The following is a 42,068-nucleotide window of genomic DNA, read 5'->3' as shown; positions in this document are numbered from 1 at the left end:
ACAAACGCTCACCCGCCGACGACCTGACCTGCCCCACCCTCGCCACACCACAACCAACGAGCCAGGACCATCTAAGTCACCGGCATTGGTCCTAGGTGAGTTGAGGGGCCTGGTGGCACGTCGCAGCCACGTTTTGATGATCGACTGGACAATATTCGGGACGCGGTTTGAGGCGCATGAAGCCCTTACGTGCCCCAGGCGCTGTAGGTGGGCGACCTCGGCGCGCGACCATGGCGATGCCGCTACTCCTCGCGCTCTTCGCAGCCGACCTGGCGCCCGCTTCCGCGCCTTCCAGTGACATGTTGACGACGATGGACTCCGTCGCGTCCGAAGTCTCCGTGACGGTGGCGCACTCTAATGTTGGCGATGTATCTTGATGGCATACATTATGGATGCTGGAGGTGCTCGATGTCCGTCACGCAGATTGATCTCGATGACGAGGCACTCGCCGAGGCCATGCGGCTGATGGGCGTCACGACGAAGAAGGAGACGGTCAACGCGGCCCTGCGGGACTACGTGGCCCGGATCAAGCGCCTCGATGCTGCCGAGAAACTGGCCGCGCGCGGTGCGCGCGGCGAGTTCGAGCAGGCTGCGGCGGCGCATGACGCAGGCAAGCGTGCCCGACGCGAGGCCTTCGAGTGATCACGTACCTGCTCGACACCTCCGCCCTGTGGCACCTGTTCCGCACCCCCGGGGCATTGCCGCCCTGGGAGGGACACATCGCCGCCGGGGTGTTCCACATCTGCGAGCCGACACGCGCCGAATTCCTCTACTCGGCAACCAGCCCGTCCCACCGGGACGAGCTCGCGGAGGAGCTGGACGCACTGTGCCTGCTCTCTCCCGTTCCGAAGAACGCCTGGCGCTGGGTCGACACCGCCCAGTACAAACTGACACAGCATGGCCAACATCGCGCGGCAGGACCGATCGACCTGTTGGTGTGTGCGACCGCGGTTCACCACGGGCGCACCGTCCTCCACGTGGACAACGACTTCGCGACGGTGGCCGGAGTACTCAAGGAGGTTCAGCAACGAGACGTACGAGCCTGATCTCCTGGGGCCGGTCCACGGCGTCGCCTGTTGGCCCGTCGTTGATCGATACCCAAGTCACTGTCCCATTGGGGCTCCGGTGGCGCCACGACTGGCTCCGCCCAGCCGCGCGACCAGAGGAGCAGCAGGGCTGCCGCGCCGATCAGTCCGTCCTCGTCGAGTCTGCGCTCTCGCCGGTCGTGAGGACCCCTCAGTCCGCGTCGGCCACGATGGAGCCGACGCGTTCGGCCAGGGTCGGGTCGCGTCGGACCAGGAGGGCCGCGTAGCCGACGGCGGCGAGCAGGGTGGCGACCGCCACGTAGGGGAACCAGTTGTAAGGCGCGGGCTGGCCCGGCTTGGCGAGGAAGTAGAGCGGGACCAGGATGGCCACCGTGCCGAGCGCGGGCAGTACCAGATGCCGGACAACCCGGAACTCCTGCGGCCGGTACCTGCGGTAGTACAGCGGCAGGGCGATGTTGGACGCGAGGTAGACCAGCAGGATCAGGATGGCGCCGAGGGTCGATGACTCGGTGAAGAAGACCACCGGGTTCATCGAGTCGCCGGAGGACCCCAGCAGGTGGCCCAGGCCCCAGCCGCCGATGATCAGCAGGGCGGTGGCGGTGAAGGTGATGATCGCCTTGTTCGGTGTGCGGCGGATGGGGTGCACATAACCGAAGAAGGAGGGGAGCAGCCCCTCGCGTCCGGCGTTGAACACCAGGCGGGCCTGGGAGTTGATGCCGGCGATCAGCACACCGAGGGTGGAGGTGAGTCCGCCGAGGTAGGCGAGGAACGCCAGCACGCCGAGGGTGTGGTGGGCCACCTCGATGAACGGGATCCGGGAGGCGCCGAGTCGGGTCACGTCGTAGCCGAAGCCGGTCACCGTGGCGTAGGCGAAGAGGATGTAACTCACCGTCATGATCGCGACGGAGGAGAACACCGCGCGGCCGACGTTGTGCCGCGGATTCTCCGTCTCCTCGGCGAGTGCCGCCGAGTTCTCCCAGCCGATGAACAGGTACACCGCCAGCGGGAAGCCGGCCGCCAGCCCTTTGAAGCCGTCGCTGATGTGGCTGGGCAGGAACGGGTCGAAGGACAGCTCGCCGCGGTGTTCCACCAGCGCGGCGACCGAGACCACGACCAGCACCAGCATCTCCGCGCCGAAGAAGTAGCCGGCCCACTTGGTGGAGACCACCACCCCGCGCAGCATCAGCGCCACGGCCAGCCCGGTGAGCAGCAGCGTCCAGATGATCCACGGCAGGTCCACGCCGGTGTAGTGGTGCAGGGTGATCTGCACGAACCCGCCGGAGATCGAGATGACGCCGGACATCGCGATGATGTAGCCCAGCGCCGCCAGCAGCGCCGTGGTCACCGCGCTGACCGGCCCGAAGGTCTTGCCGACGAAGGTGATGAAGCTGCCCGCCGAGGGGTGCGCCCGGGAGAACTCCGCCAGCGTGTTGCCGAGGAGCGCCACCGCGATGCCCGCGGCCAGGATGGTCAGCGGTGACGCCACGCCCGCGGTCGTGGCCAGGAAGGCGAAACCGAAGAAGAAGCTCATGGCCGGGCCGACGTTGGCCATGGTGGCGGCGGCGATGTCCGCCATGCCGAGGACGCCGCCGCGCAGCCGCTGCGGCGCGCCGCCGACGGGACCCGGCGGGGACAGCGGGCCGGCTCCGGGGTTGGGCATGGCGGCAACTCCTCGTGCGGTGTGGCGGCGTGATGGTTGCGCGGGTTATGGATGCGCGGGTTCTCGACGGCCGGGCCGGCACGGACCGGGCGTCAGCGGTGCCGGGAACTGTGGTGTGCCTTCACCGCCTGCACGGCCGGATCGGTCGCGCCCCGCCCGAGTTCGGCGAGCAGTTCGGCGTGGCAGCGGTTCTGCGCCCGTACGACCGCGGGCTGCGGTGCGGGCAGCAGCAGGCACAGTCGGCCGAGCAGATCGGCGGCGAACTCGCGGATTCCGGCGCCGCCGAGCGCCACCGCGAGGTCCAGGTGGAATCGGGTCTCCAACTCGGCCAGGCGTGCCGGGTCGTCGGTCTGTTCCATCTCCTCGACCAGCGCCCGAAGCCCGTCCAGCCGTTCGGCCGGGACCTCTCCTGAACTGTGCGCCACGAGGCCGCATTCGAGCAGGAGCTGGAAGGCGTCCAGCGAAGCCGCCTCCTCGGGGTCGTGGGTCAGGGCTACGACGGTGTCCCAGTCCTGCGCGACGAAGGTTCCGCCTGCCCGTCCGCGCCGGCGGTCGAGCAGGCCGTCCTGGCACATGCCCTCCAGCGCGCGGCGCACGGTGATCTCGCCTATTCCCAGCTCCTCGGCGAGGACCCCGGCGTCCGGCAGCCGGTCTCCAGGCTGCACGGATCGCAGGCGTACCCGCAGTGCGATCCGTGACCGGACGAGATCGGATCCGCTCTGACCCCCGCCGGGCAGGGCGCGGGCGTGTCCCACACCGGTGACCGACGTTGTCCGGGCCGGGCCTGGCTGGTTGTAAGGCCCGAACTTGCCCGCTGCATTCGCCACGACGCCACCCTAACGGCCTGCTGATCGCGGCCGCGGCCCACGACGGCCGTCATGCGGTGCGTCCGGTCGACTCCGAGGGAGAGTTCGCGCTCGCGCTCGGTGAGGGGGAAGGTCCGCCGGTGGTTCCCGCGACGACGCCACTGTGCGATGCATGGGGACTCCCGAGGAGGTTCCGAATCAGCCCGGAACAGCCGGGGCACGGCATGGCGCGGCACGGCACGGACGTCGCGACGGGAGGAGCGGGTCGCGATGCAGGAAAAATTAGAGCAAGGTGAACAGTTAAACAAGACCCTGCCGCGACCGGTCCGGAAGGCGGGGGAGGGGGTGCGGGTGGCGGTCGGCTCGCCATAGCCCCGACCTGGGGATTTACGCCCCGGCGGGCGTGTCGCCGGGGTCCGCCGACGGGGTGTGAGGGGGCGGGTGCGAGGCATGCGTGCCCCGGGGAGACGGCGCGCTGACGCCATGGGGTGGACGACTGGACCCCTTGTTTTATTCGATCGTCCTGAACTATTTTCCTGAACGCCACCGGTTCGACCGGTCCAGCAGGCACCGGACCCGGAGGCCACGGTCCACCATGCCCTCCCACCGACCGTGATCGCCACCCGCACTGTTACCCGGCACCCCCGCACACCCCGCCCGGCGGCATCCACGCGGCCACCCCGCCCGATCCCGCCGGAACCTTCCCTCGTCCCCACCTGCTTCCTGGATGTCGAGATGACAACACAAGCCCCTCGTCCCGCCCCCGATCCGGTGACCACCACCGAGAGCGCCTCAGAAGGATCCGGCCTGCAAGCCGGGCTGAAGAACCGTCACCTGTCGATGATCGCGATCGGTGGTGTCATCGGTGCCGGCCTGTTCGTCGGCTCCGGATCCGGCATCGCCGCCGCCGGTCCCGGCATCCTGATCTCCTACCTGCTCGTCGGCACCCTCGTCGTCTTCGTGATGCGGATGCTCGGCGAGATGGCCGCGGCCAACCCCACCTCCGGCTCGTTCTCCGCCTACGCCGACCGTGCGCTGGGTCGCTGGGCCGGCTTCACCATCGGCTGGCTGTACTGGTTCTTCTGGGTCGTGGTGCTCGCCGTCGAGGCGACCGCCGGCGCCAAGATCCTGGCCGGGTGGATCCCTGCGGTCCCGCAGTGGGGCTGGGCCCTGCTCGTCATGGTCGTTCTCACCGCCACCAACCTCGTCTCGGTCAGCTCCTACGGCGAGTTCGAGTTCTGGTTCGCCGGCATCAAGGTCGTCGCCATCGCCGCGTTCATCGTGATCGGCGGACTCGCGATCTTCGGCCTGCTGCCCGGCTCGGACCACCCGGCATCCGGCTTCTCCAACCTGACCGAGCACGGCGGGTTCCTGCCCAACGGGCCGGGGGCGATCCTCACCGGCATCCTGATGGTGGTCTTCTCCTTCATGGGCAGCGAGATCGTCACCCTGGCCGCCGGCGAGACCGAGGACCCGCAGGCCGCGGTCACCAAAGCCACCAACAGCGTGATCTGGCGGATCGCGGTGTTCTACCTTGGCTCGATCCTGGTCGTGGTGTCGCTGCTGCGCTGGGACGACCCGGCGATCCTCAAGGACGGCTCGTATGTCGCCGCGCTGAACTCCATCGGCATCCCGCACGCCGGCGAGATCATGAACGCCATCGTGCTCACCTCCGTGCTGTCCTGTCTCAACTCCGGCCTCTACACCGCGTCCCGGATGGCGTTCTCGCTCGGCCGTCGCAGCGACGCCCCGGCCGCCTTCGCCCGCACCACCGGGCGCGGAGTCCCGCAGGCGGCCATCCTGGCCTCGGTGGTCTTCGGCTTCGTCGCCGTCGCCTTCAACTACCTCTGGCCGGAAACGGTCTTCCAGTTCCTGCTGAACTCCTCCGGCGCAATCGCCCTCTTCGTCTGGCTGGTGATCTGCTTCTCCCAGCTGCGGATGCGCAAGATCATCCAGCGGGAATCGCCGGACAGGCTGGTCGTCAGGATGTGGCTCTACCCGTACCTGACCTGGGCCACCATCGCGATGATCACGTTCGTCCTGGTCTACATGCTGACCGACAGCGCCGACGGCGGCGGCCGCGACCAGGTCGTCCTGTCCACCCTGGTGGCCGGGGCCGTGGTGGCCTTCGCGCTGGTCCGCGAGCGGCTGGCACGCAACGCCCGGCAGAACAAGGTCATCTCTTCGTAGCAGCCCGGGCCCGTTGTACGGCCGCCCCGACCCGCCGGTGACGCGGCCCTCCCGCCGCGTCACCGGCTTCACGGCTGCACCCGTCATGCCGGGCCGGTGTGTCCCGCGGGGGCGGAGCAGTACTCCAGTCGTGCCGCGGTCGGGATGGTCGTCGCGTGGCTCGGGATGCGGGTGTGGTGGCACCTGGTCTCCGATTCCAGGCCAGTGAGCATCCGGTGCTACGCCGTGCCACTGTGGGCTGCTGTTGCCGAACTCGGCGACATCGAGTTCGTCGGAATGGGCCCGGAATCGTCACCTCACGGTGGACACCTGCGCCTAGCTCCCTCGAGGGACAGAGCACCCGCCGCAGAGCCTGCGCGGCCAGCCTCTGCGCGGTGGAAGGGGAATCCGCTGTGCCATGTTCCGACCGTGTCCGCTGAGCTGGAGCGACGTTCGGGATTACGTATTGGGCAGTCACTCAGGGAGCGGCAGGGACCACGGAGGGACCGCAAGGACAGGAACCAACCGACAAGGACCGCACAAGGCCGACACAGGTGCACACGGCTGACCTGCAACAACGCCGTGAATCGACGCAGATTGCCAAGGACCGCCAAGATCCCCAAAGGACTCATAATCCGTCGGCCGTGGGTTCGAGTCCCACCCGCCCCACCTGAGCAGGTCTGTGACCTGCGGAAACGTTCATTTGTGGGTGGCGTCGAGTGACGGGACTGCAGCGCCTGGGTGGCCCTGCTGGACGTAGAACTCGCTCATGGTTATCGGCGACGTGGATGTGCATGACCTCGACCTGCTCGGCAGGTATAGCGGCGGCGCTTGGGCGCGGCGAACAGGGACACCCGCCCCAGGGCCCGGGAGATGCGACAGGTTTCTTCCGCGTCGAACCGGCCGCTGGGCGGGAAGACGTGACCCGAGCCGTGGAGCGTGAACACAGGGCCGCACAGGCCCACTCCGTGAGACATGGGCGCGGCGTACAGGGCCCGCTGCCGGCGGGGACGTGGTTCGGGACCATTGTCGGCAGGCCGACCGCGCTGCGCACCACCCATTCAGGACCGTCTCCGGCGCCCTCCCCGGCAGGCCGGCTCACAGCGCAACCAAAGGGATCACCGTGAAGACGCAGCGGCCAGTGCGGATCATCGGTGACTACCGGAGCGACTTCGCCCTTCCACGCCCGTACGAGGGCGAAGTCGGCGGGCAGTGCCCGTTTCATCGCCGCGGCCAGTGCGGCTACCCGGTCCCTGAGGTCCCGGCAGCCGGGACTTTGGGTCAACGGATTGAATCCGCTGCGCATCAGTTCAACGTTTGCCTCGACACCGCTCCGGTGGCGGTGGCGAGGGTGGCGGCAGACGAGCGGGGATCCGCGCAACCGCTGAGTCGCAGGTCCCTGTCTGTGGCTGATCGGAGTGCGCTGGACGGCCCGCACTGAAAACGACTCAGGGGAGCGCTCCGGCTCGTACGGAGTCGGCTCGCAGGACGCGGCTGACGCACCGGAACTGCTGATCAAGTCCCCCCACCCCGGTAGTCGGGGAAAGCTCACCGCCCCCAGGTCAGCACCGGCTCCTCGGCCTCTGGGTAGCGGAATCGCCGGAATGTGGGGTGTCATCTAGAACCAGCGCCCGTGGGGCGGCGGGCTCAGACAGGGGCCTTCACGGCGAGGACCGGGCAGCCGGCTCCCAGAAGGATCTGCTGCGCGGCGGAGCCCATGATCAGCTTGCCGACCGCGCTCCGGCGCCGCAGCCCGATCACCACCACAGATACGTCCGCCTGCTCCGCCAGTTCGATGATCTCGTCGGCGGCATCGCCGCCGCCGAGCACCTGGCGGATGTCGAACTCGATCCCCAGCGCGGCCAGGTCCTCGCGGACATGAGCCAGATCGGGCTCCTGCGCGAAGCGCGGGTCCACATAGGCGTCACCCCGCGAGGTGTTCACCACCAGCAGCTTCTCGCCGCGCCGGTGGGCCTCGTCGATTCCCGCGCGCAGCGCGGCCTCACCCTCGGGTGAGGGTACGTATCCGACCAGTACGGTCATGTCTGCTCTCCCTCCCAGGCACTCTCGGCACTCTCAGGCACTTCGCTCACGCAGGGGACGTACGACGAACCGCCGCACCAGCGGCCAGACGACAATCAGCACGATCACCGTGTAGACCGCGTAGGACACCGGTCCGCCCACCAGCCCCGACAGTTCGCCGCCCGACAGCTGCAGGGAGCGCCGTCCCTGCAGTTCGGCCCGCGGGCCGAGGATGACGCCGATGATCAGCGGCAGCACCGGCAGTCCGAACCGTCGCATCGCGAAGCCGAGGAGTCCCAGCAACAGCAGCAGGAACAGGTCCAGGGGCTGCGCGTTGACGGCGTACGCACCCATCGACGCGAAGAACAGGATTCCCGCGTACAGGTAGGGGCGCTGAATCTGCAGCAGTTTCGCCCAGGCCGGCGCGAGCGGCAGATTCAGCAGGAGCAACAGCAGATTGCCGATGAACAGGCTGGCGATCAGCACCCAGACCAGGCTCGCCTCCCGCTCGAACAGCAGCGGGCCGGGCTGGATGCCGTACGACTGGAACGCCGCCAGCATGACCGCGGCGGTCGCGTTAGTCGGCAGCCCGAGCGCCAGCATCGGGACCAGGGTGCCCGCCGCGGAGGCGTTGTTCGCCGCCTCCGGACCGGCCACACCCTCGATCGCGCCCTTGCCGAACTCCTCCGGGTGCTTGGTCAGCCGCTTCTCCGTCGCGTACGACAGGAAGGTCGGGATCTCCGCACCACCGGCCGGGAGCGCACCGAACGGGAAGCCGAACGCCGTACCCCGCAGCCAGGGCTTCCAGGACCGCTTCCAGTCCTTCTTCCCCATCCACGGCCTGCCGACCGGGATGACCTCGACGGGCTTGCGCCGCAGATGCGCGGCCACCCACAGCGCCTCGCCGACGGCGAAGATGGCGACGGCGACGACGACCACGTCGATCCCGTCGGCCAGCTGGGGGATGCCCAGGGTGAGCCGCTGCTGTCCGGAGACCGAGTCGATGCCGACCAGGCCGATCGTCAGACCCAGCAGCAGCGAGATGAGACCACGGACGCGTGACGCGCCCAGCACGGACGTGACCGCGATGAAGGAGAGCAGCATCAGGGCGAAGTAGTCCGGAGCACCCAGGCTGATCGCGAAGTCCACCACCAGCGGAGTCACCAGCACCAGCAGCAGAGTGCCGATCGTGCCCGCCACGAAGGAACCGATCGCGGCGGTGGCGAGCGCCTGCGCCGCCCGCCCGGCCTTGGCCATCTTGTTGCCCTCGATGGCCGTCACCACCGAGGAGGACTCCCCGGGGGTGTTCAGCAGGATGGACGTGGTCGACCCGCCGTACATGCCGCCGTAGAAGATGCCGGCGAACATGATGAACGCCTGTACCGGCTCCATGCCGTAGGTGATCGGCAGCAGCAGTGCCACGGTCATCGCCGGGCCGATGCCCGGCAGCACACCCACCGCGGTGCCGACCAGGACGCCTATCAAGGCCAGCAGCAGGTTCATCGGGGCGACGACGTCCTCGAAGCCCTGCATGAGGTTGTTCAGGTTGTCCATCACAGGATTCCTTGCAGCACACCGGCCGGGAGGTTCACACCGAGCCCGATCGCGAAGGCGTAGAACGTGGTGAGCGACATCGTCACCGCGATCAGCAGATTGCGTATGTAGTGCCGGTTGCCGAGGGCGAAGGCCGTTCCCCAGAACAGCAGTGCGCCGCTGATCACCCAGCCGAGCCGTTCGATCAGCACCGCGTTCACCACGAACGCGCCGATCAGCAGCAGCACCGTGCGCCAGTCGGTGCCCTGGGAGAGGTCGACGTCCTCGCCGGCCTCCGGCTCACCGTGGCCGCCCCGGGCCACATCAACCGCGTACAGCACCGCGACCACCAGGAGCAGTACGCCCAGGAACACGGGCACCGCGCGCGGACCCACCGGGTCGGTGCTGCTGGTGATGTGCGGGATCCCGAGCCCGTCCACGATCACCGCGGTGCCCAGCAGGGCGAGGAACGCGCACACACCGTACTGTGCGCGGTCCTTGCCCTGTGGCGGACGGGCGTCCTCGACGCTCCGTTCGTCGACCGGGGAGCTCATGCCAGTCCGAGCTCTGCCAGCAGGTCGGCGACGGCCTTGTCCTGCTCCTCCAGGTAGGAGCCGAACTCGTCACCGGTGACGAACGCGTCGGTCCAGCCGCGCTTGGTCAGCTCGTCCTTCCACTGCTTCGAGTCGTGCATCTTGGTCAGGGAGTCGACCCAGGTCTTCTTCTGCTCGTCGGTGATCCCGGGAGGGGCGACGATCCCGCGCCAGTTGGTGAAGACCAGGTCGATCCCCGAGTCCTTGAGCGTGGGGGCGTCCTTCACCGCGTCGATGGGCTTCTCGCTGGTGACCGCGAGCACCCGCACCTGCCCGGCCTCGATCTGGTCGAGGAACTCGCCGAACCCACTGGCGCCGAAGGCGATCTTGTTGCCCAGGATGGCGGGCAGCAGCTCACCGCCGCCGTCGTACGAGACGTAGTTGACCTTCTTCGGCTCGATGCCGACCGCCTTCGCCAGCTGCATCGGCAGCAGGTGGTCCGGGCCACCCGGCGACGAGCCGCCGCCCACGGCGACCTTCTTGGGGTCCTTCTTCCACGCGGTGACGAGGTCGTCCATCGTCTTGTACGGGGAGTCCTTCGACACGACGATCGCGCCGGCCTCCTCGATCAGCTTGGCGATCGGCGTGGTGTCGGTCAGCGTCGCCGCCGACTTCGAGGTGTACGCGGCACCGACGACCCCCAGCCCCATCTGCATGGCCAGCTTGCCGTTGCCCTTCTCGTTCACCAGACGCTGCAGACCCACGGTGCCGCCCGCCCCGGGCAGGTTGTACACCTGGACCCCGGACGCCACCTTGCTGTCCTGCATCACCTGCGCGACGGTCCGGGCGGTGACGTCGTACCCGCTGCCCGGAGTGTTGGGCACCATCAACCGAAGACCGGAGACGGGCTTGTCGCTCCCGCTTCCGCCCCCCGAGTCCTCCTTCTCCGCGGTGGCGCCGCAGGCGCTCACGGCGAGCAGCGACACGGTGGCAAGAGCTCCGAGAAGTGCGGCTCTGCGAGATCTCATGGCTCATCTCTTTCGCTTGGGCGAGTCCGGCGCCATGATTGTGCGGTTCCGCGAACAGCCCGTCTGCCTTGTGTGAGCATTGAAGGTTGAGTTCATAGTGGTCGTTACGTCACGCCGCCACACACTGGCCGGTGAGCTGCTGGTTTTGCAGCTCGCCATCGTCGTGCTGGTGCTGGTCGCGGTCGCCGCGGTCTCGCTGGCGCAGTCGAAGGCGACGTTCGACCGGGTCGAGGGACGCCGGGTGACCGCCCTCGCCGAGGAGATGGCCGGAAACCCACTGTTGCGCAGCCAGCTCCGCCAACCCGCGCCCGCGGAGACACTTGCGCCGCTGCTGCAGCCCAAGCTGACCCAGTCGAACGTCACCTCCGTCACGGTCGCCGACGCCGCCGGTGAGATCGTCGCCGCCACCAATCCCACCCTGGTCGGGACGCGGCTGCCGGTCGACGGGCCCGACGTCGCGCAAGCGCGCGGCTGGTCGGGGGAGCTGTCGGTGGACGGGGTCCGCGAGCTGGTGGCCCAGGTCCCGGTGCTCGCCGACAACGACAACCACGTCGGCGAGCACCTCGGCACAGTCATGATCGGACGGGCCTCACCCACGGCCTGGCAGCGGCTGAACGGCGCCTCGTCGTATCTGCTCGCCTACCTCGGCATCGCGAGCGTGCTCGGTGTGGCCGGGTCCTGGCTGCTGGCCCGGCGGATCAAGCGCCAGACCCTCGGCCTCGAACCACGCGAGATCGCGGGCCTCGCCGAGCACCGCGAGGCGATGCTGTTCGGGATCGCCGAGGGCGTGATCGCGCTCGACCCGCAGCTACGGCTCACCCTGGTGAACGAGGTCGGCCGCAAACTGCTCGACCTTCCCGAGAACTGCGTCGGGATGAGCCTGGCCGGCCTGGGGATCGAGGGCAGGCTGTACGACGTACTGGCCGGGACCGGCGGTGAGCGCGGCGCCGAACAGGGCGCCGAGCACGGTACCGAGCGGCGCGACGAGGTGGTGGTACGGCGGGGGCGGGTGCTGGTGATGAACCGGATGGACGTCACCAAGGACGGCCGTCGGCTGGGCTCGGTGACGACCCTGCGGGACCGCACCGAACTGGCCCAGCTCGAACGCGAACTGGGCTCGTTCCGCAGCAGCACCGAACTGCTGCGCGCGCAGGCCCACGAGTTCTCCAACCAGCTGCACACCATCTCCGGGCTCATCCAGATCGGCGAGCACGACGAGGTCGTACGGTATGTTCGCGCCCTGCGAAAGCACCGTGAGTCGCTCGACCTGACCCTCACCAGCCGGGTCCGCGACCGGGCCGTCGCCGCGCTGCTCATGGCGAAGTCCGCGCTCGCGGCGGAGCGCAGGGTCCAGCTGCGCATCTCGGAGCTCACGGCCCTGGACCGGCTGGAGCCGACGGACTCCGCGGACGTGGCGACGGTGCTCGGCAACCTCGTCGACAATGCCCTCGACGCTGCCGCGGCCCCGGACCACGAGAACGACGCCTGGGTGGAGGTCGAGCTGCGCCAGGACGCATCGAGTGTGGAGATCGTCGTGCGTGACTCGGGCCCGGGTGTGGCTCCTGAGCTGGCGCAGGAGGTGTTCTCCCGCGGCTTCACCACAAAGGCCGCGCAGGGTGGCGACCGGGGTATCGGCCTGGCGCTCACCCGGCTGGTCTGCACACGCAGAGGGGGCGAGGTGTCGGTGGCGAACACACAGCCTGGCGCCATGTTCACCGCCCGGATGTCCGTGGGTCAGCTCACCGATCGGGAGACGGAGGAAGTCAGATGATCGACGTACTGGTTGTCGAGGACGACTTCATGGTGGCGCGGGTCCACCGCGGATTCGTCGACGGTGTCGAGGGCTTTCGCGTGGTCGGATCGGCGGACTGCGGGGAAAAGGCGCTCGCCGCCGCCGCCGAATTGCAGCCCGACCTGGTTCTGCTCGACCTCTATCTCCCCGATATGTTCGGTTTGGACGTCATCCGCAGGCTGCGGACGGCGGCCCATGACTGCGATGTGCTGGTGATCAGTGCCGCCCGCGAGGCAGAGGCGGTCCGGGGTGCCGTCCGCCAGGGCGTGGTCGACTACCTTCTGAAGCCCTTCGACGCCGACGACCTCAAGGACCGGCTGGAACGCTACAGCGCCCGGCGTGGAAATCTGCACGCCGCCATGGTCAGCGGGCAGGCCGATGTCGACCGCGCACTGGGACGGGCGGCGGCACCGACGGTGACGTCCACTCTGCCGAAGGGCATGAGTGTGGAGACCGCGGAGCTGGTGCAGCGCGCATTGCGCGCGGCGGACGGAACCTTGTCCGCGGCCGAGTGCGCGGCGAACGTCGGCATCTCGCGCGTGAGCGCGCGCCGCTACCTCGAATACCTCAGTGTCACGGGCCACGCGGAGGTGTCTCTGCGCTACGGGCAGGCGGGCCGCCCCGAGCGCCGCTACCACTGGCACGTCTAGGTCGGACCGTGTCCTTGGTGGTCTGCCGGAAGGCCTGACTGCTGGGGGTGGCGTGCAGTGTCCCGGCACACGTCCCCCGAAGAGAACGGGGCGCTTCGGAACGGCGATCCGCTGCGGGTGGGTTCGAGGCTCTTCCCGAGGCGGCGGGATCGGCCTCGCGCCCCCCAGATGTCGTCCATCTTGGGCGCGTTCGGGAGGCGTTCGGGACGTGTTCGGGGCGCAAGGACAGGAAGAGACAGGCGAAGGCCGAGAAGGGCCGGCACGGGTGGCCCAGGCGGTGGTGAGCTGGGCGACCAGGGGCAGGCCGCGGCCGTACTGGCAGGCGTTTCTCCTTGGGGGACCGACTGCTGTCCAGATCTCCCTCTGCATCGCAGTCCCGATGGCCTTTTCGCTCGGCCGTCGCAGCGACGCCCCGGCCGCCGTCGCTCGCACCACCGGGCGCGGAGTCCCGCAGGCGGCCTTCGTGCCTCGGTGGTCGTCGTCGCCTTCAGCTGGCGCCCGGTGCTGGAACGAGGGGAAGCTCAAGTCGGACCCGACGCTGGGCGTCTTCCGATCCCAGCTTCAGACTTGGCCAAGGGGGTCTCCTCGCCGAAGGCGGCCCTGGAACGGATTCAGGTGAAAGCGTCCGCGATCGGAACGGGGCCGACTCGATGACCACGGCGACCTCCCTGAAACCCGTACGCGAGAGGTCTTCCACCAGGCAGCCGGCTCACGCGATCGCCGAAGGCGCGGTGCCCTGGCGGCTGGTGGGCGCATCGATCGTGGCCCAGTTCGCGGCGGTATGGCCGCTGGCACGCCGCCGGTATCCGCCGACCGCGACCGTCGTGTGCACCTTGGCCGTGCAGGGCGGGCTGCATCTCGCGCTGTCCTCCGCGGACGGGGACACGCAGACGGCGGTGCCGGGGCACGCGACGCACGCCGGGCACGGCACGGCCGCGGTCGCGGACGGTCACGCCTGGCATCATGCCGGGGCCGCGATGACGACCGTGCACGTGGTCGCCGCGCTGGTCGTTGCCTGGCTGCTGCACCGGGCGGACGCACGGATGACGGCGGCCCTGGGCGCGCTGGGGACGTTGGCCAGGGCGGCCGTCGTGGCTCTGGCCCAGGCGCTGCCGCGACCGGTCCACGACACCGGACGCATGGTCTTCGTGCTGCCCGACCGGCGGCCGGGCGCCCCCTTCGAGGTGGCGGCGCACGCAGGGGATGACGTACTGGAGCACGCGGTGGTGCGCAGGGGGCCACCGCGGTGCAAGCGCCTCCAGTCCCTCACCGGTCCCTGACGTCCGCGGGACCGGCTCTTCCCGTACCAGCAAGGAGTTCCCCTGTGTCCATGTCCGTGTCCATGTCCGTGTCCACGCCCCGGCTGCCGGCCCGGGCCGGCAGCCGGATCGCACTCGCCGGTGCCGCAGCACTGACGGCCATGCTCGCCCTGGCTGCACCGGCCGCCGCGCACGCGGAGGTCGAAGCCGACGAGGCCCAGGCCCTGGCCGAGAACGTCACGCTCAGCTTCGTCTCCGAGGCCGAGTCCGACTCCGCGGGCTTCACCGAGCTGCGCGTCGTGCTGCCCAAGGGCATCGCTCCCGCTGACGTGACGCTCGACGAGGCCCCCAAGGGCTGGAAGCTGAAGGCGTCGAACGACGGATACGCCGTCAGCGGCCCCGCTCTGAAGGCCGGCGTCGACGCCGAACACAAGATCAAGGTCCGTCAGCTGCCGGACGCGAAGGAGATCGCGTTCAAGACGGTCGAGACCTACAGCGACGGCGAGGTCTCCCGCTGGATCGAACTGCCCACCGGCGGCGCGGAACCTGAACAGCCCGCGCCGGTACTGGAGTTGAAGGCGGCGGCCCCGGGCGCCAAGCCGGTCAGTCCGAGTCCGACGGAGACCGCGAGCGCGACGCCCAGTGCGGCCGCGTCCACACCCTCCGCCGTCCCGACTCGGACGGACGCCTCGGCGGCCGCCAGTGACACGGCGGCCGAGGAGGACGACGGGATGTCCTCCGGCATCGTGGTCGGTGTGGTCGTCGTCCTGCTCCTGCTTGGCGGCGTGGCCTGGTGGCTGGTCAAGCGGCGGACCGCCTCGTCCGAGAACTGACGTCCGGCACCGTCGCCTTGGGGCTCAGCCACTGCTGCCGCAAGGCGACGGCCCGCCCGCCGCACCGAACGTTCCTGAGCCGACCGGCGTCTGCGGCACGCGCCACGGCCTGCTCGCCTCCGTGCCGACATGCAGGACCACTACGGCGAGGACCGGCGCGACCTGCTCACCGTCGCCGCCGAGACGGCTGCGCACGGTCGTCGACAGGGCGGACGTTGGCTGATGCGGCACCAGGACGGGCTCATGGCGGACCACCGGCGACGGCACCCATCCGCAGATTCCAGCGGCCGTCCCGGCCGGTGAGCTGGACGGTGGACAGGGGAGGAACGTCGACGTTCCAGAACGACCGCCGCGGCGCGTCCAGTACGCGGATCACCGCGGCACGTGCCACGGCCTGCTCGACCACGGCCAGTACCCGCCCGGCATCGCCCGGCAGTCCGTCCAGCCAGCTGGAGACCCGCTCGCACACCTCGGCCACGGACTCGCCGCCGTGCGGCGCCGCTCCCGGATCCGACATCCAGGCGACGAGGCCGGGCCCGTCACTCGCCGCTACCTCGTCGAGCGTCCGCCCGTGCCAGGACCCCATGTCGATGTCCCGCAGCGCCGGTTCCTCGGTGACGGCGCCCCACCCCAGTACCTGGGCCGTCCGCGTGCACCGCTGCGACGGCGCCGTGTACAGGGTGGCCGCCGTGGGCAGGGTGCCGGCGACCGCCTTCGCCTGTCGCAGCGCCCGCTCGTCGAGGGGCACGTCGGCGAAGCGCACGTCTCGCTCCGCGCGGGCTGCGGCGCACAGCAGGGTGAGGCGGACGGTCACGTGGGCTCTTTCGCCGGGTGGCTGAGGTCGGTTCATCGTAGGTGGCGTACGCCATGTTGGCCGGAGCCCTCATTGCCCCTACGCTCTGGGGCGACAAGGACGACGGCGCCACGGAAGCCGGTGCAAGCCCGGCACGGTCGCGCCACTGTGTGCCACCCCTCCAGCCAGGTGAGGGTGGTGAGTCAGACCCAACGCCGTCGTCGCGTGCTCCACACGATGCGGGACGCGATGTTCCCGAGGAGGTCTCGCCATGGCGCAGTCCACTGCCGCCCCTACTCCCACCACCCAGACCCTCACGCCGCTGCCGCTGCGGGCGATCGCCCCGTGGGCGGTCTTCTTCGGTGTCCTGATGCTGGTCCTGCTGTACTTCGTCGGCGCCGAGCAGGGCGCCACCGCCCTGGTCTCGGGTGAGGGCGTGCACGAGTGGGTGCACGACGCCCGCCACCTCCTCGGTTTCCCCTGCCACTGACGGAGCCCGGATCCATGAACTCCGTCACCGTACGCACCCTGCTGGTGCGCGGCATGCTCGCCGGCGTCGCCGCCGGCGTGCTCGCCTTCGTCTTCGCCTACCTGGTCGGGGAAGGCCCGGTGGACGCGGCCATCGCGTTCGAAGAGGCCAAATCCCATGAACACGGCGGCGAGGAACTCGTCAGCCGTTCCCTGCAGTCGACGGCCGGTCTCGCCACGGGCGTCCTCGTCTTCGGCGTCGCCGTCGGCGGCATCGCGGCGCTGGCGTTCTGCTTCGCGCTGGGCCGGATCGGCCGGTTCGGTGCCCGGGCGACGGCGGCATTCATCGGGCTCGCCGGATTCCTCCTCGTCTACCTGGTACCGATCCTGAAGTACCCGGCGAATCCGCCCGCCGTCGGCGATCCCGGCACGCTCGACAAGCGCACCGTCCTGTTCGTCCTGATGATCGCGCTGAGCGTTCTGCTGGGCGTCGGCGCGATCCTGCTGGGCCGTCGTCTGGCACCGGCGTGGGGCAACTGGAACGCCTCCATCGCCGCCGGCGGGGCCTTCGTCGCGGCAGTGGCCGTCGCCATGGTCGTCCTGCCGTCCGGCGAGAACACCCCGAAGGGCTTCCCGGCCGTCGACCTGTGGGAGTTCCGTCTGGCCTCCATCGGCGTCCAGGCCGTGCTGTGGGCGGCGTTCGGGCTCCTGTTCGGCTACCTGGCCGAACGCGTCCTCGAGCCGAAACCGGCCCGCGGCCAGGTCTCCACCCTGGCCGCCTGAACCATCGGGCACGTGCAGCGGGGATCTGCCGGGGGCGCGCCCGGCAGATCCCCGCTGCGTACTGCGTTGACGCCCTGTGGCCCTCCGCCTCGCGTGGGCGCCCCGGACCGGTCGGCTACAAGGGCACAACAAGAGCGCAACGTATGGGTGCCGACGCTGCGGCTCGACACGCATCGTCCCTACCATCCGAGGCGTGGGGAGGTACCGGCAGCGACCTTCCCGGGCAGGAGGCTCGATGCGGACGAACGTTCCACGGTCGGCGTTCCGGCGCGTGGTGGGCATCGTCGCGGCCGGCCTGACCGTGACCGCGAGTACGGGGTGCAGCGTTCCCGTCGATGCGGTCGCCGGTATCTCCGTGTCCGACGACGGCCGTCCGCTCGGCGTCATGATGGTCTGCGGGCATCGGATCGATGGCGCGACCGTCTACGTGGACAGCGAGGACGTCAACGAGCAGACGGCTGTCGGCTCATGGACCGCTGACCGCCCTCTCACAGCGGGTCTCGCCACCTGGAACCTCCAGGCTCCTTCCACCGGCTGGGACGCGACCAGGCCTCTCACCCCCCTCGCCCCCAAGAGCACCTATCTCCTCCACGGCTGGACCAAGGACGACTCGTGGTCATCGAGGAGCGTGTCCTTCGACGTGACCGACCTCGACCGGCTCACCCCGGGAACGGTCCGCTACGACGACATCTCAGAGGACGGTGACGAGTCCGCAACCACCGTCCCCCTGGCGGAGTTCGAAGCCACGGCCTGCGACGACAGGTGACGCCCCGGCGCCGGACGGCCCACGGTTCGCTGCCCTCCATCGTGTTCCGTCGGTTCGCCGGGGGCCTGATGGTCGGCTCCGCGCCTACGCCCGGAACCGCCGGCGGCTCCGGCTCGCTGGTGTCCGCCCGGAGTGCCAAAGTGCCGGCTCGCCCGCGGTCAGGGCCGCGGCGGTACCAGTCACCTCCTCGCGGCGAGCACGACCCGCGCAAGGGTGCGCACGCACCGGTGAGGACCGCACCGGTGAACATCCGCTCTCACTCGGTGCTGCGGAGCGCCGCCCAGGTGTCGTGGCCCACGATGCCGTCGACGTCCAGCCGCCTGTCGCTCTGGAAGCTTCGTACCGCGGCGTCCGTTTCGGGGCCGAACTCGCCGTCCACGCCGCTGCCGCCCACGCCGTAACCGCGGTTCGTCAGCATGCACTGCACCTGCAGCACGCGCTTGCCGCTGTCCCCCTGGCTCGTGCGTCCGCTGCCGGAGTAGTGGGTGCAGTCGGAGATCCAGGGCGGGGTGGCCGGTTCGGAGGATTCCGGGCTCGGGGACGCGGGGGTGTCGGCGGGGGCGCTGGGCTCGGTCACAGGGGCGGCGGGATCGTTCGTGGGGCCGTCGTCGGCGGAGGCGGAGGCCACAGGGGACGAGGCGTTCCCGTCGGTGTGGGCGGCGCTGTCGGCGGTCCTGCCCGGCGCGCCCTCGGGAGAGGCCCCTCGCGGGGCGCCGGGCATCGACGAGGCGGCGGCGTCGCCGGGCACGGAGCCGGCGGAGGCCGTGGCACCGGCGTCCGGACCGTGAGCGGTCGCGGGGGTGTCCTGGCGGGCGAACATGAAGGCGCCGGCGGCCACCGCGCAGAGGGTGATGACCGCGGCGACGGCCGGCACCCGCTTTCTCCCCGCCCAGGCGCGGCCTCCGGTCGGGCGGGTCCGCTCCGACGGTGTGACGGTGGTGAGGGCGGAAGGACCTGCCGTCACCGCCGCGGGCCCGAAACCCGGGGGAGCGGGCCTGCTCTTTGGCGCGGGCGGAGTGGGCGGCACCGACTTCCGCAGCTCGCCCGCAGGGCGTGGGCGAGCCCTCCGTTCGGCCGGGAGGCGCTGCAGCGTCTCGTACGCCCGCTGCCGGGCCAGCACCCTGTCGCCCAGCGGCTCCGCCCAGCCGGGCGGCCCGGCGTGTGCCGCGGCCGCGTCGACGAGGTCCCGGGGGGTGGGCCGCAGCTCGGGCTCCTTGGCCAGGCAGGCGGACAGCAGCGAGCCGAGCGCCGCGTCCGCCGCCCCGATCTCGCCGAGCAGCTTCGGGTCCGGCTCCTCGAACGCCACCCGGTGCATCACGTCGACACCCGTGCCGTCGCCGAACGGGGCACGTCCGGCCGCCGCGTAGATCAGCGTCCCGGCCAGCGAGAACACGTCCGACGCGGTGTCCGACAGGCCGGTCCTCAGGTGTTCCGGCGACATGTAGGCCGGAGTTCCCACGCGGTTGCCCGTGCCGGTGATCGAGCTCGCGTCCACGGCCTTCGAGATGCCGAAGTCGATCACATGCGCGCCCCGGACGGTCAGCAGGACGTTGGACGGTTTCAGGTCCCGGTGCACGATGCCCGCGGCGGCGAGGTCGGCGAGCGCCTGCCCCAGCTGCGCCGTCAGCCGCCAGACCGTGGCCGTCTCCAGGGCGCCGTCCTCCCGTACGGCCTCCGCCAGATCGAGCCCCGGGAGGTACTCGGTGGCCATCCACAGCAGTTCGTCCCGGAAGCCCGTGCCGCACAGTCTCGGGGTGTGCGGGGTGCGGAGCCGGGCGTGCACCAGTGCCTCACGCTCGAACCTGCGCCGGAACCTGGCGTCTTCGGCGTACTCCGGCCTGATCACCTTCACCGCGACCAGGCCGGGGCTGTCGTCCACGGGGCGGGCCAGATAGACCCGTCCCATGCCGCCGCTGCCGAGCAGCGCCAGCGGCACATAGGGGCCGACCTGGTCCGGGTCGCCGGGGTTCAGCGGAGCGGCACCGGTCTGCCGGAGTGCGGAAGCCTCGCTCGTCGCCGTCTGAGGTGGTAACCGCCGATCTTCTGACACGGAACCCCCGAAATGATGTGCGCCGTACGCCAGTTCGCCAACGAGGAGACGAGGCTAACCCAGCCCGGGCGCGGGTTCAGGCCTTCGATCACTTCCGTCACGCGGGTCACACGGTGCGTCGGACGAACGACGGGTTCCGTGACCTGCGAGTCACCGTCGGGACAGACGCCACCGCAGAGCCCCGTCTGCCCAGAAGTCGACGGTGCCGGGCGGCCGCTGCACGATGGAGACAGCGGCGCTCGGGCGCGGCACAGCGTGCGGGGCCGCCGACAGAAGGAGGCCGGCCATGGCAGACGCCGGATCCGTGAGAACGCCGGAGAGCGCAGGTCCGGGGGCCGGTGCGCTCCTGGAAGTGACCCACACCCACGGGGAGACCCGCCCCTGGGAGATCCACATCGTGAAGCATCCCAAGCGCTCCGAGTCCAGTCACTTCCGTGCCGCGAAGAAGGTGGCCAAGAAGATCCTCCAGGAGCTGAGCGGCGACGCGGCGCAGGCGCCGTACGGGGCGGGGCCCTGGGAGATGCACCACGGCGGCAGCCTCTGGGTCATGACGGGGAGCGGCTGGCGGATGTACCGGGCCCGGGTCGGCATCGAGTGGAGCATGCAGTTCTGCGCCGACCCCGCGAAGGTCGAACGCCTCCGGCAGGAGGCCGCCGACCTCGTGGCCGCCTTCCCGTTCACGCTTCCGGCCCTGGAATCCCTCGGCTACAAGCGCGCCCGAGCCCTCCTCGGCACCCCCGTCACGGATGCCGACGGCGTCGAGGCCTGGACCGACGGGCTCTTCAACGCGTGCGTGCCGATGAGCAACCCCCACCACTCCGGGGTCCTGCCCAAGGCGGCCGGCGAACACCACTACCCCTGGCCGACCAAGTCCGCGGACTTCTTCAAGTTCGACGACTTCCAGCTGTGGGTCACCCTGCCCGACGGTACCCACGCCGGCGTGGCCCCGGTGGACCGCCGGGGCTCCGGGGACGGCCATGTGCGCATCGTCCACGCCCGGCACGGCACACCGGCCGGGGACGCCCTGGCGGAGGCACAGCGGCGCCGCATGATGGCGGTCGCCCCGCCGGACAGCCCCGTCGCCCTGGCGGCGTTCAAGCAGCAGATACCCCCCGGGGCGAGAAACGCGTCCACCCCGCCCGTCGGATAGCGAGGAGCGGTCATGCCACGCAAGATCGTCGTCTGCCTCGACGGAACCGGCAACCAGGTCGGCGCCCGCAACCCCACCAACGTGGTCAAGCTGTACGAGATGCTGAACGCCGACAGCCCCTCGGACCAGCTCCTCTACTACGACCCCGGCGTCGGCACCATGTCGTCGGCCACCGCGCGCGGGCCCCTCGGCCACCGGCTCTCCCGGCTCGGCGGCCTCGCCTTCGGGACCGGGCTCAGAACCAACCTCGCCGAGGCCTACACCTACCTGATGCGGCACTGGGAGCCGGGGGACTCCGTGTACGTCTTCGGATTCAGCCGCGGCGCCTACACGGCCCGCGCGCTCGTCGGGATGCTCAACAAGCCCGGCCTGATGCGGCCCGGCGCGGAGAACCTCGTCCCCTACGCCGTGGCCAAGTACGCCTTCAACCAGGACATCGGCCGAAGCCAGCAGGAGGTCGCGCGCTTCTCGCACGCCTTCTGCCGGCACACCACCACCAACCCCCTGTGGGAGACGGTCAAGCGCAACGACCCCAAGCAGGTCTCGCGCTACGCCGTACCGGTCGCCTACCTGGGCCTCTGGGACACCGTCAAAGCGGCCGGCATCCTCCGCCCGGGCGATCTGCAGTGGCCCTACACCCGCTCCCTGCCCAACGCCGCCCGCATCCGGCACGCCGTGTCCCTCGACGAGAGGCGCCGCCCCTACCGCGAATACCTCGTCAAGCCCCGGCCGCAGCCGGTCCGGGACACTCTGGAGGAGGTCTGGTTCGCCGGGGCGCACTCCGATGTCGGCGGCACCTTCGACCACGCGAAGGGGGATCCCCTGCTCTCCGCCATCACCCTCAAGTGGATCGTCGACGGTGTCCGCCACGACCTGGACTTCCGGCGCGACGCGTACGTGGAGGCGACGGCGCTGAGCAAGGAGTTCGCCGACGCCCCCGTCCACCGCAACGGCCCGCTCTGGTTCCTCGTCGGCAGGCGCTCCCGTGGTGTGCCCAGGGACGCGGTGTTCCACGCGAGCGTCCGCCTCCGGCGACAGCAGGATCCGGCGTACCGGCCCGGTCTGCCCGACCCGGACGACCTCGCGCGCTGGGCGGACCCGGACTGGACGGAACCGTTGCCGGAGCCGCCGTAGAAGGGGGGGCCGGGGAGCCCGCGGGGGCCCTCAGCGGCCGAGAGCCTCCAGTACGGCTTCGAGCTGCTGGAGCGGCTCGGGGCCCACGATGCGCAGAACGACGGTGTCCGCCCCGGCCGTTTGCAGTTCGTGGAGGTGCTCGGCGGCCTGCGCGGGCCCGCCGGAGACGGTGAACACCTCTTCCTGCGGGCGGCCGAGCCAGGTGCCCTGGCCCTCGGTGTGCGGGTGCAGGGTCTGTGCCACCTGCTCGGGGTCCTCGCCCACGCAGCAGTAGGACAGCACCGTCAGGGTGTGGCCGGGCCCGGCTCCGCCCTTGGTGGTGAGCGCCCGGGTGTTCTCCAGGTCGCGCGGGCCGTGACCCTCGGCGATCAGCGTGCCGTCCGCGACCCGGCCGGACAGTTCCAGCGAGCGGGGGCGGACCACGCCCGCGACCACGGGCGGCGGTTCGGCGGGCGGGTGCACCAGCCGGACGCCGTCGAGCCGCACCTCCCGGCCCTCCAGCTCCACCCGTTCCCCGCGCAGCAGTGCGCGCACGGCGGTGATCGTCTCCTCCAGCAGGGCCAGCGGTGAACGCGGCGCGACGCCGACCGACACCATCCACTCCCGCACCCCGTGCCCGATCCCGGCCACGAGCCGTCCCGGGAACACCCGGGCCAGCGTCGCCAGTTCCATCGCCAGCAACGCCGGGCTGCGCAGCGGAGCCGGTGTGATGCCGATGCCCACCCGCAGGCGCTCCGTCGCGCCCAGCGCCACGGCCGCCGCCGACACCCCGCCGTTCCAGCCGAGGTCCTCGACCACCCACAGGTCGTCCACACCCAGCGCCTCGGCCTGCCGTGCGAATGCGGGCAGCCCTTCGGGGGCCCAGTCGCGGTCGTACATCACGCCGATCCGAAGGTTCGTCATGTGACGGAACCTATGCTCCGGCCGAGGAACGGATCAAGGCCGCACGACGGTTGTGGGGGCATGGGCACGGTGAGGAGCCGTGGTTGGCCGAGACCGCTACCGTCCGTGCCGTGTCGCGGCCGTGCGCAGGGCCGTGCGTACGTCCTCCGGGGGCGGCGGGCCGTCGGTGCCGGCGCTGGCGGTGACCGCCGCGGCGACCGTGCGGAGCTTGGTGTTGGAGAGCTGGGAGGCTTCGCGCAGGATGGTCCAGGCCTCGTCGGAGGTACAGGCGTGGGTGGCCATCAGAATGCCGCGCGCCTGGTCGATCACGGGCCGGGAGGTGATCGCCTGGCGCAGCTGGTCGACCTCCTCCTGGAGCTGCTTCAGCCGTTCCGCGCGTTCCAGGGCCACGGCCGAGTGGGCGGCCGGGTGGTGGAGCTCGGGGGCGGATTCGCCGTCCGGGGAGTGCAGCGGGTCCGTGGTGTCCAGACCGACCAGTTCGAGTATCCGGCGCGGCTGGCCGTCCCAGTTCACGGTCACGACCACTGTGCCCTGCCGGCGGCCGTAGTCGCCGAGGGTCTCCAGGAAACCCAGACCGGCCGTGTCCATGAACAGCACCCCGGTCATGTCCAGCTCCAACCGGCTGATGCCGTCCGGAAGTTCGGCCAGGGTCCTCGCCAGGATGTCCGCGGATCCGTGGATGAGTTCCCCGCACGGAACGAGCACCGCACGGCCCGCGTCCACGCGGCTCTCGATCACCAGCGCCGTGAGCTGCTTCGCGAGAGGTGTGTGTGCCGCTGAGGTCATCTCCCCGCCTTGTTGGTCACCGACAGTTTCATGACGCTGCGTGCCCCCGTCCGCCGGGCCGGTACGGTGGGGTCCGGCGGCGCTGAATGAGCGCCTGCCCGCCGTACGGCGTACTACACACCGCCGTCAGGAATGTCGGGTGCGGTCCGGGGTACGGCGCTTTCGTCCGGGAAGAACGGGGAGTCGGTGTGGGCATCCGGTACCTGGCACCTTCCGGATCCGCAGCCGCGGTCCCGGAACTGACGGTGGCCCCCCTGGCCGAGCGCAGCGGGCTGCGCGTGGCGGGGGAGGTCGGCCTGGCGACGCACGAGGTGTGGCGGCGCGTGCTGGAACAGGCCGTCCGTGAGGACGAGGATGTCTACTACCTGGAGCTGTCGTCCGTGACCTTCGTCGACGTGGCCGGAGCCGGTGCGCTCGCTGCCGCCGCCCAGCAACTCGGTGACGGCCGAAGGATAGTGCTGGATCAGCCGCCGCACACTCTGCGCCGCGTGCTGGAGATGTTCTGGCCCGACCTGCCGGCGATCGAGGTGTCGATGTCATGAGTGCCGCGGCCGAACTCCTCGAGCCCTTCGTCCACCCCGCCCTCTTCTACGGCGACGAGCAGGAGTACCTGGCGGGCACGGTGTCCTTCGTGCGCGACGGCCTCGCCGCCGGCGACCCCGTGGCGGTCGCCGTGCCCGGTGAGAACCTCCGGCTGATCCGGGACGGCCTCGGCGCCGACGCCGACGCGGTACGGCTCCTGGACATGCGGGAGGCCGGGCGCAACCCCGGCCGGATCATCCCCGGCGTGCTGCGGGCCTTCGCCGACGCCCAGCCGCCCGGCCGACGGGTGCGGATCATCGGTGAGCCGATCTGGGCGGGCCGGTCGGAGACCGAGTACCCCGCCTGCGTCCAGCACGAAGCGCTCATCAACGCGGCCTTCCAGGGGCGCACGGTCAGCATCCTGTGTCCCTACGACGTCCGGCGCCTCGACCCGTTGGTCATCACCGACGCGTACGCCACCCATCCGACCGTCATCCACGGGGGCGCGGGGGCGGAGCAGGCCAGCGGGGCGTACGACCCCGAGGACGTCGTGGCCCGCTACAACGAGCCGCTGCCGCCCGTCGCCGACGTGCCGGCCTTCGCCTACGACACGGACACGCTCTCCCAGGCCCGCCACGTCGCCACGGACGTGGCCGCCCGGCTCGGTCTGACCGGTGTCCGCCTCCAGGACCTGGCGCTCGTCACCGCCGAGCTGACCACCAACAGCGTGGTCCACGGCGGCGGTTCGGGCGCGCTGCGGGTATGGGCCGACGACCGGTACGTGATCTGCGAGGTCCACGACAAGGGGCGCCTCACGGATCCCCTGGCGGGCCGCAGGCCGGCCGGCCGCGACCAGCGGGGCGGCCGGGGCCTGCTCATGGTCAACCTCGTCACCGACCTGGTGCGGGTGCACACGGGTGTGGAGGGCACGCGGGTGCGGTGCTGGTTCGTCCGCTGACCTGCGGCTGCCGCGCCACCGCCGGACCGCTTACGGCGGGGCCGGATCAGGTGGCCAGCGGGTCCAGGACCAGCGGCTCGATCTTGCCTTCCAGCATGTAGCCGAGGCCCTGGGCGGCACACACGTCCGGCCGCTCGGCGATGTGCACGGGCATGCCCGTCGCGTGCCGCAGCATCTGGTCGAAGCCGGGCAGCAGGGCGCTGCCGCCGACCATCATGATCCCGCGGTCGGCGAGGTCGGCGACCAGGTCGGGCGGGCAGTTGCGCAGCACCCGGCCGATGCCGTCGAGCACGGCCGTCAGCGGGGTCTCGATCGCGTCGCGGACGGCGGCGGTGTCGACCTGGACGGAACGGGCCAGGCCGGTGGCCACGTCCCGTCCGTGGATCTCGGTGCGGGCCGGGCCGTGCGGGGTGAGGCCGTTGCCGGAGAGGGCGAGTTGCAGCGGCCGTACCGACTGGCTCGGCAGCATCAGCTCGTGTTCGTGGCGCAGGTGCTGCACGATCGCGTGGTCGACGGCCTCGCCGCCCACCGGGACGCGTTCGGCGGTGACGATCGAGCCGAGGGAGAGGACGGCCACCTGGGTCGCCGCGGCCCCGCACACCATGATCATGGTCGCCTCGGGCCGCTCGACGGGCAGTCCGCAGCCGATCGCGGCGGCGATCAGCGTGTCGACCAGCTCCACGCGGCGGGCGCCGAGCCCGACGAGCGTCTCGATCGCGGCGCGCTGGGCCAGCGGGTCGGCGTCGTGCGGGGTGCAGGCGGCGGCCCGCAGCCGGGGCTTGCGGCGCAGGGCGCGGCGCATCTTGTCGCCGAGCAGGTGCCGCAGCATGCGCTGGGCCATCTCGATGTCGACGACCGTGCCGCCGGAGACGGGCCTGACGACACGGATGTAGTCCGGCGTACGGCCCGTCATCTTCTCCGCGAACTCGCCGACCGCGATCAGCGCGCCGGTACGGGTGTTCACGGCGGCCGCGGACGGCTGGTCGACGACCAGCCCGGCCCCCTTCACGTACACCCGCGTCCTCGCCGCACCCAGGTCGACGGCGAAGTGACAGCGGCGCAGCTGCTCCAGACTGGCGGTCATGGCAGGTCCTCCCGAGAGCACAGACCGTGGGCCGCCGAGTGGTGGCCTCTTAGGCATCGTGCGGCGGCGGGGGAGGGGGCGCGCCTTGTGGTGGGCCGGGCGGGGTGCCGCTGAACGGGGGTTTGTGAGCCGGTGTCGTCACGGACGGTGCCCGGGGTTGTCGCGTGATGCATGCCGGACCACGCCCAGTTCCGCCAAGTCCTGGGGGCGGAGGCGGAGTTGGTCCGCCGTCGCCTCGACCTCCTGCGGGGTTCGCTTCAGGATCGCCGCCGCCAGTTCGGGAGCGATGACCGAGAAGTAGCTGTCCGGCGTGGCCCAGGTGTTGCCGGGTGCCGCCAGGGCCAGTGCGCCGCCCGAGCCGCCCTCGCCGATCAGCAGCGTGGTGACCGGGGTACGGGCGGCGGCCACCGCGCCGAACAGGTCCGCGATCGCGGCGCCCGCGCCCTGCCGTTCGGCGTCGGCGTCGTTGGCCGCGCCGGGGGTGTCCACCAGAGTGAGCACCGGGATGCCGAGCCGGTCCGCGAGGCGGATCAGGCGGGCGGCGGTGCGGTAGCCCGCGGGGCGGGTCGCCGTGCCGGTCTGGGCGGCGTAGGCGACCGTACGGCCCTCGTGCTCGCCGAAGCCGCACAGCATGCCGTCGGGGTCGGTGCCGCCGCAGCGGTCGCCGTTGATCGCCACCCGGTGGGCGAAGTAGGTGTCCAGGTAGCGTTCGGCGCGCGGGCGTCGGGGGGAGCGGGCGCGCTGGACCGCGGCCCAGCCCGTGGCCGGGAGGTCCGTCGTGCCGAGGGGCGGGGGGACCGGAGCGGGGGCGGCCGACCGGCTCGTCAGCAGCCCCAGCCACCGGCCCAGCGTGTGGCGCAGGTCCTCCGGTCGTACGACCGCGTCGGCCGCGCCCGCCGCCACCTGCGCCTCGGCCGTGTACGCCGCCGGGTCCGCGTCCGGCGGCCGCACCCGGGAGCCCGCGAAGCCGACCTGCGCGTCCGGCAGCGCGAGGACCACGTCGGCGCCCGCGCCCAGCGTGGCCCAGCCGCCGCCGGTGGTCGGGTCCCGCAGGACCGCGACCTGCGGCAGCCCCGCCTGCCTGGTGAGCGCCGACTGGCGGGCCACGCGCTGGAGTTGGGTGAGGGCGAGCATGCCCTCCTGCATGCGGCTGCCGCCGGTCGCCGTCAACGGCACCACCGGCAACCGGTGTTCGCGGGCGTGCGTGTACGCCGCCTCCAGCCGGTCGCCGGTGCGCTCGCCGAGCGAGCCGCCCAGGAACCCGAACTCGAACGCGATCAGCACCGCCCGGGTGCCCTCCACGTGCCCGGTCCCGCAGACGACGGACTCCTGCTCGCCGGTGCGTTCGGCGGCGCGGGCGCGCGAGGCGTCGTAGCCCTGCCAGGCGAGCGGGCCGTCGGGCCCGGCGGCCCGCTCGGGGTACGGGAGTTCGGCGAAGTCGTCGGTGACGGCGGCGAGGATCTCGCGCGCCGTCGGACGGTCAGTCACGGGTCAGCGCCCGCTTCACGATCTTCCCCATGTCGTTGCGGGGAAGGGAGGCCAGGTGGTGGACCACCCGGGGACGCTTGTGCGGGGCGAGGCGGCTCGCCACGTGGTCCGCCAGCTCGGCGTCCGCCGGGGGTGATTGCGGGTCCGTCGGCACGATCCACGCCACGATCCGCTCGCCCAGGTCGGCATCCGGCTCGCCGGTGACCGCGGCCTCCCGCACCCCCGGATGCTCCAGCAGCGCGTTCTCGATCTCGCCCGCCCCGATCTTGTAACCCCCGCTCTTGATCAGGTCGGTGGCCTTGCGGCCGACGATGCGGACATAGCCGTCCGGGTCGCGCACCGCCATGTCCCCGGTGCGGAACCAGCCGTCGGCGGTGAAGGCGGCGGCCGTGGCGTCCGGCCGGTTGAGGTACTCGGTGAACAGGTTCGGGCCGCGTACCTGGATCTCGCCGACGCTCTCGCCGTCGTACGACGTGATCGGCGTCCCGTCCTCCTCCACGAGCCGCAGCTCGACGCCCGGCAGCGGTACGCCGACCGTGCCCGCGCGCGGCTCGCCGTCCGCCCGGACGCTCGTGTTCATGAGCGTCTCCGTCATGCCGTACCGCTCGATGACGCGCTGTCCCGTCACCGTCGTGATCCGCTCGTGGTCGTGCACGGGCAGCGCGGCGGAGCCGGAGACGAGCAGCCGCGCCCGGCCCAGCGCCTTGGCCAGCGCGGGGTCGTCGGGAAGCGCCTCCGCGATGCGGTGGTACATCGTCGGGACGCCGAACAGCATGGTCGCGCCGTCGTTCAGCTCGCGCGTCACGCCCTCGGTGGCGAACCGGCCCAGGTGGCGGACCGATCCGCCGCGCCGCAGCGGGCCGAGGATCCCCAGGACCAGGCCGTGGACGTGGAACAGGGGCAGCCCGTGGACGAGCACGTCGTCGCCGGTCCACTGCCAGGCGTCGGCGAGGGCGTCCAGGGTGGCGGCGATCGCCCGGCGGGGGATGACGGCCCCCTTGGGCGGGCCGGTGGTGCCGGAGGTGTAGACGACCAGGGCGGGATCGTCGCCGACGGACGCCTCGCCGTGGAGGACGGGTCCGGTGGCCCGTACGTCGACGTCGACGCGGGCCAGATCCCGCAGGGGAGGCGGGAGTTCGTCACCGGGTGCGGCGAGCACCAGGGCGGGTGCGCTGTCGGCCAGGATGTGCCCGAGTTCCTTCTCCCCGGACTTCGGGTTGAGCGGCACGGCGGCGACACCGGCCTCCAGCGCCGCCACCACCGCGACGGCCGTCTCCAGTGACGGGGTCGCCCAGACGGCCACCCGGCCCGCCCCGCCGATCCGCGCCGCGAGGGCACCGGAGGCGGCGCCGAGCTCGCCGTACGTCAGGGACCGGTCGCCGAACCGCAGGGCGGCTCGCCCCGCCGGGCCGGCCGTCAGGGCCGGGAAGAGAGAGGACACGCGTCGTACTCCTTAACTGTTCACTGTCACTGCCTGGTGCCGTCTGTCGCTCCTACCCCCAGCCCGGCACGACCATCACCAGCCACGCCACCGCGGGAACCACCGCCACCACGATCCCTCCGTAGATCATCAACTGCCGGAAGAAACGCTCGCGGTCGACGTCCGGCGCCGCGGCCAGGACCAGCGCGCCGTTCGTCGAGAACGGGCTCACGTCCACCACCGTCGCCGACACCGCGAGCGCCGCCACCATGCCGACCGCCCCGATCTCGCCCTGCGCGAGGAACGGCACGGCGAGCGGGATCAGCGCGCCCATGATCCCGACGGAGGAGGCGAACGCGGACACGAGCGCGCCGATGTAGCAGAGCAGGACGGCCGCCAGCAACGGGACGCCGATGCCGCCGACGCCCTCGCCCGCCCACGTGATGGTGCCCATCTCGTCCAGGACACCGACGTACGTGAGGACACCGCAGATCAGCAGCACCGTCGACCAGGCGATCTGACCGACCGCCGCGCGGCTGTCCTCGGGCCAGGCGGCGCTCAGCAGGACGGCGAGGGTGATCGCGGTCAGACCGGCGTCGAGGTCGAGGGCGAGCACGGCGACGACGAGGGCGACCAGTGCGGTGAGGGTGGCGATCCGGGCGGGGTTGAGGCGGGTGGTGTCGGGAGCGCCGGGGGTGCCCGTGGTGCCGGGGTGGGCTTCGACGGCGGTGGCGGTGCCGGAGGGGCTGGTGCCGTCGCCGGTCCTGGCGGACGGGCGGGGACCGGTACCGCCCTCCGGCAGGTCGCCCTCGCCGGGGCCCGCGTCCGGCGCGACCGCCCCCCGCGCCCACAGCTTGAGCCCGCCGAACAGGACGAAGACGACCCCCGCGATGATCAGGTTGGCGATCAGGGAGGCGAGGAACAGGGCGATCTCGTTGCCCGGCAGCTTCTCGCGCTCGACGATGCCGTTGACGATCGTGCCGTAGATGCTGATCGGCGAGAAGCCGCCGCCCTGGGCGCCGTGCACCACCATCGCGCCCATCAGCAGCGGACTGATCCCGTAGCGGGCGGCGAAGCTGAGCGCGATCGGCGCCACGATCGCGACCGCGGCCGGGCTGACCGCGCCGATCGCGGTGAGCGCGCCGGTGAGGAAGAACATCACCCAGGGGATCAGGGCGACGCGTCCCCTCACGAGCCGGATGGACGCGTGGACCAGCCAGTCGGTGGTGCCGTTGGCCCGCGCGATGGCGAAGAGGTACGTGACGCCGACGAGCACGACGAACAGGTCGCCGGGAAAACCGGCGAAGATGCCGTCCGCGTCGAGGTCGGCGACGAGCTCGCCGACCGCGAAGGCGGCGGCGAAGGCGAGCGCGCCCATGTTGACGGAACGGGTGGTGGCGATGACGAACACCACGACGAGCACGAGGATCGAGATGAGTTCGGGGGACATACGGGCTCCCGTCTTTGGGTCCCGGAGCGGTTGCGGGGGTACTTCGGGGTACTTCGGTGTACTTCGCGGTGCGTGGGGCGAGTGGTCGAGTGGCTGAGCCACTTTGGTCGGTTGGCTGGTTAGCGTGGGCGCCCGGCGGACCGTCGTCAAGGGGTCGCGCACGAATTGGCTCAGCCACTCGGCCACCGCAGGGCCCGGTGTTAGGCTCCCGAGGAGAGGGGGACCCCGTGACCGAGCCCGTGACCGGCGCCCTGCGCCCCATGACCAGACAGCGCCTGTACGAGCAGGTGCTCGACCGGCTGCGCGAGTACGTCACCGAGGGCGGCCTGAAGGCCGGCGACCGCCTCCCGCCCGAGCGTGACCTGGCCCAGCGGCTGGGTGTCAGCCGGGCCTCGGTCAAGCAGGCGATCGTGGTCCTGGAGGTCCAGGGCCTGGTGGAGGCGCGGCACGGCGGCGGGACGTACCTGGTCCGCGACAGCCTGGACGTCGAACCCGTCGAGAGGATGGTCGAGCGCCGCCGACGCCTCCCGGACGTCCTGGACGCCCGCGAGGCCCTGGAGACCAAGCTCGCCGAACTGGCCGCCGAGCGCCGCACGGACGACGACCTCGCGGCGATGCGGGCGGCACTCGCCCACATGGCCGAGGAGATCGCCGCGGGCGGTCACGGCACCGAGGGCGACCGGCTCTTCCACGCGGCAGTCACCGCGGCCGCCCACAGCAGCCTCCTCGCCGAGTTCATGCGCTCCATCGCCGACCAGATCGCCGAGAGCCGCACCGAGTCCCTGCGCCAGCCCCACCGGCCCCACCGCTCCCTGGCCCAGCATCAGGCGATCCTCGACGCCATCGCCGCCGGTCAGCCGAAGCAGGCGGCCGCCGCGATGCGCCGCCATGTGCGTACGGTCGCGAAGGTCCGCCTGCTCGACTGGGAGCCGGACGAGGAGCGGTAGGACCTGGGACGATCAGGTTCCGGCGTCTCGTCGTCTCTCCCAGTCGGCGATCAACCGGCGGAGTGCCTCGATGGGACCGACGCCCTCGGACTCCATGCGGGCGACTGCGCGGCGGCCTTGTTCGATGGCCTCGTCCAGGCGTCCCGCCTCGCCGAGCAGGGGTCCCACGTTGATCTGTGGGAGGAGGTCGGGCGTCTCGCTGAGGTCGATGTGCCGGAGATACGCGTCGATCGCCTCCTCCGCGCGACCGAGTTCCTGGAGTGCCCAGCCGAGGTACATGTAGGCGGCGGCGAGCTGGTCGTCGACGCGGTACTCACCGAGTACCTCGACCGCTTCCCGCAACAGTGGCAGCGCCTGGTCGAACCGCCGCGCGTTGATGTGGTACTCGGCGGCGGTGCCGAGTGCCGAGCCGAGATCTGGCGCGTTGCCGGTCAGCCGCGCCATCTCGACGCGCTGGAGAGTGGTGCGCAGACCGAGCTCGGGGTCTCCCATCTGATGATGGAGGCGCGCCAGGAGGGACAGCGTGACGCTTTCCTCGGCGGAAAGGCCGTGGGTGTGGGCGTAGTCGGCGGCGGAGCGCAGCAGTCGTGAGGCTTTCTGCGCGTTCCCGCCGGCGAGAGCGACCTTGCCCAGGCTGCCCGTCGCGCGCGCGATGCTGGGGGGATGGTCGATGCTCCGCGCCAGTTCCAGCGCCTTGCCGAACTCCTCTTCGGCGGTGCCGAAGTCACCGATGCCGAGGGCTCGCTCACCCATGAGAGCCCGCGTGTTGAGCTCGGCATAGGCGGCCTCGTCGTTCGGCCGGACCGAGTGGGTCCAGCGGCCCGAGCCGCCGGACTGCGTGTCCAGCAGGGCCAGGACACGCTTCCCCTCCGGGTGCAGGGTGACACCTCGCGCCCGGAGGTCGCTCAGTATGGAGTGCGCCTCGCCCAGAAGCCGGAGTCCCTCCAGTCGCTGTGACGGGATGCGCATCGTCTGACCTGCCAGGGCGAACAGGGCGATCGCCAGGGTCCGGGGCTCTTCCTCGCCTTCGGGCCGAACGGCCCACAGTTGTCGGTAGATTCCGACCGCCTTGTCGAGGTGCTCGATCGCTTCCTCGGGTGAGACGTCCGGGAGCGATGCGACGCGTTCGTACGCCAGACCGACGTCCCGCCGTGCCCAGACGTCGGCGGGGACGAGCGCGCTGATGCGGGACCGCATCGCGAGTGATTCGTGGAAGACCGCGTGTGCGTCCTGAGGTGTCCTGCCCTGCATCAGCGCGTCGCCGTAGCGTGCGAGAGCCGCGGCCAGTTGCTGCTGCGTCGGTAGGTCGTCGGGCAGGGCCGCCGCCAGCTTTCGGTAGCCCTCGAGCGACTGGAGGTACCAGTGCATGGCCTGTGCCGAACGACGTCGTGCGAGCTCGATGTCCCCCAGAGCGGACTGGATGTGCAGCCATCGCCTGCGTGACTCGACGTTCTCCGGCGCTTCTTCGACCGCGCGGCGCGCGAGGTCCTCGGCCTCCGCGTAATGGCGAGCGGCATCGGCGAGACGGTCGGTGGTTTCGGCCAGGCGCGCGGAGTTGGCGTGTGTCCGGATACGGAATTCGGCCAGGTGCGGGCTGCCCTGGAGGTGTGGTTCCAGAGCAGCCATGCGCGCGTAGTGGGTCGCGGCCGTCGGGGCGTCGCCCTCCTGTCGGCACAGTTCGGCGAGGCCTTCGAGGGCGGTGCAATACGCCATGTACATATCACCGACGTCCGTCGGGCCCCCGGCGATCAACCGCTCCAGCGTGTGCGCACATTCGCCGTAGTGCCGCTTCGCCTCACTCGGGTGGCCTTCGACCAGGTCCATGCTGCCGAGCCGTTCGAGCGCGACGGCGAAGTCGACCTCCGCGAGAGGCAACGCCTGCGAGTCGCGCGCGGCACGGTGGTTGTCGGCGACGAGGTACTCGTACGACTGCCTGGCCGAGGCCCGGTCTCCGATGTCCATGGCCAGGTCCGCCAACCGCAGCAGTACCACCGCGTGCTGACGCTCCGCCAGCTTCCGCGCCAGCGGGGAAGCCGCCGACGCCACGGCAGCGGCAGTACTGTCACGGATCACCTCGAGAAGCGAACGGCGCTCGTCCGTGCCGACTCCGTCGCCCGTCAGCCGGTCGTCCAGGCTCCGCAGCATCATGTGGCCGAGCTGCAGGCGCTCGGCGAAACCGAGTCCGTCCTGGGAGAGCAGGCTCGCCAGCCAAGGCTTGCCCTCCGGCCCGGAGTGGAACCGGGCGGCCAAGGAGTCCGTCGCCCAGCGGGCCAGGTCGGAGGCCGGTTCCACACGCGCGTAGAGCCGCGCTGCTCCCAGTCTGTCGTCGGCGCCGACGAGATGATGCATGAGTTCACGTCGGCGGTGGGCATCGTCCGGATCCAGGTCCGCCAGGTGTGCGGCGAGGCGCTCGTGCAGGTCCTGTCGGCCGGACGGGGGGAGTGTGTGGGCGTCGAGAGCCGCGGTACGGAACGCGCTGTGCGAGAAGTCCCATTGTCCTGCGGCACCGCGCTGCACCAGATGATCACGGAACACCCGCCGGACGCTGGAGAAGAGCAGGTCGGTCCATCGGACGCCGGTGAGGTCGCCCATGACCGCGCGGAAGTCGCTCTCCCGCCAGCCCTGCCTGCCCAGGGCCAGCATCTCCATCAGGCCCTTGACCCACGCCGGTCCCTGCTGTCCGTCGGATCCCGTGCCCGCCGAAATGGCCAGCTCCGCGACCTTTTCGGCGCGCCGCATCATGCGCAGGTACATCCCCCGCGGGGTGGCCGGCAGCTCTTCCACCAGGGCGAGCTGCAGGGCCGTGAGGCGCTCGTCGGCGAGGCCCGGGAACGAGGTCGAGCGCGCGAAGTGCTCGGCACTGAGCAGGTTCATCTCCTGGCAGACCAGCTCCAGCCAGACCGGTGAGCCGTGTGCCGCCGCACCGTCCGCCGTCCGCTTCGCGAGAATCGCCTGCTTGACGCCGCGATTGACGGCACGCCGATACCGGCGGTAGATCGCGTCGACGAGGCGGGCAGCCGCATCGGGCTCCAACGGCCCGAGCTCCAGGCGCAGGGCCCCGGTGCGCCGGCTCACGGCTTCCACATCGTCGCCGTCGGTGGCGGTGAAGATCAGCCTCGCTGCCTCGGGCCAGATCTTCGGGAGCCAGGTCATCCGGTGGGCGCGCACCGATCGCTCGAACTCGTCGACCGCGTCGACGACGAGGGCGACCGGCCGCTGAGCGGCAACGCGGGTGAGCGCATGGGCGAACGCGCGCTCGAGGTCTGCTCCCGTGAGCTGGTCCACCGCTGCCGGACGCGAGTCGCTCGGCAGCTCCATCAGCCAACGCCGCAGCATGGTGTCCACGGAGCCGGCTTCGCCACCGATGCCGGCGGCGTGATCGAGTACCAGCAGGTCGTCGGATTCCCGCAACTGCCGGACCAGTTCCGCGGCGAGGCTGCTCTTGCCGGACCCCGGAACACCGGTCACCGCGCAGATCCGTGCCGTCCCCGATCCCGATGCCCGCGATCCCGCTGTCCGGGACCCCCTCGCGAATGTCTTCAACTCGTGCAGCAGGGTCGTGCGGCCGACGAAGTCCGCCGCGGAGGAGTGAAAGAACTCGTCGAGCACTGCCCGTTCCCGGGCCTGCCAGCCCACGTTCGTGGCGCGGGAGCCCGAGGTCGCGGCGTCGAGGTCGGCCCACAGGTCCTCTGTCACCATGGCTCGGAAATCGGCCAGTCCCACCACACGGTTCTGCTGTGCGTCCCATACGGCCCGGTACTCTCGGAAGCGTTGTGGACCCAGCGACTCGCGCAGCTCACACTTCAGCTCGTGCAGGCGTCTCGCGGCCTCTCCCGCGTCCGTGAAACGCTTCCGGACCTCAGGGGGCGCGCCGCTGAGGTCCAGGTCGCGGACATACACGCGTGCCCCGGTCAGGTGCCCGTCAGTGCGCCCCTGAAAAAGCCCGAACTGAAGCTCCAGGTCCGTCATGCTCCGGCCGGCCGTCGGCCCCTCGTACCCGGACTCCTCGGCGGTCGTCCGTGCCAGCTCGTCCGGGACCATCCAGCCGTAGCGGTCCCCGATCATGCCGAGCACGAAGGGCCTGCTGCGGGCGACCTCCGCCAGGCAGACCTGTACGACCAGACGCGACTTGGCCGCCTCGTCGGCGTGAACCGTGGTGTCCACACCCAGACGAAGGTCGATCGGCTCGAACCCGTACCGCCGAGAGCCGAGGCGCTCCGCCATCTCGGGAAAGACGATGCTCGTCAGCAGGTCCCGCTCGGCATGGAAGTCCTCGAAGGTACTGGACACGAACAGCGGTCGCGTCTGCCTGAGGAATCCGCTCATGCGCCGTCACCTCCGCAGGAGTGCCGACAACCAGCTCGGCCCGCTGTCCCGCACCCTTTCCTGATAACACTTGAGGAAGAGATCGAGGTACCGGGTCTCGCCCCCGCTCTTGATTTCCTCAGGGTGGTGTCGAAGGTACTCGCAGACATCCATCCAAGCGCGGCCGACGGTGTACATCGCCGGTGCTCCGACAACTGTGCTCACGGCTCCGACCACGAAGTTGAGTCCCGGTACGAATTTGATGAAGCCTTTGACCGCGGCCTTCTTTCCGGCTTCCTCAGCCGCTCGCTTGGTCAACTCGCGGGCCAGCCAGCCGGCGCCTTCTTTGACGGCGACGCCACCGACCAGGATCTTCCACAGCAGGTGAGTGAGTGCTTTCACATCCACCGGCACACCGTAGGCCACGCTGATCCCCGACATCATGCCTCCGTGGACGGCGAGCAACGACGCCATGTCCAGGACCGGAGGGGCCGAATGGGCCGGCAGTGCGCCGGCGATCGCCACTCTGATGATGTTTTTCGACCGCGCGCGCTGAACGGTGAAGTCGAGGCGCTGGGCGACCATGGCCGCGATCCGTACGGATTCGGGGATCTCCCGCACGGTGGCATCAAGGAGTTCCCTGACTCCGTGCACCGGGTAGGTGGGGCCGGCCAGTGGGACGGTCTCGATCGAGTTGACCAGGAAGACCTTCCCGCCGGCCAGGGGGAGTTGCCTGGCCGTGATGGCCTCCGCCAGCGCGAGGGCTTTCGGGTCGACACGGTCGTCGAGCCGGTCCACGCAGGTCAGGACGGAGAACACGGGAAGTCCGAGACCGTGCAGGGACCGGATCAGCTCCGCATGGGCATCGAGGAATCGCGTCGTTGCGGATCTCGTGACGAACCAGACCGCGTGAATGGACTCGTCGCCGTTTCCCTGCTTCGCTTTTTGCAGGGTTCTCTCGACTGCGGCGATCAGGGTCGGGACCGTCCCCGCACCGATTTCGAAACCCGGAGTGTCCCAGATGCCGAGGGGCCCGTCGTCGGGTTCCCGGTAGAACTGCAAATGGACGGTCTGCCGGTTGCCGATGCCCGTTTGGGCCTGCTCAACTCCGAATACCGTGTTGACGAGCGTACTCTTTCCGGCGCCCGCATCGCCGAACAGGGCGAGGTTGAAACTCCCTCCGCGCTCCGTGAGTTCCTCGCGGTACATCTTCAGAATGCTTCGGGAAAATTCCTCTAAATTCCACTCTGCGGACATGGCCCCCCCACGTCGGTTTCCGCAATCGAAGATACGGGCTCTCCCGCTGCCTGTCACCGGCACCAGGGGGGCTTGTTTTGTTTTCCGCGCGCCCCTACAACGCTTCGAGTAGCCCGAAGGTCAGCTCGTCCACCGGGCGGGCGCTGTCGGTGGACTCCTCGCTGAAGGTGTTCACCAGCATCACCACCGCCGTCCCGCTCCGTCTGTCGAACGCCGCGCAGGTGCTGAATCCGCCGGTGCCGCCGTTGTGCCAGGTCATGGTGCGGCCGTCGGGGAGCGTGCTGAGGTGCCAGCCGAGGCCGAGGCGCAGGGACCGGGCGACGGTGAAGCGGGGGCGCTGGGTCAGTTCGATCGCGTCGCGAAACGGTGAGCGGTCCGGCCGCAGTTGTGCGCCGAGGAAGCGGAGCATGTCGTCGGCGGTGCTGTAGACGGACGTGCCCGCGCCGGTGAGGACGTGGTCGTGCCAGTCGGGAACGGCGTCCCCGGCGAGATGGCCGGTGGCCTTGCGCAGGGCCATGTCCGGTCGCAGGGTCGTCGTCGTGTCGCGCAGGCCCAGCGGGGCTGCCACGTCGCGCCACAGCATCGCGTCCACGTCGTCGAAGGCCAGCGCCTGGGCGAGCAGGCCGAACCCGAGGTTGGAATAGGCGTAGGTGCTGCCCGGCTCGGTGTTCAGGGGCGTCTCGGCCAGGCCGGCGGCGAGGTCGTCCAGTGTGTAGTGCGCGTAGGGGTCGTACGGGTCCGCCTCCGCGAGGAGGTTGGGCGGCAGGGAGGGCAGGCCGGAGGTGTGGGTCGCCAGGTCGGCCAGGGTGATCCGCCGAAGGCCCTTGCCGGGGACCGGGAAGCCCGGGGGCAGGGCCGGCGGTGTGTCGAGGCGGACCCTCCCGCTGCTCACGGCGCGTGCGAGAGCCGTCGCGGTGAGGGTCTTGCCTATCGAGCCGAGCTGGAAGACCGTCCTGCCGTGCGGTGCCCTGCCGTCCTGGGACGCGCCCGCCACGTGCCTGTGTGCGCCGCGGATGACTCCGCAGACGACGCTCGGGCTGCCGGCGGCCAGCGCACGGTCCAGGTAGGGCCGCACCCGCGCGGCCAGGTCGTTCCCGGCAGCCGTGGCGTGTCCGGGTAACAGTGATATTCCGGCCGCGGCGGTCGCCGCGCCCAGGAGATTCCGTCGGTTCATGAGCTACTCCTGCGTCGTCGTCGGGTTCGGTGCCGGCACCACCGCGGACAACAGCACGAGCAGCGGGACCACTCTGCCCGCGGGCACCTGGTAGTGGCCACGCCCCTCGGCCTGGAGCCAGCCGGTGGCGGTGAGTTGCTTGAGGTGGTGGTAGAGCTGCCCGGTCGTGTTCAGTCCGGCCGTCTCCTGCAACCCGGCCGCGGAGCGGGTGCCACGGAGCACCGCGCGCAGCAGGGTGAGCCGCACCGGGTGCCCCAGGGCGGCGTACGGCGCGGCGTGATCCGCCCAGTCCGCTTCGAGCAGTCCCGCCGTCGCCGCGCCCTGCTGCCAGGCGTAGTGCTCGCCCGTGGGCAGGTCCACGACGCCGGTGAAGAGAACCTCACCGTCCCCGGTCAGCCGCTCGCGCAGCCCCTCGAGCGCCCAGAACACCTCGCTCCGGGGCGCCCGAGGTTTCAACTCCAGCCGCGCCACCCGTTCTTCGAGCGCGGCGACTCGCTCCTGCAAGGGGTCATCGGCCATGCCCCGACGTTACGCTATTCCGGAATAACGGAGCAACCCTTCAGGCCGCCGTCTCCACCACGTCCGCCACCACACAGCTCACGTTGTCCGGCCCGCCGGCCGTGTTCGCCTCGGCGACCAGGGTGCGTACGGCCTCGTCCGGGGCCGGGGCGGCGCCGAGGAGGGTGCGGATGCGGTCGTCGGGGACGACGGTGGACAGGCCGTCGGAGCACAGGAGGTAGCGGTCGCCGGGGCGGGCGTCGTGCAGGCGGAGGTCCGCAGGTGCGGGGGCGGCGGACGGCAGGGCCTTGAGGAGGAGGGAGCGTTGGGGGTGGGCCGTGGCCTCCTCGGGGGTGAGGCGGCCCTCGTCGATCAGCGACTGGACCATCGTGTGGTCGTCGGTGATGCGGAACAGGCCGCCGTCGCGCAGCAGATACGCGCGCGAATCTCCGATGTGGACCAGGGCGAGACGGGAGCCCGTCCACAGCAGGGCGGTCAGGGTGGTGCCGTAGTCGTCCGTGCCCCCGGTGATGTCCCGGACCGCCTCCGTCGCGCCCCGCACCGCGTCCTCCAGGAGGTTGAGGACGTTGCCCGCCGGCACCTCCTCCGTGTCCAGGAGCCTCAGCGCCTCCACGGCGGCGCTGCTCGCGGGCGCGCCCGCCGGTCCGAAGCCGTCCGCGACCGCGAGCAGCCGGGTGCCCGCGTACGCGGTGTCCTGGTTCTCGGGGCGGACCTGCCCCCGGTCCGAGTGGGCGAAGTAGCGCAGTTCCAGCATGGTGGTGTCTTTCCTCGGTGTCTGCGTCAGGTGGTCCACGAGGAACGCGGCGAGATCCCGCCGTGCGGCCGTCTCCGCCTCGACCCGCGCCCAGTGGGCGCTGATCTCCCGGGCGGCGGCGGACGGTTCCAGGGCGCACACCTCACGGATCCGGGCCAGCGGCATCCCGAGCCGCCGCAGCCACGCCACCAGCCGCGCCTGCTCCAGCTGTTCGACCGCGTAGTACCGGTATCCCGTGTCCGGGTCGACCCGCGCCGGACGCAGCAGCTCCAGCTCGTCGTACAGCCGCAGCGCCTTGGGCGACAGCCGGCACGCCTTGGAGAAGGCGCCGATCGTCAGCGGTTCCATGAGGGTCCCCCGTCCGTCTCGTCCGTTCCTCGCCACCGATGCTGGGGCTTCACCGAAGGTGAAGGTCAAACGGGTTGCCCCGGTTCCGGGGCCGGCGGTTAGCCTGCGGGGCCACGAGCCGTACGAGAAGGGACCCCCGCCGTGCCCCGAGTCGCCCTCGTCACCTACGACCCCCGGCCCCGGACCAGCAAGGACGCCGACCTGCCCGTCCTGCTGACGGCGCTGCGCGCGGCCGGCGCCGAGGCGGACGCCGTGTTCTGGGACGACGCCGGCGTCGACTGGGGCGCCTACGACCTCGCCGTCATACGGTCGACCTGGGACTACAGCTGGCGGGCGGCCGAGTTCGTGGCGTGGGCGGAACGCTGCGCCAAGGTCACGCGGCTGGCCAATCCGGCGGACGTCGTGCGGTGGAACACCGACAAGCGGTACCTCGGGGATCTGACGGCGGCCGGCGTGCCCGTCGTCCCCACCCGGTACCTGGCGCCCGGCGACCCGGCCGACCTGCCCGGCGACCGCGAGTACGTCGTCAAGCCGGCCTCCGGCGCGGGCGCCCGATACGCGGCGCGCTACACGCCCGAGCAGCACGACACGGCCGTACGGCACCTCGCGCGCATGCACGGGGAGGGGCTGACGGCGATGGTGCAGCCGTACATGCGGAGCATCGACGCGGCCGGCGAACGGGCGCTGCAGTTCTACGGCGGCCGTCTCCTGCACGCCAGCCGCAAACGGGCCGTCCTCGCTCCCGGCACCGCCTTCGACGCGGACAAGGTCGCCCACCCGGGCCTGGAGGCCTGGACGCCGACCCCGGCCGAACTCGCCGTCGCCGAGCGGGCGCTGGCCGCCGTACCGGACGCGGATCACCTGCTGTACGCCCGCGTCGACCTGGTGGACGGGGACGACGGGCAGCCGCGGGTGATGGAGCTGGAACTGGTCGAGCCGAACCTGTTCCTGTTCCTGCATCCGGGGTCGGTGCCCGCCGTCGTGGCGGCGATCCTCGCGGCGGCCCTTTGAGGCGCCTAGTCGCCCCGGTCGCCGTCGGCGGACCGGTCGTCGACCGCCACCCGCTGCAACAGGCCCCACGTGAACTCGGCGGCACACTCCCACCGCACGCCGTAACCGTCCGGGGCGGTGAAGGCCAGCCCCCACCGCGTCGGCGCCGTCCCCTGCAGGGGACGGGCCGGGGCGAAGGCGCGGGCCGCCTCGTCGACCGTGCAGGACCAGGGGGTGAGGTCGTCGAGGGTCCGCAGCGAAGGCCCCTCGGCTCCGGGGGCGCGGACCAGCCACTCGTTCCAGACGGTGCCGTTCGGGGTGAGGAGCACCTCGAAGCGGAGGTCGGGCCAGAGCGGAAGCGGCCACCTGCGGGCCTCGCACTCGAGGTCGCCGATCCTGCGGGTGAGCACCGACTCGGGTTCGCCGAGGACCGAGCGGTAGCGGGAGGCGGCGGACCGGGACCGCGGGGAGCGGACCATCGCCTGCCACCGCCGGTTGGCCTCCCTCATGTCCGCGACGGAGACGCCCAGCTCGTGCCGGGCGCCCTCCACCAGGCCGGGATTGTGGTCGGCCATGCGGCGCAGCAGCACCAGCTGGAAGTCGAGACGAGTGAAGGGGCTAGCCGGTGGCTTTCCGGAGGGCATGCGCACCATCGTCCCCTACGCGTACCTCCGGTGCTCCGCCTCCG

37 protein-coding genes are annotated in these 42,068 nt (G+C 71.1%); 16 read left to right on the top strand and 21 right to left on the bottom strand.

Annotated features, from left to right (window positions below; translation table 11 throughout):
- Positions 1-408 precede the first annotated feature (408 nt).
- Complete coding sequence (locus ACZ5XS_RS27995) at positions 409-642, top strand: type II toxin-antitoxin system VapB family antitoxin (RefSeq protein WP_030606313.1); 234 nt, start codon at positions 409-411, stop codon at positions 640-642.
- The gene (locus ACZ5XS_RS27990) at positions 639-1,046 is read left to right on the top strand and encodes a PIN domain-containing protein (protein ID WP_468655818.1); all 408 of its coding nucleotides are present in this window, start codon (positions 639-641) and stop codon (positions 1,044-1,046) included. The genes ACZ5XS_RS27995 and ACZ5XS_RS27990 overlap by 4 nt, the downstream gene beginning before the upstream one ends.
- A 190-nt stretch (positions 1,047-1,236) precedes the next feature.
- Here ACZ5XS_RS27990 and ACZ5XS_RS27985 read toward each other — a convergent pair whose 3' ends face one another.
- Entirely contained in the window at positions 1,237-2,706 is a 1,470-nt protein-coding gene (locus ACZ5XS_RS27985) for an APC family permease (protein WP_468655816.1), read from the bottom strand.
- A gap of 92 nt (positions 2,707-2,798) precedes the next feature.
- Positions 2,799-3,533: a FadR/GntR family transcriptional regulator gene (locus ACZ5XS_RS27980; RefSeq protein ID WP_468655814.1), complete on the bottom strand. Its 735-nt coding sequence runs from the start codon at positions 3,531-3,533 to the stop codon at positions 2,799-2,801.
- 714 nt (positions 3,534-4,247) lie between these two features.
- Here ACZ5XS_RS27980 and ACZ5XS_RS27975 point away from each other — a divergent pair.
- Positions 4,248-5,702, top strand: coding sequence for an amino acid permease (locus ACZ5XS_RS27975; protein WP_468655812.1), 1,455 nt, complete (start codon positions 4,248-4,250; stop codon positions 5,700-5,702).
- A gap of 1,626 nt (positions 5,703-7,328) precedes the next feature.
- On the opposite strand, the gene ACZ5XS_RS27970 is transcribed toward ACZ5XS_RS27975, so the two are convergent.
- The 4 genes from ACZ5XS_RS27970 to ACZ5XS_RS27955 are packed head-to-tail and all read right to left on the bottom strand — an operon-like array spanning position 7,329 to position 10,797.
- Positions 7,329-7,724, bottom strand: coding sequence for a universal stress protein (locus tag ACZ5XS_RS27970; protein ID WP_468655808.1), 396 nt, complete (start codon positions 7,722-7,724; stop codon positions 7,329-7,331).
- Between the two features lie 33 nt (positions 7,725-7,757).
- Positions 7,758-9,257, bottom strand: coding sequence for a tripartite tricarboxylate transporter permease (locus ACZ5XS_RS27965; protein WP_468655805.1), 1,500 nt, complete (start codon positions 9,255-9,257; stop codon positions 7,758-7,760).
- Positions 9,257-9,790 (bottom strand): tripartite tricarboxylate transporter TctB family protein, encoded by a 534-nt coding sequence (locus ACZ5XS_RS27960; protein ID WP_468655803.1) that lies wholly within the window; start codon positions 9,788-9,790, stop codon positions 9,257-9,259. Before ACZ5XS_RS27960 ends, ACZ5XS_RS27965 begins: the two co-directional genes overlap by 1 nt.
- Positions 9,787-10,797, bottom strand: coding sequence for a Bug family tripartite tricarboxylate transporter substrate binding protein (locus tag ACZ5XS_RS27955; RefSeq protein ID WP_468655801.1), 1,011 nt, complete (start codon positions 10,795-10,797; stop codon positions 9,787-9,789). Before ACZ5XS_RS27955 ends, ACZ5XS_RS27960 begins: the two co-directional genes overlap by 4 nt.
- A 97-nt stretch (positions 10,798-10,894) precedes the next feature.
- Here ACZ5XS_RS27955 and ACZ5XS_RS27950 point away from each other — a divergent pair, with 97 nt between their 5' ends.
- The 4 genes from ACZ5XS_RS27950 to ACZ5XS_RS27935 all read left to right on the top strand — a co-directional run bounded on the left by ACZ5XS_RS27950 (position 10,895) and on the right by ACZ5XS_RS27935 (position 15,331).
- Positions 10,895-12,568, top strand: coding sequence for a sensor histidine kinase (locus ACZ5XS_RS27950; RefSeq protein ID WP_468655799.1), 1,674 nt, complete (start codon positions 10,895-10,897; stop codon positions 12,566-12,568).
- Complete coding sequence (locus ACZ5XS_RS27945; RefSeq protein ID WP_468655797.1) at positions 12,565-13,239, top strand: response regulator; 675 nt, start codon at positions 12,565-12,567, stop codon at positions 13,237-13,239. Before ACZ5XS_RS27950 ends, ACZ5XS_RS27945 begins: the two co-directional genes overlap by 4 nt.
- 650 nt (positions 13,240-13,889) lie before the next feature.
- Positions 13,890-14,519, top strand: coding sequence for a hypothetical protein (locus ACZ5XS_RS27940; protein ID WP_468655795.1), 630 nt, complete (start codon positions 13,890-13,892; stop codon positions 14,517-14,519).
- A 50-nt stretch (positions 14,520-14,569) separates the two neighbouring features.
- Positions 14,570-15,331, top strand: coding sequence for a DUF1775 domain-containing protein (locus ACZ5XS_RS27935; RefSeq protein WP_468655833.1), 762 nt, complete (start codon positions 14,570-14,572; stop codon positions 15,329-15,331).
- Positions 15,332-15,355: 24 nt separating this feature from the next.
- On the opposite strand, the gene ACZ5XS_RS27930 is transcribed toward ACZ5XS_RS27935, so the two are convergent.
- Together ACZ5XS_RS27930 and ACZ5XS_RS27925 are read right to left on the bottom strand one after the other, a co-directional pair.
- Positions 15,356-15,562 carry a hypothetical protein gene (locus ACZ5XS_RS27930; RefSeq protein WP_468655793.1) on the bottom strand — a complete coding sequence of 69 codons (207 nt, stop codon included), beginning with the start codon at positions 15,560-15,562 and terminating at the stop codon, positions 15,356-15,358.
- Between the two features lie 10 nt (positions 15,563-15,572).
- Entirely contained in the window at positions 15,573-16,145 is a 573-nt protein-coding gene (locus ACZ5XS_RS27925) for a histidine phosphatase family protein (protein WP_468655791.1), read from the bottom strand.
- A 250-nt stretch (positions 16,146-16,395) separates the two neighbouring features.
- On the opposite strand from ACZ5XS_RS27925, the gene ACZ5XS_RS27920 reads away from it, so the two are divergent.
- From ACZ5XS_RS27920 to ACZ5XS_RS27910, 3 genes are all read left to right on the top strand, one after another.
- Complete coding sequence (locus tag ACZ5XS_RS27920) at positions 16,396-16,614, top strand: CbtB domain-containing protein (RefSeq protein ID WP_285514592.1); 219 nt, start codon at positions 16,396-16,398, stop codon at positions 16,612-16,614.
- Positions 16,615-16,628: 14 nt separating this feature from the next.
- Positions 16,629-17,375 carry a CbtA family protein gene (locus ACZ5XS_RS27915; protein WP_468655789.1) on the top strand — a complete coding sequence of 249 codons (747 nt, stop codon included), beginning with the start codon at positions 16,629-16,631 and terminating at the stop codon, positions 17,373-17,375.
- Positions 17,376-17,610: 235 nt separating this feature from the next.
- On the top strand, positions 17,611-18,141 hold the full coding sequence (locus tag ACZ5XS_RS27910; protein ID WP_468655787.1) for a hypothetical protein: 531 nt from the start codon (positions 17,611-17,613) through the stop codon (positions 18,139-18,141).
- 256 nt (positions 18,142-18,397) lie between these two features.
- On the opposite strand, the gene ACZ5XS_RS27905 is transcribed toward ACZ5XS_RS27910, so the two are convergent.
- Positions 18,398-20,191, bottom strand: coding sequence for a protein kinase domain-containing protein (locus tag ACZ5XS_RS27905; RefSeq protein WP_468655785.1), 1,794 nt, complete (start codon positions 20,189-20,191; stop codon positions 18,398-18,400).
- 286 nt (positions 20,192-20,477) lie between these two features.
- Here ACZ5XS_RS27905 and ACZ5XS_RS27900 point away from each other — a divergent pair, with 286 nt between their 5' ends.
- Positions 20,478-21,341 (top strand): DUF6424 family protein, encoded by an 864-nt coding sequence (locus ACZ5XS_RS27900; RefSeq protein WP_468655783.1) that lies wholly within the window; start codon positions 20,478-20,480, stop codon positions 21,339-21,341.
- A gap of 12 nt (positions 21,342-21,353) precedes the next feature.
- Positions 21,354-22,475, top strand: a complete 1,122-nt coding sequence (locus ACZ5XS_RS27895) for a DUF2235 domain-containing protein (protein ID WP_468655781.1) — start codon at positions 21,354-21,356, stop codon at positions 22,473-22,475.
- A 30-nt stretch (positions 22,476-22,505) separates the two neighbouring features.
- Here the strand turns inward: ACZ5XS_RS27895 and ACZ5XS_RS27890 are convergent, their stop codons facing one another.
- Both ACZ5XS_RS27890 and ACZ5XS_RS27885 read right to left on the bottom strand, forming a co-directional pair.
- A complete protein-coding gene (locus ACZ5XS_RS27890; protein ID WP_468655779.1) occupies positions 22,506-23,378 on the bottom strand; it encodes an LLM class flavin-dependent oxidoreductase in 873 nt (290 codons plus the stop codon).
- A gap of 96 nt (positions 23,379-23,474) precedes the next feature.
- Positions 23,475-24,164 (bottom strand): ANTAR domain-containing protein, encoded by a 690-nt coding sequence (locus tag ACZ5XS_RS27885; RefSeq protein ID WP_468655777.1) that lies wholly within the window; start codon positions 24,162-24,164, stop codon positions 23,475-23,477.
- 188 nt (positions 24,165-24,352) lie between these two features.
- On the opposite strand from ACZ5XS_RS27885, the gene ACZ5XS_RS27880 reads away from it, so the two are divergent.
- The gene (locus ACZ5XS_RS27880) at positions 24,353-24,706 is read left to right on the top strand and encodes an STAS domain-containing protein (RefSeq protein ID WP_468655775.1); all 354 of its coding nucleotides are present in this window, start codon (positions 24,353-24,355) and stop codon (positions 24,704-24,706) included.
- The gene (locus ACZ5XS_RS27875) at positions 24,703-25,644 is read left to right on the top strand and encodes an anti-sigma factor RsbA family regulatory protein (protein WP_468655773.1); all 942 of its coding nucleotides are present in this window, start codon (positions 24,703-24,705) and stop codon (positions 25,642-25,644) included. The genes ACZ5XS_RS27880 and ACZ5XS_RS27875 overlap by 4 nt, the downstream gene beginning before the upstream one ends.
- Positions 25,645-25,690: 46 nt before the next feature.
- Here ACZ5XS_RS27875 and ACZ5XS_RS27870 read toward each other — a convergent pair whose 3' ends face one another.
- From ACZ5XS_RS27870 to ACZ5XS_RS27855, 4 genes are all read right to left on the bottom strand, one after another.
- On the bottom strand, positions 25,691-26,728 hold the full coding sequence (locus tag ACZ5XS_RS27870) for a rod shape-determining protein (RefSeq protein WP_468655771.1): 1,038 nt from the start codon (positions 26,726-26,728) through the stop codon (positions 25,691-25,693).
- Between the two features lie 138 nt (positions 26,729-26,866).
- Positions 26,867-28,216, bottom strand: a complete 1,350-nt coding sequence (locus ACZ5XS_RS27865; protein WP_468655769.1) for a carboxyl transferase domain-containing protein — start codon at positions 28,214-28,216, stop codon at positions 26,867-26,869.
- Positions 28,209-29,657 (bottom strand): acyl-CoA synthetase, encoded by a 1,449-nt coding sequence (locus ACZ5XS_RS27860; protein ID WP_468655767.1) that lies wholly within the window; start codon positions 29,655-29,657, stop codon positions 28,209-28,211. Before ACZ5XS_RS27860 ends, ACZ5XS_RS27865 begins: the two co-directional genes overlap by 8 nt.
- Before the next feature lie 52 nt (positions 29,658-29,709).
- Positions 29,710-31,086, bottom strand: coding sequence for an SLC13 family permease (locus ACZ5XS_RS27855; RefSeq protein ID WP_468655765.1), 1,377 nt, complete (start codon positions 31,084-31,086; stop codon positions 29,710-29,712).
- Between the two features lie 239 nt (positions 31,087-31,325).
- Here ACZ5XS_RS27855 and ACZ5XS_RS27850 point away from each other — a divergent pair, with 239 nt between their 5' ends.
- Positions 31,326-32,033: a FadR/GntR family transcriptional regulator gene (locus ACZ5XS_RS27850; protein WP_468655831.1), complete on the top strand. Its 708-nt coding sequence runs from the start codon at positions 31,326-31,328 to the stop codon at positions 32,031-32,033.
- 12 nt (positions 32,034-32,045) lie between these two features.
- On the opposite strand, the gene ACZ5XS_RS27845 is transcribed toward ACZ5XS_RS27850, so the two are convergent.
- The 5 genes from ACZ5XS_RS27845 to ACZ5XS_RS27825 form a co-directional block, all read right to left on the bottom strand.
- Positions 32,046-36,359, bottom strand: coding sequence for a DUF4062 domain-containing protein (locus tag ACZ5XS_RS27845; protein WP_468655763.1), 4,314 nt, complete (start codon positions 36,357-36,359; stop codon positions 32,046-32,048).
- 6 nt (positions 36,360-36,365) lie between these two features.
- Positions 36,366-37,595: a GTPase family protein gene (locus ACZ5XS_RS27840; RefSeq protein WP_468655761.1), complete on the bottom strand. Its 1,230-nt coding sequence runs from the start codon at positions 37,593-37,595 to the stop codon at positions 36,366-36,368.
- 94 nt (positions 37,596-37,689) lie between these two features.
- A complete protein-coding gene (locus ACZ5XS_RS27835) occupies positions 37,690-38,769 on the bottom strand; it encodes a serine hydrolase domain-containing protein (RefSeq protein WP_468655759.1) in 1,080 nt (359 codons plus the stop codon).
- A 3-nt stretch (positions 38,770-38,772) separates the two neighbouring features.
- Positions 38,773-39,288, bottom strand: a complete 516-nt coding sequence (locus ACZ5XS_RS27830; protein WP_468655757.1) for an ArsR/SmtB family transcription factor — start codon at positions 39,286-39,288, stop codon at positions 38,773-38,775.
- 40 nt (positions 39,289-39,328) lie between these two features.
- Positions 39,329-40,390, bottom strand: a complete 1,062-nt coding sequence (locus tag ACZ5XS_RS27825; RefSeq protein ID WP_468655755.1) for a MerR family transcriptional regulator — start codon at positions 40,388-40,390, stop codon at positions 39,329-39,331.
- 141 nt (positions 40,391-40,531) lie between these two features.
- Here ACZ5XS_RS27825 and ACZ5XS_RS27820 point away from each other — a divergent pair, with 141 nt between their 5' ends.
- Positions 40,532-41,401, top strand: a complete 870-nt coding sequence (locus ACZ5XS_RS27820) for an ATP-grasp domain-containing protein (protein ID WP_468655753.1) — start codon at positions 40,532-40,534, stop codon at positions 41,399-41,401.
- A gap of 5 nt (positions 41,402-41,406) precedes the next feature.
- Here ACZ5XS_RS27820 and ACZ5XS_RS27815 read toward each other — a convergent pair whose 3' ends face one another.
- Entirely contained in the window at positions 41,407-42,033 is a 627-nt protein-coding gene (locus tag ACZ5XS_RS27815; RefSeq protein ID WP_468655751.1) for a hypothetical protein, read from the bottom strand.
- Between the last annotated feature and the right edge of the window lie 35 nt (positions 42,034-42,068).

This window comes from Streptomyces sp. NPDC033131 (assembly GCF_055578365.1).
This window is presented reverse-complemented; position numbering and strand designations above follow the sequence as displayed.

Coding starts and splice junctions, on each gene's coding strand:
- ACZ5XS_RS27920 (WP_285514592.1), top strand. CDS start 16,396: ATGGCGCAGTCCACTGCCGCCCCTACTCCCACCACCCAGACCCTCACG.
- ACZ5XS_RS27890 (WP_468655779.1), bottom strand. CDS start 23,378: ATGACGAACCTTCGGATCGGCGTGATGTACGACCGCGACTGGGCCCCC.
- ACZ5XS_RS27870 (WP_468655771.1), bottom strand. CDS start 26,728: ATGACCGCCAGTCTGGAGCAGCTGCGCCGCTGTCACTTCGCCGTCGAC.
- ACZ5XS_RS27885 (WP_468655777.1), bottom strand. CDS start 24,164: ATGACCTCAGCGGCACACACACCTCTCGCGAAGCAGCTCACGGCGCTG.
- ACZ5XS_RS27975 (WP_468655812.1), top strand. CDS start 4,248: ATGACAACACAAGCCCCTCGTCCCGCCCCCGATCCGGTGACCACCACC.
- ACZ5XS_RS27815 (WP_468655751.1), bottom strand. CDS start 42,033: ATGGTGCGCATGCCCTCCGGAAAGCCACCGGCTAGCCCCTTCACTCGT.
- ACZ5XS_RS27835 (WP_468655759.1), bottom strand. CDS start 38,769: ATGAACCGACGGAATCTCCTGGGCGCGGCGACCGCCGCGGCCGGAATA.
- ACZ5XS_RS27955 (WP_468655801.1), bottom strand. CDS start 10,797: ATGAGATCTCGCAGAGCCGCACTTCTCGGAGCTCTTGCCACCGTGTCG.
- ACZ5XS_RS27940 (WP_468655795.1), top strand. CDS start 13,890: ATGACCACGGCGACCTCCCTGAAACCCGTACGCGAGAGGTCTTCCACC.
- ACZ5XS_RS27995 (WP_030606313.1), top strand. CDS start 409: ATGTCCGTCACGCAGATTGATCTCGATGACGAGGCACTCGCCGAGGCC.
- ACZ5XS_RS27935 (WP_468655833.1), top strand. CDS start 14,570: ATGTCCGTGTCCATGTCCGTGTCCACGCCCCGGCTGCCGGCCCGGGCC.
- ACZ5XS_RS27985 (WP_468655816.1), bottom strand. CDS start 2,706: ATGCCCAACCCCGGAGCCGGCCCGCTGTCCCCGCCGGGTCCCGTCGGC.
- ACZ5XS_RS27845 (WP_468655763.1), bottom strand. CDS start 36,359: ATGAGCGGATTCCTCAGGCAGACGCGACCGCTGTTCGTGTCCAGTACC.
- ACZ5XS_RS27840 (WP_468655761.1), bottom strand. CDS start 37,595: ATGTCCGCAGAGTGGAATTTAGAGGAATTTTCCCGAAGCATTCTGAAG.
- ACZ5XS_RS27875 (WP_468655773.1), top strand. CDS start 24,703: ATGAGTGCCGCGGCCGAACTCCTCGAGCCCTTCGTCCACCCCGCCCTC.
- ACZ5XS_RS27970 (WP_468655808.1), bottom strand. CDS start 7,724: ATGACCGTACTGGTCGGATACGTACCCTCACCCGAGGGTGAGGCCGCG.
- ACZ5XS_RS27945 (WP_468655797.1), top strand. CDS start 12,565: ATGATCGACGTACTGGTTGTCGAGGACGACTTCATGGTGGCGCGGGTC.
- ACZ5XS_RS27965 (WP_468655805.1), bottom strand. CDS start 9,257: ATGGACAACCTGAACAACCTCATGCAGGGCTTCGAGGACGTCGTCGCC.
- ACZ5XS_RS27895 (WP_468655781.1), top strand. CDS start 21,354: ATGCCACGCAAGATCGTCGTCTGCCTCGACGGAACCGGCAACCAGGTC.
- ACZ5XS_RS27960 (WP_468655803.1), bottom strand. CDS start 9,790: ATGAGCTCCCCGGTCGACGAACGGAGCGTCGAGGACGCCCGTCCGCCA.
- ACZ5XS_RS27900 (WP_468655783.1), top strand. CDS start 20,478: ATGGCAGACGCCGGATCCGTGAGAACGCCGGAGAGCGCAGGTCCGGGG.
- ACZ5XS_RS27830 (WP_468655757.1), bottom strand. CDS start 39,288: ATGGCCGATGACCCCTTGCAGGAGCGAGTCGCCGCGCTCGAAGAACGG.
- ACZ5XS_RS27825 (WP_468655755.1), bottom strand. CDS start 40,390: ATGGAACCGCTGACGATCGGCGCCTTCTCCAAGGCGTGCCGGCTGTCG.
- ACZ5XS_RS27910 (WP_468655787.1), top strand. CDS start 17,611: ATGCGGACGAACGTTCCACGGTCGGCGTTCCGGCGCGTGGTGGGCATC.
- ACZ5XS_RS27855 (WP_468655765.1), bottom strand. CDS start 31,086: ATGTCCCCCGAACTCATCTCGATCCTCGTGCTCGTCGTGGTGTTCGTC.
- ACZ5XS_RS27915 (WP_468655789.1), top strand. CDS start 16,629: ATGAACTCCGTCACCGTACGCACCCTGCTGGTGCGCGGCATGCTCGCC.